This is a genomic window from Streptomyces sp. NPDC059917, from assembly GCF_042730635.1.
Lineage (GTDB): Bacteria > Actinomycetota > Actinomycetes > Streptomycetales > Streptomycetaceae > Streptomyces.
The window spans coordinates 1-56,460 of record NZ_JBHWLC010000051.1 but is presented as its reverse complement, the minus strand read 5'-3'; the positions used below and the strand labels follow the sequence as shown (position 1 = coordinate 56,460).

Annotated in this window: 51 protein-coding genes, 1 tRNA gene and 4 pseudogenes (1 of these 56 only partly in view); 17 read left to right on the top strand and 39 right to left on the bottom strand. The window is 70.1% G+C overall.

Annotated features, from left to right (window positions below; translation table 11 throughout):
- The 8 genes and pseudogenes from ACFWAR_RS26490 to ACFWAR_RS26455 all read right to left on the bottom strand — a co-directional run.
- A pseudogene (locus tag ACFWAR_RS26490) lies at positions 1 to 210 on the bottom strand (transposase) (its annotated part extends 164 nt beyond the left edge of the window); the annotation flags it as partial.
- 149 nt (positions 211 to 359) lie between these two features.
- Positions 360 to 629: a hypothetical protein gene (locus tag ACFWAR_RS26485; RefSeq protein ID WP_385781894.1), complete on the bottom strand. Its 270-nt coding sequence runs from the start codon at positions 627 to 629 to the stop codon at positions 360 to 362.
- A gap of 75 nt (positions 630 to 704) precedes the next feature.
- Positions 705 to 1,160, bottom strand: a complete 456-nt coding sequence (locus tag ACFWAR_RS26480) for a hypothetical protein (RefSeq protein WP_385781891.1) — start codon at positions 1,158 to 1,160, stop codon at positions 705 to 707.
- Positions 1,161 to 1,452: 292 nt separating this feature from the next.
- Positions 1,453 to 2,022 (bottom strand): hypothetical protein, encoded by a 570-nt coding sequence (locus tag ACFWAR_RS26475; RefSeq protein WP_385781889.1) that lies wholly within the window; start codon positions 2,020 to 2,022, stop codon positions 1,453 to 1,455.
- A gap of 410 nt (positions 2,023 to 2,432) precedes the next feature.
- Positions 2,433 to 5,000 (bottom strand): FG-GAP-like repeat-containing protein, encoded by a 2,568-nt coding sequence (locus ACFWAR_RS26470; RefSeq protein ID WP_385781886.1) that lies wholly within the window; start codon positions 4,998 to 5,000, stop codon positions 2,433 to 2,435.
- Between the two features lie 84 nt (positions 5,001 to 5,084).
- Positions 5,085 to 6,212, bottom strand: a complete 1,128-nt coding sequence (locus ACFWAR_RS26465; RefSeq protein WP_385781883.1) for an FG-GAP-like repeat-containing protein — start codon at positions 6,210 to 6,212, stop codon at positions 5,085 to 5,087.
- A 105-nt stretch (positions 6,213 to 6,317) separates the two neighbouring features.
- Positions 6,318 to 7,625, bottom strand: a complete 1,308-nt coding sequence (locus ACFWAR_RS26460; protein WP_385781880.1) for an FG-GAP-like repeat-containing protein — start codon at positions 7,623 to 7,625, stop codon at positions 6,318 to 6,320.
- A 179-nt stretch (positions 7,626 to 7,804) separates the two neighbouring features.
- A complete protein-coding gene (locus ACFWAR_RS26455; RefSeq protein WP_385781877.1) occupies positions 7,805 to 7,939 on the bottom strand; it encodes a hypothetical protein in 135 nt (44 codons plus the stop codon).
- A gap of 605 nt (positions 7,940 to 8,544) precedes the next feature.
- Here ACFWAR_RS26455 and ACFWAR_RS26450 point away from each other — a divergent pair.
- A pseudogene (locus tag ACFWAR_RS26450) lies at positions 8,545 to 9,741 on the top strand (IS110 family transposase).
- Between the two features lie 225 nt (positions 9,742 to 9,966).
- Positions 9,967 to 10,541 (top strand): annotated as a pseudogene (locus ACFWAR_RS26445) (IS5 family transposase); the annotation flags it as partial.
- Here ACFWAR_RS26445 and ACFWAR_RS26440 read toward each other — a convergent pair.
- Entirely contained in the window at positions 10,533 to 11,015 is a 483-nt protein-coding gene (locus ACFWAR_RS26440; RefSeq protein ID WP_385781874.1) for a hypothetical protein, read from the bottom strand. The pseudogene ACFWAR_RS26445 and the gene ACFWAR_RS26440 sit on opposite strands and share 9 nt — an antisense overlap.
- A gap of 1,484 nt (positions 11,016 to 12,499) precedes the next feature.
- Between ACFWAR_RS26440 and ACFWAR_RS26435 the strand changes: the two genes are divergently transcribed.
- Positions 12,500 to 13,363: an SGNH/GDSL hydrolase family protein gene (locus ACFWAR_RS26435; RefSeq protein WP_385781871.1), complete on the top strand. Its 864-nt coding sequence runs from the start codon at positions 12,500 to 12,502 to the stop codon at positions 13,361 to 13,363.
- 299 nt (positions 13,364 to 13,662) lie between these two features.
- Here the strand turns inward: ACFWAR_RS26435 and ACFWAR_RS26430 are convergent, their stop codons facing one another.
- Complete coding sequence (locus ACFWAR_RS26430) at positions 13,663 to 14,088, bottom strand: hypothetical protein (protein ID WP_385781869.1); 426 nt, start codon at positions 14,086 to 14,088, stop codon at positions 13,663 to 13,665.
- Between the two features lie 38 nt (positions 14,089 to 14,126).
- On the opposite strand from ACFWAR_RS26430, the gene ACFWAR_RS26425 reads away from it, so the two are divergent.
- A complete protein-coding gene (locus tag ACFWAR_RS26425; protein WP_385781867.1) occupies positions 14,127 to 14,474 on the top strand; it encodes a hypothetical protein in 348 nt (115 codons plus the stop codon).
- A gap of 554 nt (positions 14,475 to 15,028) precedes the next feature.
- On the opposite strand, the pseudogene ACFWAR_RS26420 reads toward ACFWAR_RS26425, so the two are convergent.
- The 4 genes and pseudogenes from ACFWAR_RS26420 to ACFWAR_RS26405 form a co-directional block, all read right to left on the bottom strand.
- Positions 15,029 to 15,252 (bottom strand): annotated as a pseudogene (locus ACFWAR_RS26420) (winged helix-turn-helix domain-containing protein); the annotation flags it as partial.
- A gap of 233 nt (positions 15,253 to 15,485) precedes the next feature.
- Positions 15,486 to 16,640 carry an epoxide hydrolase family protein gene (locus ACFWAR_RS26415; protein WP_385781865.1) on the bottom strand — a complete coding sequence of 385 codons (1,155 nt, stop codon included), beginning with the start codon at positions 16,638 to 16,640 and terminating at the stop codon, positions 15,486 to 15,488.
- A gap of 169 nt (positions 16,641 to 16,809) precedes the next feature.
- On the bottom strand, positions 16,810 to 17,922 hold the full coding sequence (locus tag ACFWAR_RS26410) for an SGNH/GDSL hydrolase family protein (protein ID WP_385781862.1): 1,113 nt from the start codon (positions 17,920 to 17,922) through the stop codon (positions 16,810 to 16,812).
- Positions 17,923 to 18,643: 721 nt separating this feature from the next.
- Positions 18,644 to 19,207 carry a TIGR03086 family metal-binding protein gene (locus tag ACFWAR_RS26405; RefSeq protein WP_385781860.1) on the bottom strand — a complete coding sequence of 188 codons (564 nt, stop codon included), beginning with the start codon at positions 19,205 to 19,207 and terminating at the stop codon, positions 18,644 to 18,646.
- Between the two features lie 363 nt (positions 19,208 to 19,570).
- Between ACFWAR_RS26405 and ACFWAR_RS26400 the strand changes: the two genes are divergently transcribed.
- The 5 genes from ACFWAR_RS26400 to ACFWAR_RS26380 all read left to right on the top strand — a co-directional run bounded on the left by ACFWAR_RS26400 (position 19,571) and on the right by ACFWAR_RS26380 (position 24,073).
- Entirely contained in the window at positions 19,571 to 21,124 is a 1,554-nt protein-coding gene (locus tag ACFWAR_RS26400; protein WP_385781858.1) for an ISL3 family transposase, read from the top strand.
- A 77-nt stretch (positions 21,125 to 21,201) separates the two neighbouring features.
- Positions 21,202 to 21,933, top strand: coding sequence for a hypothetical protein (locus ACFWAR_RS26395; RefSeq protein WP_385781855.1), 732 nt, complete (start codon positions 21,202 to 21,204; stop codon positions 21,931 to 21,933).
- Between the two features lie 503 nt (positions 21,934 to 22,436).
- Positions 22,437 to 22,739 (top strand): hypothetical protein, encoded by a 303-nt coding sequence (locus ACFWAR_RS26390; RefSeq protein ID WP_385781852.1) that lies wholly within the window; start codon positions 22,437 to 22,439, stop codon positions 22,737 to 22,739.
- A 155-nt stretch (positions 22,740 to 22,894) separates the two neighbouring features.
- On the top strand, positions 22,895 to 23,590 hold the full coding sequence (locus ACFWAR_RS26385; RefSeq protein ID WP_385781849.1) for a transposase family protein: 696 nt from the start codon (positions 22,895 to 22,897) through the stop codon (positions 23,588 to 23,590).
- A gap of 6 nt (positions 23,591 to 23,596) precedes the next feature.
- A complete protein-coding gene (locus ACFWAR_RS26380) occupies positions 23,597 to 24,073 on the top strand; it encodes a transposase (RefSeq protein ID WP_385781916.1) in 477 nt (158 codons plus the stop codon).
- 618 nt (positions 24,074 to 24,691) lie between these two features.
- Here the strand turns inward: ACFWAR_RS26380 and ACFWAR_RS26375 are convergent.
- From ACFWAR_RS26375 to ACFWAR_RS26365, 3 genes are all read right to left on the bottom strand, one after another.
- Positions 24,692 to 25,699, bottom strand: coding sequence for a terpene cyclase (locus tag ACFWAR_RS26375; RefSeq protein ID WP_385781846.1), 1,008 nt, complete (start codon positions 25,697 to 25,699; stop codon positions 24,692 to 24,694).
- A 550-nt stretch (positions 25,700 to 26,249) separates the two neighbouring features.
- Positions 26,250 to 26,603, bottom strand: a complete 354-nt coding sequence (locus tag ACFWAR_RS26370; RefSeq protein WP_385781843.1) for an Imm51 family immunity protein — start codon at positions 26,601 to 26,603, stop codon at positions 26,250 to 26,252.
- A 284-nt stretch (positions 26,604 to 26,887) separates the two neighbouring features.
- Positions 26,888 to 27,091, bottom strand: a complete 204-nt coding sequence (locus ACFWAR_RS26365) for a hypothetical protein (RefSeq protein WP_385781841.1) — start codon at positions 27,089 to 27,091, stop codon at positions 26,888 to 26,890.
- 352 nt (positions 27,092 to 27,443) lie between these two features.
- Here ACFWAR_RS26365 and ACFWAR_RS26360 point away from each other — a divergent pair, with 352 nt between their 5' ends.
- Together ACFWAR_RS26360 and ACFWAR_RS26355 are read left to right on the top strand one after the other, a co-directional pair.
- A complete protein-coding gene (locus tag ACFWAR_RS26360) occupies positions 27,444 to 27,758 on the top strand; it encodes a tyrosine-type recombinase/integrase (RefSeq protein WP_385781838.1) in 315 nt (104 codons plus the stop codon).
- Between the two features lie 95 nt (positions 27,759 to 27,853).
- Positions 27,854 to 28,567: a helix-turn-helix domain-containing protein gene (locus ACFWAR_RS26355; RefSeq protein WP_385781835.1), complete on the top strand. Its 714-nt coding sequence runs from the start codon at positions 27,854 to 27,856 to the stop codon at positions 28,565 to 28,567.
- Between the two features lie 81 nt (positions 28,568 to 28,648).
- Here ACFWAR_RS26355 and ACFWAR_RS26350 read toward each other — a convergent pair whose 3' ends face one another.
- From ACFWAR_RS26350 to ACFWAR_RS26330, 5 genes are all read right to left on the bottom strand, one after another.
- A complete protein-coding gene (locus tag ACFWAR_RS26350; RefSeq protein ID WP_385781832.1) occupies positions 28,649 to 28,891 on the bottom strand; it encodes a hypothetical protein in 243 nt (80 codons plus the stop codon).
- A gap of 420 nt (positions 28,892 to 29,311) precedes the next feature.
- Entirely contained in the window at positions 29,312 to 29,707 is a 396-nt protein-coding gene (locus ACFWAR_RS26345; protein ID WP_385781829.1) for a hypothetical protein, read from the bottom strand.
- Positions 29,708 to 30,060: 353 nt separating this feature from the next.
- Positions 30,061 to 30,240, bottom strand: coding sequence for a hypothetical protein (locus ACFWAR_RS26340; RefSeq protein WP_385781826.1), 180 nt, complete (start codon positions 30,238 to 30,240; stop codon positions 30,061 to 30,063).
- The gene (locus ACFWAR_RS26335) at positions 30,237 to 30,518 is read right to left on the bottom strand and encodes a hypothetical protein (protein WP_385781824.1); all 282 of its coding nucleotides are present in this window, start codon (positions 30,516 to 30,518) and stop codon (positions 30,237 to 30,239) included. Before ACFWAR_RS26335 ends, ACFWAR_RS26340 begins: the two co-directional genes overlap by 4 nt.
- Positions 30,519 to 30,733: 215 nt before the next feature.
- Positions 30,734 to 31,162, bottom strand: a complete 429-nt coding sequence (locus tag ACFWAR_RS26330) for a hypothetical protein (RefSeq protein WP_385781821.1) — start codon at positions 31,160 to 31,162, stop codon at positions 30,734 to 30,736.
- 130 nt (positions 31,163 to 31,292) lie between these two features.
- On the opposite strand from ACFWAR_RS26330, the gene ACFWAR_RS26325 reads away from it, so the two are divergent.
- Complete coding sequence (locus tag ACFWAR_RS26325; protein ID WP_385781819.1) at positions 31,293 to 32,972, top strand: CocE/NonD family hydrolase; 1,680 nt, start codon at positions 31,293 to 31,295, stop codon at positions 32,970 to 32,972.
- A 165-nt stretch (positions 32,973 to 33,137) separates the two neighbouring features.
- Here ACFWAR_RS26325 and ACFWAR_RS26320 read toward each other — a convergent pair whose 3' ends face one another.
- The 10 genes from ACFWAR_RS26320 to ACFWAR_RS26275 all read right to left on the bottom strand — a co-directional run bounded on the left by ACFWAR_RS26320 (position 33,138) and on the right by ACFWAR_RS26275 (position 43,682).
- On the bottom strand, positions 33,138 to 34,115 hold the full coding sequence (locus ACFWAR_RS26320) for an ABC transporter permease (RefSeq protein ID WP_385781816.1): 978 nt from the start codon (positions 34,113 to 34,115) through the stop codon (positions 33,138 to 33,140).
- A gap of 122 nt (positions 34,116 to 34,237) precedes the next feature.
- A complete protein-coding gene (locus ACFWAR_RS26315) occupies positions 34,238 to 35,869 on the bottom strand; it encodes a sugar ABC transporter ATP-binding protein (RefSeq protein ID WP_385781813.1) in 1,632 nt (543 codons plus the stop codon).
- 87 nt (positions 35,870 to 35,956) lie between these two features.
- Positions 35,957 to 36,934, bottom strand: coding sequence for a sugar ABC transporter substrate-binding protein (locus ACFWAR_RS26310; protein ID WP_385781810.1), 978 nt, complete (start codon positions 36,932 to 36,934; stop codon positions 35,957 to 35,959).
- Positions 36,935 to 37,108: 174 nt separating this feature from the next.
- Positions 37,109 to 37,498 (bottom strand): D-ribose pyranase, encoded by a 390-nt coding sequence (rbsD, locus tag ACFWAR_RS26305; protein ID WP_385781808.1) that lies wholly within the window; start codon positions 37,496 to 37,498, stop codon positions 37,109 to 37,111.
- Positions 37,488 to 38,426, bottom strand: coding sequence for a ribokinase (locus ACFWAR_RS26300; RefSeq protein ID WP_385781806.1), 939 nt, complete (start codon positions 38,424 to 38,426; stop codon positions 37,488 to 37,490). Before ACFWAR_RS26300 ends, rbsD begins: the two co-directional genes overlap by 11 nt.
- Entirely contained in the window at positions 38,423 to 39,526 is a 1,104-nt protein-coding gene (locus ACFWAR_RS26295) for a LacI family DNA-binding transcriptional regulator (RefSeq protein WP_385781802.1), read from the bottom strand. Before ACFWAR_RS26295 ends, ACFWAR_RS26300 begins: the two co-directional genes overlap by 4 nt.
- 177 nt (positions 39,527 to 39,703) lie before the next feature.
- Entirely contained in the window at positions 39,704 to 40,885 is a 1,182-nt protein-coding gene (locus ACFWAR_RS26290; protein WP_385781800.1) for a nucleoside hydrolase, read from the bottom strand.
- A gap of 108 nt (positions 40,886 to 40,993) precedes the next feature.
- Positions 40,994 to 42,313, bottom strand: a complete 1,320-nt coding sequence (locus tag ACFWAR_RS26285) for an aldehyde dehydrogenase family protein (RefSeq protein WP_385781797.1) — start codon at positions 42,311 to 42,313, stop codon at positions 40,994 to 40,996.
- Positions 42,314 to 42,602: 289 nt separating this feature from the next.
- Positions 42,603 to 42,779 (bottom strand): hypothetical protein, encoded by a 177-nt coding sequence (locus tag ACFWAR_RS26280; protein WP_385781795.1) that lies wholly within the window; start codon positions 42,777 to 42,779, stop codon positions 42,603 to 42,605.
- A gap of 99 nt (positions 42,780 to 42,878) precedes the next feature.
- Positions 42,879 to 43,682, bottom strand: coding sequence for a dienelactone hydrolase family protein (locus ACFWAR_RS26275; protein WP_385781792.1), 804 nt, complete (start codon positions 43,680 to 43,682; stop codon positions 42,879 to 42,881).
- Positions 43,683 to 43,979: 297 nt separating this feature from the next.
- Between ACFWAR_RS26275 and ACFWAR_RS26270 the strand changes: the two genes are divergently transcribed.
- Complete coding sequence (locus ACFWAR_RS26270) at positions 43,980 to 44,954, top strand: GlxA family transcriptional regulator (RefSeq protein WP_385781789.1); 975 nt, start codon at positions 43,980 to 43,982, stop codon at positions 44,952 to 44,954.
- A 155-nt stretch (positions 44,955 to 45,109) separates the two neighbouring features.
- Positions 45,110 to 45,271 (top strand): carbohydrate-binding protein, encoded by a 162-nt coding sequence (locus tag ACFWAR_RS26265; protein ID WP_385781786.1) that lies wholly within the window; start codon positions 45,110 to 45,112, stop codon positions 45,269 to 45,271.
- An 89-nt stretch (positions 45,272 to 45,360) separates the two neighbouring features.
- Here the strand turns inward: ACFWAR_RS26265 and ACFWAR_RS26260 are convergent, their stop codons facing one another.
- On the bottom strand, positions 45,361 to 45,909 hold the full coding sequence (locus ACFWAR_RS26260) for a hypothetical protein (RefSeq protein WP_385781783.1): 549 nt from the start codon (positions 45,907 to 45,909) through the stop codon (positions 45,361 to 45,363).
- Positions 45,910 to 46,070: 161 nt separating this feature from the next.
- Between ACFWAR_RS26260 and ACFWAR_RS26255 the strand changes: the two genes are divergently transcribed.
- Positions 46,071 to 46,189, top strand: a tRNA-Gly gene (locus ACFWAR_RS26255).
- Between the two features lie 200 nt (positions 46,190 to 46,389).
- Here ACFWAR_RS26255 and ACFWAR_RS26250 read toward each other — a convergent pair.
- The 3 genes from ACFWAR_RS26250 to ACFWAR_RS26240 all read right to left on the bottom strand — a co-directional run bounded on the left by ACFWAR_RS26250 (position 46,390) and on the right by ACFWAR_RS26240 (position 48,054).
- On the bottom strand, positions 46,390 to 46,782 hold the full coding sequence (locus ACFWAR_RS26250; protein ID WP_385781780.1) for a hypothetical protein: 393 nt from the start codon (positions 46,780 to 46,782) through the stop codon (positions 46,390 to 46,392).
- Between the two features lie 28 nt (positions 46,783 to 46,810).
- Positions 46,811 to 47,038, bottom strand: coding sequence for a hypothetical protein (locus ACFWAR_RS26245; protein WP_385781777.1), 228 nt, complete (start codon positions 47,036 to 47,038; stop codon positions 46,811 to 46,813).
- A gap of 587 nt (positions 47,039 to 47,625) precedes the next feature.
- Positions 47,626 to 48,054, bottom strand: coding sequence for a hypothetical protein (locus ACFWAR_RS26240; protein WP_385781774.1), 429 nt, complete (start codon positions 48,052 to 48,054; stop codon positions 47,626 to 47,628).
- A gap of 130 nt (positions 48,055 to 48,184) precedes the next feature.
- On the opposite strand from ACFWAR_RS26240, the gene ACFWAR_RS26235 reads away from it, so the two are divergent.
- Positions 48,185 to 51,907 (top strand): WD40 repeat domain-containing protein, encoded by a 3,723-nt coding sequence (locus tag ACFWAR_RS26235; protein ID WP_385781771.1) that lies wholly within the window; start codon positions 48,185 to 48,187, stop codon positions 51,905 to 51,907.
- A gap of 129 nt (positions 51,908 to 52,036) precedes the next feature.
- Here ACFWAR_RS26235 and ACFWAR_RS26230 read toward each other — a convergent pair whose 3' ends face one another.
- Together ACFWAR_RS26230 and ACFWAR_RS26225 are read right to left on the bottom strand one after the other, a co-directional pair.
- The gene (locus ACFWAR_RS26230) at positions 52,037 to 52,768 is read right to left on the bottom strand and encodes an SDR family NAD(P)-dependent oxidoreductase (RefSeq protein WP_385781768.1); all 732 of its coding nucleotides are present in this window, start codon (positions 52,766 to 52,768) and stop codon (positions 52,037 to 52,039) included.
- A 98-nt stretch (positions 52,769 to 52,866) separates the two neighbouring features.
- Positions 52,867 to 54,465, bottom strand: coding sequence for an FAD-dependent oxidoreductase (locus ACFWAR_RS26225; protein WP_385781765.1), 1,599 nt, complete (start codon positions 54,463 to 54,465; stop codon positions 52,867 to 52,869).
- 191 nt (positions 54,466 to 54,656) lie between these two features.
- On the opposite strand from ACFWAR_RS26225, the gene ACFWAR_RS26220 reads away from it, so the two are divergent.
- Complete coding sequence (locus ACFWAR_RS26220; protein WP_385781762.1) at positions 54,657 to 55,457, top strand: inositol monophosphatase family protein; 801 nt, start codon at positions 54,657 to 54,659, stop codon at positions 55,455 to 55,457.
- A gap of 12 nt (positions 55,458 to 55,469) precedes the next feature.
- Here the strand turns inward: ACFWAR_RS26220 and ACFWAR_RS26215 are convergent, their stop codons facing one another.
- Positions 55,470 to 56,294 carry a 2OG-Fe dioxygenase family protein gene (locus ACFWAR_RS26215; protein ID WP_385781760.1) on the bottom strand — a complete coding sequence of 275 codons (825 nt, stop codon included), beginning with the start codon at positions 56,292 to 56,294 and terminating at the stop codon, positions 55,470 to 55,472.
- Positions 56,295 to 56,460 lie beyond the last annotated feature (166 nt).

The following is a 56,460-nucleotide window of genomic DNA, read 5'->3' as shown; positions in this document are numbered from 1 at the left end:
CGCCGCGCGGCCTCGCCGTAGACGGTGGCCGATCTGGTCGGAGGGCTGAGGGATGACAGCACGGAATCCACGTCGGCGGAGTTGACTGCGGATCGCGCGGGATGAATACGCGCGGTCCGCCAACACGGCATCGGGCCGGGTCTTCGGTCTGCCGGGCCCGTTTCGCGGGACACGGATGCCGGCCATGACGGTCCCGGAGGCTGGGGTGTCGCCCGGCTAGCCCGCGGTAACGCGGAGGGCCAGGGCTTCGATGAACACGCGGCCTTCCGACCTCGGTCATCCAGGTCCCCAGGCGATATGAGAGAGGTGAGCCGTGCAGTCCCGGCTGGGATGGGCCGAAGAGCTGACGCCGCACGGTACTAACGCAGGACGGGGCAGTTCGCAGCCGCGTACTCGTCTGCGATGGTGAAAACGCTGGCACATCTCGGGCATTCGGCCATGCCGAAGAAATAGGAGATTCCCTCGGCGAGTACGGCTTCCCCATCGCGTACCGAGATCTCGTACATCCATCGGCCAACGGCCGAAAGCTCCTCAGCAGGACAGGGCCGCAGGTCACGCCGGTCAATGTCGCCCAGGTTCCAGTCGCGGATCGCCGTGTAGCGGCCATAGCCGCCAATGGCGATGATCACCTCCGCCGCGCAGTGAGGGCACGGGAGCTCGTAGAAGTCGTCGGCGAAGTCCCCCAGGACATTGACCCAGTGGTATTACTCCCGGACGGCCAACAACGCGCGGAAGGTGACCAGATAGTCGGCCGGCCTCGACTGCAAGTGCTGATCCAGGAGAACTCCGAACTCGGAGATCACTTCTGCGCTGTCAGCCAGCAGATCGTCGCCGTCGTGGTGACTTGCCGCGCGCTCCATGATGTCGCCGGCCAGGTGTCGCGCCTGCGCACTCCCCGCGGCGGGGCGCACCAGCCGGGGCAGGGCCGCAAGGCTGGCCAGCGAAAGCAGGTCATGCTCAAGGACCAGCCGGTATCCCAGCTCGGTCCATGCCTCGGCGTCGTCCTCACGCTCCACCAAAGCCAGAAGCTCGGGTACGCGGTCCACGTCCAAGCGGCAGTCGTACATCTGTGCCCAGTTCACCACCCAGGCATTGAACTGCCCCACGAGCTGTGCGTCGACCCCGACCCCAACGTCACCCCAAAGATGCATCGTCAACATGACGCCTGGCTTCGTGAGGTGTCTGCGGTGAATCCGGCCACCGGCGCGAGTGAGTTGGCTACTCGGGGGCTGTCGCAGCTGGTCGTCGGGCGGCTACGCCCACCTATCTGATCAAGAATTTGTTTGGATCGCTCACGCCGACAGCCGCAGAGTCTGTGGGCCATGCGACGGGCACGCGGACCCATGCGCCTGCCCCCGCTGGGCCGAGCCTCACCCCTACCGAGGAAAGGGGGTCCGAACGTCGGTGGCTTGCCCAGGCCCCCTGAAGAAGTAGCAGCGGTCGGTGCCCAACTCAGGGGCGAACCGCTCGGACGTGGTCGGCTGAGAGGTGGAGTTCGTACGGCAGGCAGCAGTCGGAGCAGAGGGTCGCGACGAGGGTTCCGCAGGCGCACAGCTGGTTCATTCCGCCGTCTGGGGTCGCTCCGCAGCAGGCGGAGGAGGCGTGCTGCAGCTCAAGGCCGCGGGCGTCGTCCGGGTTGATGACGATGTTGCCTCGCGGGCCCTGCGACACCAGGGGTTTCCCCTCCACGTTGAAGTGGCCTCCGTGGCGCGGCATCACCGGCCCGGGCTCTTGGGCGACGACCAAGGGCCCACCGTACGGCTCCGTCTCGATCGCGTAGCAGCCCGACGGCACGGTCGCCGGAGAAGGCCCCGGCTCATCGGCGTCCCACCACGCGTAGTACGGAGCCTCGGGTACTTCGGGCAGCCGTGTGAGCGGTCCCGTCAGCGAGACGCCGCATGTTGCGCACACGAACGCCACCGCTTCGGCCTCTGCGGCCCCGTCGGTGATGTCAACAGGCAGGGCGGCCCGCCGGTATTCCCGCTCGCCGACGCCCGGGTCTCGGTCTCGCTGTTCGTGCATCCGCTGACGGTACGCGGCGAACTGCCGGGCGCGGCATCCGCCCCCGGCGGGACCGGCGCACGACAGCGGTGCGAGTCGAGCGGTCAGGTACTGCCAGAACTCGGCGACATCGTTCTGCTCAGCAGCGGGGTGCTCTCGTGCCCCGGCACCACACGCTCTCACTCCGGACCAACAAGAGCCACCGGGCCTTCCTCAGCACGAGGGCCGACTCCGCCGCCAGGGCAGGAGCCCGGGCGCGGGACTCGTGCGAGGCCGGGCCCGAGGTGGGAGCGGCCTCCGGGAGGGCCAGGGGCGGGGCGGTGACGTCGGGGACGCCGCGGGTCCTGCCGGGCGGCGGTGGCGGTCGGCGGTCGGCGGTCGGCGGTCGGCGGTCGGCGGTCGGCGGTCGGCGGGGCCTATTCGTCAGGCCCTCACCAGCCTGCGGTCAGGGTGGTGGGGCTCGAGAAGGTGGTGTCGTTGCGGCCGGTCCAGCTGCGGAGCTCTCCGGTGCTGTCGTCGCGGGCCGTCAGGTCGGCCCTGCCGTCGCCGGTGAAGTCGGCCGCTGTGGTCTGCGAGAACGGGTTCCATCCGCCGGTGACGGTGACCGGGGCGTTGAAGTAGCCGCCCGCGTTGTGCGTCCACATCTTCAGGTTCCCGGAGCCGTCGCGGGCCACGATGTCCGCCTGGTGGTCGCCGTTGAAGTCGGCTGCCGCGGTCTGCGCGAAGTCCCAGCCGCCGGTCAGGACCACACCGGCACCGAAGGTACCGTCGCCGTGGCCGGCCCAGATCTTCAGGTTTCCGGAGCCGTCGCGGGCGATCAGGTCGGCCTTGCCGTCACCGTCGAAGTCGGCCGCGGCGGTCTGCGTGAAGTTCCAGCCGGCCGTGACGGTGACGGCCGAGCCGAAGCTCCCGTCACCGCGGCCCTTCCAGAGGTTCAGGGTGCCCGAGGCGTCCCGGGCCATCAGGTCGGCCTTGCCGTCGCCGGTGAAGTCGGCAGCCAGGGTCTGGGAGAACGGACGCCAGCCACCGGTCACGTCGACGGACGAGGCGAAGGTGCCGTTGCCTCGGCCGAGCCACATCTTGAGCACGCCCGTGGAGTCCTGGCGCGCGACGAGGTCTTGGGCCCCGTCGCCGTTGAAGTCCGCCGCAGCGGTCTGGGACATGTTCACGCTGGGACCGTCGGCCGCCCGTACCAGGGTGTCGGCGAGAACCTTGGTGCCCGCGTCGCCGAAGTGGAGGTGGTCGTCACCGCCCGACTTGAGCATGCCGGGCAGGAGTTGGGAAGGCATGTCGGGGTCGCGGGTGGCGAGGTCGAAGTCGGTGTGGGCATCGGCCTCCGCCATGGTCCTGATGGCGGCGTTGACCTGCTGGCGGGTGTTCTCCTTGGCGTCGCTGTAGGCCGAGTAGCCGCCGAATGCGGGAATGGTGGCGACGACGACGCGGATGCCGCGGGCCTTCGCCCGCGCGCTGATGCGACGGATCGCGTCCTTCACCAACTCTGCGGACGCGCCGTCGTGGGCGAGGTCGTTGATGCCTTCGTAGAGGACAAGCGTACGGACGTTGCTCTGCGCGAAGACGTCCCGGTCCAACCTGCTCAGAGCGCTCGGGCCGGCGGCGTCCGCGCGGTCGGCCAGCAGCCGGTTCGCGCTGATGCCGGAATTGACGATGCCGACGGTCCCGGAGGTGCCGTTCAGCGCCGCTGCGTAGTGGTCGGGCCAGCGCTGATTGCGGTCCGGGGTGGAGTGCGCCCCGTCGGTCTGGGAGTCGCCCAGGGCGACGACCGTTCCGATGTCCTCGGTCGCGGCGATGTCGACGCCGCTGACCAGGGACCAGTACGAAAGCGTGCCCGGGAAGGCGGTCGCGGCGGTGTCGGTCGTGTGGTCACCTGCCTGGCGGGTGCTGATGAAGGAGGTCGTCAGGGCGTAGTCGTGCGTGGGTGCCCAGGTGACCTGGTCGGGCAGGTAGATGCTGACCAGCAGGTTCTTCCCCGCGGTGACCGGGAAGGTGACGGGGTCGCTGTAGATTTCGCCGCCGGCCGGGAGGGTCGTCGCCTGGCTGCCGCCGAACGTCAGGGAGACGGGCGCCTGGGTCGCGGCCGCGCCGCCCGCCGGTGCCTGGGACGCGACGGTCACGTGGCCGAGTCGGATCGCCTGCGGCGAGAAGGTGTTGGCGAAGCGGATGCGGGCCGAGCCGCCACTGGTGTGCGGATTCACGACCATGCGCAGGGTCTGCTGCGCCCAGCCCGGCTGGGCCAACTGCTGGGCCGAGCCGAATGACGCGCCCCAGCTGCCCGCCCAGAACTTCCCGCCCGGCGCCGCCGGCGTGCTGCGTACGGCGATGTCGAAGACGTGCAGGGCGGGCGCGCCCGCCGTGGCGGCGCTGCCGGTCTTCGGCAGGGTCACCGATGTGACGTCCTTGCGCGGATCGAGTGGCACAGTGGCCGCGTAGAGCCGGGCGGCGGCCGCCTGCTGTCCCGACGGCGTGTTCCGGTGGTCCAGGCTGAGGGCCGCCGTCGCCGTCCCGCCCGCGCTCCAGTCCCCGACCTCCAGGGTCTGCTGTGCCGACGTGCCGTCGCTGTAGGCCACGGTTACGGGCCCGGAGACGGAGCCGGACGTCGCCGACGCGAGGAATCCGAGTGCGTTGCCTGAACCTCGTACCGCGAGGGTCTGGCCCGCCGCCAGCACGTTGTCGGGCTGACCGGGGGCGACATCGGCTCGCGTGTAGGTCGTTCCGCTGACCGTGATGCGTGTACCCCGGCGCCAGCCGGCCTTGTCCAGGTCGGTGGCCGACAGGCTGCGTCCCGCGGTGTCGAAGTCGGCTGCTGCGGGTGCGTCGTCCGGGCTGATCGCCGTGTTGTTGAACGCCTCGCGCACGCTTCCGTACGGAGCGGCGTGCGCGGTGGTGGCGGTCGTCGTGATCAGTCCGCCGGCGGCGAGGGAGAGGATCAGGGGCAGGGCCGTGAACCTCGTCCGGCGGAAGGAACGTCTCGGGAAGGGCATCGGAGCATTCCTCGGGTCGGGGGTGGGGGGCGCCGCCCCGGTGGTGTGGTGTCCGGGCGGCGGTCGGTCGGAGGGTGAGGTGGTTTACCAGCCGCCGGTGAGCTTCGAGGCGGCGTTGAAGGTGGTGTCGCCGCGGCCCGCCCAGATGTTGAGGTTGCCGGTGTTGTCGTCACGGGCGATCAGGTCGGCCTTGCCATTGCCGTCGAAATCCGCCGCCGTGGTCTGCGTGAAGTTCCAGCCACCGGTGACCGTGACGGGGGCGTTGAAGTAGCCGCCCGCGTTGTGCGTCCACATCTTCAGGTTCCCGGCGGCGTCCTTGGCCACGATGTCCGCCTGGCCGTCACCGTTGAAGTCGGCTGCCGCGGTCTGCGTGAAGTCCCAGTTACCGCTCAGCGCCGCGCCGGCGCCGAAGGTGCCGTCGCCACGGCCAGCCCAGATCTTCAGGTTGGCCGCGGAATCCCGGCCGATCAGGTCGGCCTTCCCGTCACCGTCGAAATCCGCGGCGGCCGTCTGCGTGAAGTCCCAGCCGCCCGTCACGTACGCAGCAGCGCCGAAGGTGCCGTCGCCACGCCCCGCCCAGATCTTCAAGTTGGCCGCGGAATCCCGGCCGATCAGGTCGGCCTTCCCGTCACCGTTGAAATCCGCGGCAACGGTCTGGGTGAAGTCCCAGCCACCGGTGACCGTGACCGGGGCGTTGAAGTAGCCGCCCGCGTTGTGCGTCCACATCTTCAGGTTCCCGGCGGCGTCGCGGGCCACGATGTCCGCCTGACCGTCACCGTTGAAGTCCGCAGCCGTCGTCTGCGAGTTGACCGGGCTCGGCAGACCGTCCTCCGGGTAGGGGTCGGCGTGATCGGCGCCGAGACCGGCGGCCGGGCCGCAGTTCGGCCACGCCTTTTCGCCCTGGACCTTCAGGACCTTCTCGGCTATCAGGATCTGCTGCTTCTTCGTGGCGAGGTCGGCACGGGCGGCGTACGTGGTGCCGCCGAAGGCCTGCCAGGTCGCAGAGCTGAACTGGAGCCCTCCGTAGTAGGGCCAACCAGGCTTGTTGTAGCTCCAGTTGTTCGTGCTCTCGCAGTGGGCGACCTTGTCCCAGGTACTGATCGACGCGGCGTGGGACGTGCCCGCCGATGCGGTGAGGACGACGAGGGTGGAGCAGGCCGCGGTGGCGAGGGCGAGGGCACGTCGCCGGAGGGCATGCATGGGAGAGGTCATGACAAAGGTCCTTCGGGACAGATGGTGAGGAGGGACGACGGGGGCGGCGCGCGGGTGCCGGACCGACAGCGCGGTCCGTCCGGCACCCGTCGCGGTGGGCCGGGGTTACCAGCCGCCGGTGAGCTTGCCGCCGGTTCCGAAGGTGGCGTCTCCGCGACCGGCCCAGATGGTGAGGTCGCCGTTGTTGTCGTTACGGGCGATCAGGTCGGCCTTGCCGTTGCCGTCGAAGTCGGCCGCGGTGGTCTGGGAGAACTCCCAACCGGTGGTGACCTCGACGGGAGCGTTGAAGTAGCCGCCCGCGTTGTGCGTCCACATCTTCAGGTTCCCGGCGGCGTCCTTGGCCACGATGTCCGCCTGGCCGTCCCCGTTGAAGTCCGCGGCAACCGTCTGCGTGAAGTTCCAGCCCCCGCTCAGCTGCGCTGCGGATCCGAAGGTTCCGTCACCCCGGCCCGCCCAGATCTTCAGGTTGCCGTCGCCGTCACGGGCGATCAGGTCGACCTTCCCGTTGCCGTCGAAGTCACCGGCCGCGGTCTGGGTGAAGTTCCAGCCTCCCGTGACGTTCACCGCCGCGTTGAAGGTGCCGTCGCCCCGGCCCAGCCACAGCTTCAGGTTTCCGTCGCCGTCCTTCGCGATGATGTCGGCCTTGCCGTCGCCGTTGAAGTCGGCCGCCACGGTCTGCGTGAAGTTCCAGCCACCCGTCACGTCCACCGGAGCGTTGAAGTAGCCGCCCGCGTTGTGGGTCCACATCTTCAACGACGCCGAACCGTCACGGGCGATGATGTCCGCCTGACCGTCACCGTTGAAGTCCGCCGCCGCCGTCTGCGTGAACAGCGGGGACGGGGCGTCGATGACCCGCTTGTAGCGGAGCGCCTTGTAGTCGCCGTTGGGGTGGCCATCGAACTCGGGCGCGTTGATGGGCACTCCGGTGACGTACTTCACGGGGTTCGAGCCGAAGCTGTAGTAGGAGAACTTCGTGTGCGCGGCGTCGTCCCACTTGTCGAAGAGGAAGACGTGGGCGTAGTAACTGTTGAGGATGTCGCCCTGCTTGAGGTCGCTGCGCGGGATCTCGTAGGTGTCCGGGGAACTCCCCAGGGCGCGGGTGTCCAGGCTCGCCGACAGGTGCCAGGCCATCGAGACGTATCCGGAGCAGTCGGTGCGGTAGACGCGCCCGTTCGAGTCGGGATAGTTACGGCCCTGGTCGTACGGGATGCCCTTGTTGAGCCAGTACTTGGCGCGCTCGACGATCTCCTGTCGGGTGATGGCGCCGCCGACCGAGGACTCCGCGGCGACCGCCGTCACGACGCTCGGTGCGGGCGCCGCCGCCGCCGGCTGCGCAGAGGTGGCCGCCAGCGCCAAGGAGGCCGCCGCGATCGACAGGGCGAGGACACGGCCGCGAGAGGAAGCAGTGGTCATGGGAGTGGGCATGGGCATGGCAAGTCTCCAGATGGCAAGAGGGAAGAAGAGGGGGTGGATCGAGGGAGAGCGGGGACCCGAGCGGCGGGTGCTTCACGCCGCTGGACAAGGTTCCGAGACGTCGGCTGCCGACCAGCGCCGTCGTTGCTGCTGCCCGGTCGTGCGCGGCTGAGGGGCTGCTACTGCCAGCCCGCGTTGTCCTGCACCGCCACCGGCGGAACGGAGCCGGTGGGCGCCGCGGCGGGCGCTCCGGCGCCGGACAGGGGGGCGAGGACGAGGTGCGCGAGGAGCGCGGCGGCCTGGGCGATGCGCATGCGAATCACATGAGTGCTCCGTTGTTGAGAGCTGTCGGCAAGTCGGACTGGTGTCCTGAACCGGTCGTGTCCCGCGGTGGCGCTTTCCGGTCCGAGTGCCGTCCGGATCGCTGTCCGTCGGGCAAGAACCACTTTCGCCGCGGGTAAGGACGGGTGGAAGGGATCCGAGGTGGACGGAAACGGCAGCGGATGCTTACGTCCACCCGCAGCCGGGGGCTGTTCGATGGGGGCGCGAGGACTTCGGCCCGTCCGAGCGGCCAGACCCGGAGGCCGGGTCGGCCGGCGAGCAGCCCTGCGCAGACGCCCTTCACGACCTGCACCCCGGCCAACACCTCCGTCCACTTGGACGTCGCCGCCGGACGGATCCTCCCGTTACCGATTTCACGGCTCCGCAATGGGGCCTCCGGCCTTCGGTCCGGCATGACTTTCCCCCTTGTTGTTGATGATCCGGGGGGGGTGTCACCGGGCCCTGAGGCATCGACGGACCACTGATGAGGGGCTTGAGCACCGGCTTCACCCGAGCCGGAAGAGCTCTCAGTGACGTGGATGTGGCAGCTCGGCGCCGAGGCAAGGCCGAACGAAAGCGTGAGTGGAGGGGCTCGCACGTGATCGACACAAGTGACATCGACGTCTTCCTCGGCCTGGACGTCGGTAAGACCGAACACCACGCCATCGCCGTCACCCCAGCCGGGAAAAGAGCCTTCGGCAAGCCGCTGCCCAACACCGAACCCAAGCTCCGCGAGCTGTTCGCCAAACTGCGGGCCAAGCACGGAACTGTGCTCGTCGTTGTCGACCAGCCAGCCTCGATCGGGGCTCTGCCCCTGGCCCTCGCCCGAGACATGGACTGCGAAGTCGCCTACCTGCCCGGACTGACGTTGTGGCGGATCGCCGATCTCTACCCGGGTGAGGCGAAGACGGATGCGAAGGACGCGTTCATCATCGCGGACGCGGCCCGCGCGATGCCGCACACGCTGCGGGCGATCGACGGCGAGGACGAGACGATCGCCGAGCTGGAAATGCTCGTCGGGTTCGATGACGATCTGGCCGGTGAGGCCACGAGAGTCGCGAATCGGCTGCACGGTCTGCTGACGCAGATCCATCCGTCGCTGGAGCGGGTGCTGGGGCCGCGGCTGCAACATCCGGCCGATCTCACGCTGCTGGAGCGGTTCGGGTCACCGGCCCAGATCCGCAAGGCCTGCAGGCGACGACTGGTCACGTTGTTACGGCCGAAGGCACCGAGGATGGTCGAGCGGTTGGTCGAGGAGATCTTCGCCGCTCTGGACGAGCAGACCGTGGCTGTTCCGGGGAGCGAGGCGGCCGCGCCGATCGTCCCGAGCCTGGCCCAATCTCTGACCGCCGTCCTTGACCGGCACAACTCCTGGCAGGACGGATCGAGGAACTCTTGGCGGCCCCACTTTCGAAGGTCCTGAGGTTGCTGCCGGGAGTCGGCATCAGGACCGGAGCACGGATCCTGATCGAGGTCGGCGACGGCAGCACCTTCCCGACCGCCGGCCACCTCGCCGCCTACGCCGGACTCGCCCCGCCACCCGCAGTTCCGGATCCTCGATCTGCGGCGAACAGCCCTCCCGGCGCGGAAACAAGCAGCTCGAACGGGCCTTCTTCCTCTCCGCGTTCACCGCCCTGGGCGACCCTGCCTCCCGCGCCTACTACGACAAGGAGATCGCCCAGGGCAAGCACCGCACCCAGGCCCTGCTCTGCCTCGCGAACGCCGGGCCGACGTCCTCTTCGCGATGCTCCGCGACGGAACCTTCTACGAACCCCAACCCATCCGAGCGACTTGAGGCCCGCTTGCCCTCCCTCCAAGCCCATGGTCAGCTACAGCCATGGGGGACGAGAATTCCGAGCACTTGACACTCATCCGTCGCTGGCTCGCGGGCGAAACCGTCAACAGCACCGTCGGCATCAAGGTCGTCAGTGGCCCCTTCCACGGACGGACCAAAATCGTCGAGCTCGACCAGTCTTCGTGGCGACCTCGGACTGCACCTGGCGGCGGCTTCCGCCGGTGCCACCGCGTCATCCTCGACGAACTCGGCGCCCGCGTGGAACTCGACCGGGTTCGCTGTGCGATCGACTCCGTCAGCATGCGGGCTGCAAGAGGGGGCCTCTGACAGGACCGACTCCGGCCGACCGAGGCAAGTCCAGATCGTAAATCCACTTGATCACTGACAGAAATGGGCTGCCGCTCTCGCTGGGCATTTCCGGCGCGAACATGCACGACAGTCAAGGTCTCGAACCGCTCGTGGGAGGCTTCCCGCCGATCCGCTCACGCCGCGGCCCACGACGGCGACGGCGCGCCAAACTGCACGCGGACAAGGGATACGACTACGGCCGTCGGCGCCGCTGGCTCCGCAAACGCGGCATCCGACACCGCATTGCCCGCCGGGGCGGCAGGTCTGCGCAGTGGCTCGGCCGCCACAGATGGGTCGCCTAGAGGACCGTCTCGTGGCTTGCCGGCTGCCGACGGCTCTCCAGCCTCGACGCGCGCAAGGCAGAGCACTTCCTCGCCTTAGCCGGCATAGCCGCAGCCCTCACCTGTCACCGCAGACTCGTCCGTGTGGACGGGCAGGAGCAGTCAGCGTGAGGCCCCGACACTGGCAACCCAGACACCGAAGGGCATGATCTCCTGCTCGGTCCCGCTCTTCACCGAGACGCCCCGCACGTCGTCCAGATACGGGCAGGCGACGGAGCCCGGCTCGCTGTCGGCGAGAAAGCCCTCGACGACCGGACCGAGGTCGTCGGAAGCCACATAGCTACCGCTGAACGGCAACGCATCCGGGGGCACAGAGCCTGTCGAGCACCGAAGCCACCCGGCCTGTTCGTCGTGCCACACGTAGAACGTCGCAACGCCGGGAAAGCCCAGATCTCGAATGCGTTCCCGGATGGCAGCAGCAACCCGCTCGAAGGCGGCCACCACCGCGGCGACGGACAACGAACTCCTGTCCTCGTCCGCCGTACTCAGTGACCAGGTGTTGGTCTCCCACTCCACCCGCCGGTCAGCCGGCTCCAAGACCAGCGGCTCGGCCGCCACTTCAGCAATCCACGTCAAAAGCACCACATCAGTATCCTGCGCAGCCCAGCCCGAGCACCACCAAAAGAAGCGATGTCCAAGGCCGCACCCCCGGCGCCACGGACCGCGCAGCCCGCCTGACGCCCGCGTCCCTGAGGTCGCCGCCGAACGCCCCATCTATAAAGCCCGCACCGATGTACCGGATCGGCGTCAGCCAGAAGGCGTCACGGCGCTGCGCTTCACGCTACACATGCCCGGTCTCAACCCGTGCCCACCGCAGTCGTAACGGCGGCACGCGCACTCCTGCACCGAGCCGACGTACGGCACCGCGTGCCGGATCACTCCGGCCGCCGCCCCCTCGGCGGCGCCCGGAGGCAGGCCTGCATGGCCACTGCACCCTGGCCACGCCCTCCGGCGGGCCCGGGAGCTCGCAGCCGTCGACCAGGACTGGAACCTGCGCGAGAACGGCTGGACGATGGGCTGGCAGCAGCACTACGCCTACCTCTCCCGACTCCTCGCCGACGGCGCACGGCGCGCCGAACTCGTGCCCGGGGTCACCCATCACGGTCAGGACGGCGGCCGCGGGCCCGCCACCCAGCGCCGGGACTTCAGCAGGTTGAATGCCGAGCAGCAGCGCAGGCTCGGCGAGCTCGACGTGAAGAGGTCGCGCCGGCACGAAAGGCCATCACGAAGGCCACCACCACATCCGGGCCGGGCAAGAGCGGCAGGGCGTTCGGGCAGGGGCCTGCGACGCTTGCGCAGTACATCGCGCGGGAAGACCAGCTCCAGGGGCACGGCGTCGTCCAGGTCCTGCACGACCGGAGCCAGCACCACACCGGGATCTGGCTCGGGGACACCGAAGCCCAGCGCGACCGCCCCTACGCCGGACGTCTCGCAGCCCCGGCTGAAACTCGGCGTGGAGTGGGCCAGCCGTTGGCCGCAAGCTCCAGCTCCAGCTCCAGCCGACGAAGTGCCCGCTGGCCGGGTGCTGGTGCTCGTTCCCTCGTTGGACCCACTGTCGTACGGCCACGCCGCTGGCACGTACCTGCTCGGGCTCTGGATGCCCGGCCCGCGCACGCCCCATCGGCACCCACTCGCCCGTTCGGCCGGCTTACTCGAACGCTTCCGCCGCCCCCTGCAGACGCTCCCGGAGCAGGGTGGCGCGTGACGGTCGGAGGCGAGGCCGATTACTCGCGACCCACGCCACGAATGTCCTACTGGACGGTCGGGACAGAGGATGTCTTCAAGGAAGCCTTGCCCGTTCGGCGCGGTGTTGCTCCGAAATCGCGCCATTGAATGGGTAGCCGCTACGGATTGACGTGTCACATGTCATAAACCCATCCTCTGGGTGGCTCGTCAGGAGCTCCGCCTCTGGTACCCCTCGATCTCAGATCGTGCGGTTTTGCATGCCCACGGCTTCCTTACCCCGGAGCCGCAGTCACCACCGCACCGCCGGGAGTGTCGCCACAGCGACCCCGTTCCGGTATCCCGCCGCGAGCACGTCCCCGCCCAATTCCCTTCGGAGGTACTCCGTGTCATCAGCGTTATCCACGCCCACCCGCACCGCCTTGGCGGCAGTCGTCATAGGGGCAGCCCTCACCGGTTCCGCCGGGACTGCCGCAGCGCAGGTCTCCCTCTCGCGCTACGTCGCGCTGGGCGACTCGTACGCCTCCGGCGCTGGGGTGCCCGACCAGCTGGACAGAGCGTGCGACCGCTCCAGCCGCAGCTACCCGTCGCTGGTCACTGCCGCTCTGAGCCCCAAGACAAAGGTCGATGTCTCCTGCACGGCCGCCACCACCGCAGACTTGGCCAACACTCAGAGCAGTTCCAACGGACCGCAGTTCGACGCCCTGACCCCCGACACCGACTTGGTCACCCTGACCATCGGCGGCAACGACCTCGGCTTCACCGACCTCATCGGGCGCTGCATCACCCTCGGCCTTTTCGCCCCCCTGGGTTCCCCCTGCAAGGTGAGCTACACCATGAACGGGACCGACCAACTCCCAGCGAAGATTCAGGCGACGGCCAGCAAGATCGCCGCGGTTCTCGACGGCATCCGCCAGCGCTCCCCCCGAGCCGCCGTCCTGGTCACGGGCTATCCCGTGATCGCTCCGGACAACGGCACAAACTGCTTCGCCACCGTCACCATCGCCAAGGGCGACGCCCCCTGGCTCCGCGACACCGCCAAGCGCTTCAACGCCGCGATCGCCGCCCAGGCCGCCGACCACGGCGCCCGCTACGTCGACACCTACACCCCATCCATCGGTCACGACGTATGCGCGCCTTCGGGCACCCGCTGGCTCGAACCCCTGATCGCCAACGGTGCGGCCGCCTTCCACCCCAACGCCGCCGGCCAACAGTCCATGGCCACAGCCGTCATCAACACGACCCGCTGACCCCAAGCACCACACCACACCACACATCAGCAACGGCCACCACGTGGCTTCGCGTCAACCGTCAGGCCCCGATGCGAAGCCACACCTAGGATTGCGGTTCTGGGGCGGGTACCCGGAGACGGACAGGACTTCATGAGCGACTCCGAGGCCGCCGCCTGGCCCCGCTGCAGACCATGCTCTTGGAGCACGCAGCTGCACACGACCTGCGCGCCCTCATGGCCTTCCACCAGAAGGTCGTGGAGGCCCACGTTCCCGGACAAGCTGCCAGCTTGTCGTTTAACCACTGAGCTGGCGTGCGGTCATGGTGACGGTGGGCGTTCTTGTGCCTGCTGATCGGTCGCTTCGGCTTGTGTGAGTCCACGGCGCAGAAGCCCGGCATACTCGCGCATCGTCCGGACTATGGACGAGTCGGCGATTCGCTGCGCGGCGGCTTCGGCCGACTCGGTCCAGGTCCGGAGCACTTCGAGGGGGCGCTGGTGTCCGCAATCCAATTCGGTGCCGGACTGGTCGTAGACGACGGCCTCGTAGCCGATGTTCACGCAGACGCTGACGCCGTGGGCGCGGAAGGAAACGTCGAAGGGCGCCTCGTCAGAGTGCACCCCCTCGGGGGTTTCGGTGGCGACCGTGAACCGCTCCTTGGGTTTCATCCAGTAGTCCTCGCCCCATGGCTCGACCCAGATGCAGAGCGTCTTCGCGGTGTCGTTGTTCAAGCTGATCGTTGGCATTGCCGCAGGGTAGAGCCACTAGGACAACTGTCATAGGTATGTTCGAGATCGTCCAGAACATCGGACGCGCCCTCCGCCCCCGCCACTACGAGACCGTGAAGGGCGCGCGGATCATCGCCCAGGTATTCCTCCAGCCCGGCGAGGACCCTACCCACATGGTCGCCTGCGCCAGTTACAAGCCGCTCGTCCCGGCTGGCGCCAAGTCCACCACCAACGTGATACGGACGGACGGATGGTCGGCACCCACGCTGGGGGCGGAGGTGACCGCGAGGACCGGGACGGCGCCGTTTGCTGCGGCCGAGTCGGCGCTGCTGTACTTCTCCGCACCACGGGATGCGGCCACAATTGCCGCCTCCGCATTCGGGTCTACGGACCCGAGCCGCTGAGGTGGCTGGAGGGCGACCAGTCTCTGCTGCGGTGGTACTCGGAAGAACGGGATCGTCGGCCTGCACACTGTCCCGTACGACGTTGAGGTCGAGATCGCAGTCACCAAGGCGTTCCCACTCGGGCGGTGGGTTCATCAGCAGCGCAAGGCGCTGCGCACCGGAGAGCTGGCGGAGCAGCGCAAGCCCCTACTCGACTTGCCGGAGGCCGGGATGGCCTGGGAGCCCGGTGAGGAAACCGGGGAGGGCACGCTCGCCGTGCGGTGGTCCTACCGGCGGGCCACCGGACACCTCGCGCCGCGGTAGAACGCCGTGGGGCGAGGAGGGTGGCCGGGGGAGAGTTCATGAGCGTCGCGGCCGAGTTGCCGGAACCGTCCGAAGGAGCCATCGAGTCGCTGTCCCAGCTGCAAGAGGTGTTCGGGAACGCGTTGGCGTCGACGGGGCAGACCGTGACCTGGCTGGCGGGAAAGGCCGGGACGGGACGTACGAGCGTAAGCAACACCCTGCATAAGCGGGCCGTGCCGCGCGCGGACCGTGGCGGGCATAGCGCGAGCGTTGCGGCTCGACGTGTCGACGCAGGTTCGGCCGGACTCAACGGCGACCACGGCGGTGCGCAGATCATCCAGCGCGTGGGCGAAGCGCTCGTCGGCAGGTTCGTAGTGGGTGAGGCGGCCGTGGAGCACAGTGATGACGAACCCGCAGTCCCCAGGTACGCCAGGTGGTTGGACAGGCCGGTGCGGGAGACATCGAGGGCGTCGGAGAGGTCCGCGGGGTGGGCGGGGCGTCGCGTAGCGCGAGCCAGGGTGCCCAGCCCGTCACCCGGGCGCCCGGCCAGACCGGCCCGTGCGCGGCCTGCCACTCCCCCTGCGGTCGCCGCGAGGAGAACTCGGTCGGAGGCGAGGCCGAGCCGGTCGTTGTGAAGGTCGGCCTATGGTTCGCCAGCGCCAAAAGCCGACGCGACCCCGGCGGGGCCCTGCGGCGCCGTTGTGGTTCGCTGCTGTGGGGGGAGGCGATTTAGGTACGGAGGGTACGGAAGAAGGCTCTGATGTCGTCGACGAAGAGGTCGGGGACCTCGAACGCGGGGAAGTGTCCGCCTTCGGTGTGCTCTCTGAAGAAGACGCTGCTGTCGTCGCCGGGGCCGAGGACTTTGCGGACCAGCGGGTCGCTGTAGAACAGCGAGGAGGCCATGGGTACGCCGCTGGTGCCGCCCCAGCCAGGGTTGTCGGCGTGGGCGAGCTCCCAGTAGAAGTCGCCGGCCGCGGGGCCGGTCCGGGTGAACCAGTAAAGGCTGGCGGTGATCAGGACGTTCTCGCGGCTGATGGGTGTGGCAGGGTTCGCCCACTGCACGAACTTCTCCGCGATCCACGCCAGTTGCAGGACGGGCGAGTCCGCCAGACCTGCGGCCAGGGCGTTGGGCATGGTCTGGTGCAGCACCTTGTAGCCCTTGAGCTGCCCCCAACTGCGCTGCGCCGCTTCCACACCGGCGAGCTCTTCCGGACTCAGGCCGTTGGGGAGCGGGAGGTCTTCCCCGGCCATGCCGAGCTGCAGGCGGTCGCCGTGGGTGTGTGCGCCGATGATCCGGTCGGGCATCAGCGTCGTCATCCGGCCGGTCACGCCGGCTCCGATGTCGCCGCCCTCCGCGCCGAAGCGCTCGTACCCGAGGCGGGTCATCAGCTCGCCGAAGGCCAGGGCGGTGCGCTCCAGGTTCCAGCCGCGCGCCGAGAGCGGGCTGGAGAAGGTGAAGCCGGGCAGCGAGGGGATGACGACGTGGAACGCGTCGGCCGGGTCCCCGCCGTGTGCGCGTGGATCGCTCAGCGGCCCGCCGGCTTCGAGGAACTCGACGAACGAGGTCGGGTAGCTGTGGTTGAAGAGCAGCGGCGTGGCGTCTGGTTCCGGGGACCGCAAGTGCAGGAAATGGATGGTCTGCCCGTCGATCTCGGTCGTGAACTGCGGGAAGGTGTTGAGCTGGGCCTCGTGGGCCCGCCAGTCGAACCCGTTCGCCCAGTAGTCGGCCAGCTCGTGAAGGTAGTCCGACGGGATGCCGTGATCCCACTCCGATTCGGCGCCCGGCACTGGGTACGGCGACCGGGTACGCGCCAGACGATCATGCAGGTCATCGAGATCGGCTTGCGGGATCTCGATCCGGAAGGGGCTGATGTCAGCGCACATGACGGCCAAGATAGGGGGTGAGCAGGGCGGGGTCAGGGAGCGTGATCGCCCAGGCGGCCGGTATCACGCAAGCGGCCCTAGTCCGCCGGCGTCCGCTGTCGCACGCGCTGGACATCGCGTCCGGGCCGCCCCGGGCCACTGCGGCCCGGGGCGGCGGGGTCGGCTCAGGTCAGGTCAGGGCTTTGCGGACGGCGGCTTCGACCAAGGTGGCGGTGTTGGCGTGGCCGGCGGCGTTGGGGTGGACGATGGTGGCCCGGTTGCCGTCGGAGCACTTCAGGGTGAACTGCGCGGGCGGCTGGCCGACGGCGAGCTCGGTCGGCCAGTACGGGCCGGCCTTGCCGCAGACGCCCTCGACCCACTTCCTGGCACGGGGCTGGCAGGCGTCGTGGCCGACGCTGGAGGTGGCGGTGTCGAGGTAGGTGTAGCCGTAGTCGACGAGTTCCGTGGTGTCCTCGATGATCGCGTTGAGCTCGGTGTTCACCTCTGCCAGCCAGGCGATGTCCCCGTGGGTGGCCGAGAGCCGGGTGCCCTCGACGTCGGCCGCCAGCTCCCTGGTGTCCTGGCGATCACAGGTGGTGGGGTCCGCCGGGGCAATGGTGGGGTAGCCGACTGTGATCACCTTGGCGTTGGGCGCCTTGTCGTGCACGGCCTCCAGCAGGGTGACGTACTCCCGGAAGACCCGCTGGAACTTGTCGCGGATCGACTCGGGGTCGAGGACGAAGTCGCCCCGCTCGTAGGCGTCCCTGCAGGGGGTGGCGTCGTCGTCCTGCCCGGTGCCGAGGAGCAGGCAGTTCGTGAGGATCTTGCCGAAGGGCAGGGTGTTGCCGCCGACGCCGATGGTGACCACATCGGTGCTCTCGCTCAGCTGGGCGCGCTCGATCTGCGCGTCCACGGAGGGCCAGCCGCCCTCGGGGGGCCGCACCGGGCTGATGGGGCTCTGCCGGGCGGAGGCGATCTCGCCGATGGTGGCGCCGCCGCAGCTGACGTCGGTCAACCTCACCGCCCTTCCCGCCGGCGGGACGGACGCGAGCCCGCGCTCGACGAGGTTCGGGTAGGCGCCCGTCGTGCGATCACATCCGTCCCGGTCCGAACTGCCAAGCTCCGGACGGGGGTCGCCGACGAACACGCCGGCCGTGTACGAGTCGCCGAGCGCCACCCACTGCACCGGATCCGCTGCTGATGCCGCCGAGGCCGCGCCACTGGGGACCGCGGTCGCCAGGGCCAACGCGGCGAGCGCGCCCAGCGCGACCCTGCGCGCGAGGGACGTCTTGAGGTGGAACACGTAGCCTCCTGAGAGGGAACCAAACCAAATGGGCTGTAACGCTCCGCACTTAAGCAGTTGCTGGACGTAGCGGTCCATGATCCTGATGATCATTCACTCCACCGTGTCCGGAGCCTTTCCCCAGCCTGTTTCACCCCTGGGCGCCGCCCGGCAGATCACGGCCGGAGCCGCGGGGAGAACACCACGGCCGTGACGGCGCCGCGACAGACCGGGCCGGACCCCTCCTGCTGGTGGATGGCCTTCCCGACCCCATCAAGCAGTCCCCCACGCGCCGGACGAAAGCCCGAGGTATCGCCCCGGCCATCAGGACGCGACGTCTCCGTCACGGGCTAGCACGGCCAAAACAGCCGAGCGGCCGGGGACCGCGGCGACGGTGCGATCCCGGATATACCCGAGGAGAGAGGGGCAAGCCCATCGAACGCGCCTGCCTCATGCGCAACATCAACCGCCACGGTGACGACACCCAAGGCGCCGACGACGGGGGCGGCGAAGGTGGCAGCGGCTCCGCTGGTGGGGCGGGCGCCGGTAGCACGGGCTGAAACGCCAACGCCGCAGGCTGCACTCACGCGGCCGGTGGTGCCGGAAAGTGACGATCACCTGGCAAGGCCCGTAGCCCCCATCATGTCCGGGGCGCCGCAAATCCTTACTGAGCGCGCCGTAGTCGGCCGGGATGGTCGACTACGGCGCGCTCAGATCCCCGCCTCGTTCGCAGACGGGTGGGTCAGACGGTGCGGCCGAAGTACGCGGCGAGTCGGTCGGCTGCCGGGGCGCCGTCAGCGGCGGGCTCGGAAGGGCCGAACATGCCGGTGGCGGCGCGGATCTCGTCGGGGAAGTTGCCGTACCAGCCGGCGAGGGCGGCTTGGACGGCGTCGGGGTCGCCGGTGCGGTCCTGGCCGGTGGCGGTGGCCACGTCCCAGCCGTGCAGGACGACCTCCAGGAGGTGGAGGTCCACGATCCGCGGACCCGTGCCGCCGCCGGGCAGCGGCATCTGCCGCTCCAGCGCGCCCTCGGTCTGCCACGCGGCGAGTACTTCCCTGGCGCCGCGGGCGTACACGTCACCGGGCTGCTCGTAGCCGATCTGGTCGCGGGCGAAGAGGGAGAAGTCGGGGCCGCCGCCTTGGGCGAGGGTGACGTAGTAGGGGTTGCCGGCGACCAGGTGGTTGACCAGGGCCCGCACGTCGAAGTCCTCGCACGGGGTGGGCCTGCCGTACTGGTCGGGCGTGACCTTGCCGAGCAGTCCGGCGGTGTGGTTCAGGGCCTTTTCCAGCAGCACGATCTCGGACACGATTGCGCCTTTCCTCACGGGGTTGTCGGGAGCCGGGCGGCCACACGGCCCCAGGGCTCGCCAGTCGGCTCCAGCACCCGTTCGTAGAGGGGGAAACCGCACCAGCAACTTCAGAGTGCACGGACTTGCGGACACCTTCTGTCCGCAAAGGGACGGGTCGGGCCCAGCGGAACGCTTGGTAGTCGGGTGAGACGCTCAGTTACGGCGGTCGTGGCTGAGCGTCCTAGTTGGTTCTGACCGCGCTTCCGTGATGGCTACGCCATCTGCGGGTGCTGGAATCGACGGCCCAGACGATCACGCGTGCCTTGGGCTTCGCGGCCTGAGCAGGACTGCAGGACCGTTCCGCCAGGGGATGATGTTGGCATGGAGACGGAATCGCTTGAAGGTGTTCTCTTCCCTGGCCTGGATCTCGTAGTGCGCCAGGCCACGGTCGTGGAGGACAGCTTGATGGTCGATGCGGCTTGCTGCGGACCGCCAGGGCCCTGTCCCCAGTGTCAGCATCCTGCGGCACGCGTCCACAGCCGGTACTGGCGTCAAGTTGCCGGGCTACCCGCTGGCGGCCGCCAGATGATCGTCCGTCTCCGTGTCCGCCGGTTCTTCTGCGATCCGATCCAATGCCGGCGCCGGACCTACGTGGAACAAGTAGCTGGCCTGACCGAACCGAGGCTGCGGACTTCGACGCCGGCCCGGTCGGCGATGAGGGCAGTCGCGGCGGAGCTCGGCGGCCGCCCAGGCCAACGCCTATGCACGAAGCTGCGGATCCATGGTCGGCGGACAGCCCTCCTGGGACAGCTGACGGCTCAGCCCGTGCCGACCCGGGCCCCTCGGATACTCGGGATCGACGAGTTCGCGTTCCGCAAGGGCCGGACCTACGGCACCGTCCTCGTTGACGTCGAGTCCTCCCGGCCGGTGGACGTGCTGCCGGATCGAGAGACCAGCACGGTCGCCACCTGGCTCCATGACCACCCCGGCGCCGAGATCATCTGCCGAGACCGCCTGATGTCATTCACAAAGGCCATCAGGCAGGCCGCCCCGGACGCGCTGGAGGTGGCAGATCGCTGGCACCTCTTCCAGAACCTCTCGACGGCCGTCGAGAAGACCTGCCGCCGGCACCGTGACTGCCTCCGACGGCCCGCTGGCCTAGAGGCCAGTCCACCGCTGGCCACACCGGATACGCCTCTTCTAGACCGGATCCGACGACGCCACGCGGAGGTCAACGAGCTCGCCGCCACCGGCATGTCGCTGAACGCCATCGGTCGCCGCCTACAGCTGGATCGTAAGACGGTCAGGCGCTACCGGAACAAGGATCTACCAGGGCTTCTCGCCTCTGCTCAGGACCGCGGGCACGGCGTCCTCGACCCATTCATCGAGCACGTGCAGCACCGGTTCCACGCAGGCTGTACCAGCTCCATGCAGCTCTACCGCGAGGTGCTCGCCCTCGGCTACACCGGCGGGTACCACGTCGTGCACCGCTACGTGGTGACCATCCGGAAAGGCATCGCGGTCCCCGCGCGCTCGGTGACTGCCCGCCCCCGCGACATCACCTCATGGATCATGCGCCCCCAGGAGTCACTCACAGGCTCCGACGTTGCACAGCTCGACGCTGTGCGGAGTGCCTGCCCGGAGATCGCTCTGGCCTGCGACCTCGCGCGGGAGTTCACCGGCATGCTCCGCCTACGCCGCGGGCACCTACTGCGGGACTGGATTCAGAAGGCCGAACTGGGCGGCCCAGATGCAATCGGCAGCTTCGCCGGGTCAGTCCGCCAGGACCTGCATGCCGTCACCGCAGGCCTCACCCTCCCCTACAGCTCCGGCATCGTGGAAGGACACGTCAACAGAATCAAAACGATCAAGCGGCAGATGTACGGTCGCGCTTCGTTCGCCCTGCTCAGAGCCCGCATCCTTCTTGAGTCATAGCTGAAGGCCTCGCCAAACAGCGGCGGCAGCCGGCGTGCCCCTCCCGCCCGATCATGCATCTGGCGGGGGAGGAGAAGATGACGGACATGAACATCGAACAGGCTTTCACGGAACTCGGGAACGCCGAGGAGGTGCCTGGCCTGCCCATGGCCTGGCGATGGTCGCCCATGTCGCGCTTCATGTTCTCCCTCGCCATGGACACTGACGGGCAGTGGGCCTACCAGATGAACTCGCTGGACGTCCACGACGAGGGGCTGACCAGGGCTGTTCTTGAGTTCGCGAGGCAGCACCGGCTCGGGCGCGGACCGGGCTCCCGACCCTTCACGATTGCCGCCGGCTTCTCCTACGGGACCTACCGGTTCGACTCGGTGGTAGCGGCTGCACCGTCCGTGCACGGCTACCACCACGGGCGGAACGAGGCCCTGAACGAGGTCGTCTCAGCAGTCTTCCCGGCGTACCAGTGCGAGTTCCGCGGGAACGAGAGCCCGGATGAGGCCCTTCTACGGTTCAAGCGCATGCTGCGGCCGACGATGATCTCCCGGCCTCCGGCTCCGTACTTGCGGATGCGCTACGAGAACACCCGGACCGACGGCGGCAGCGTGGGCCCGTCGCGTGGGTTCACCACACAAGACGTGCTGCTGCGGGAGCTCAGGCTCCTCGAAGGCGCACCGGGGGGCTTCGTTGAGTTCGAGAACGCCTCTGGCCAGGTGTGGAACGTCCAGTGGAACGGTTCGTGGCTGGTGAACGGCACAGTCCAAGACGCACCGCCCTCCGAGATCTGGGTGAAATCGGTTTTGGGGTGGCCGTAGGAGTCTCGACGGCCTACGTCCCTCTTCAGTCGTAGTCGTCACGGAAGCGCGGTCAGAACCTCCTAGTTGGCCGGTCCGAGCATGTTGTCGGTCACAGGTCCGGGTGCTTCGGATGCGGTCGCTGGGTCGATTGACGGCAGCAGTCACGGCCAGGCTTCAGCCGGTCGGGTCCTGCTGTACGGGCTGGGTGAGGACGCCTGGAGCCGAACCGGTGCAGCAGCCCCTTCCCCGCCGGGCATCAGGCCAGAAGAGCGCGGGCCCGGCCGCACCATGGCCGGGCCCTCAGATATGTTCTTCCGGGCTCGCGCCGACGGATTCCAGGCGTATTGGAGGGAGAAACCCCGATCCTGGTGGGAGCAGGCTGATGCGGATCTGGCGAAGCTCATGCAGGCGTTCCTCCCGACGCGCGGTTTTCCGCCTGGCCACAGCGCCGTGACGCTCGCAATCGACGACAGCCACGGGGCTACGGACGCACTTGTGGACCTGACGCCGATCCCTCCGACTTGACCACGCTGTACTGGGTGATCAGCGACGCTTCCCTGCCCGACGTCGACAGCGGGCACTTCATTCACGAACCCGCGACAGCCGCGGAACGGTTCCGCGAGTACCCACCCGCACCGATTGAGGGCGAATGGATCGCGATCGTCTTCGCCAGCGACGGAGGAGGCCGCCTGTTCGCGATCGGAGACAGCGGACAAATCTGGAAGTCCCCCACGGCTTCCTGGTTTGACGACTACGAGGTCGCCGCGGCCAGCTTGCAGGAGTTCCTCGAACACCTCACGCGACAGATCGCGGACCAGCCCTGATCATCCAAGGAGACCACCCCGTCCAGACGATCCTCCGCAACTGGGGAATCCCTGAGCAGGAGATGGACAATCTTAAGGCTGTGACCCACATTTCGTGACGATCACTTTCGATCAACAGGAGAGCCAGGGGCGGCTCGCCCATCAGCATTGCTCTGGTGGGGGTCGAGTGCAGGTGCCAGAAGTTGGTCTGGCCGGAGGTCGAAGGCCTCGTGGTCGACAGGGTGGACACCGATGGTGAAGCAGTCCGGATCGAGGCCCGCAGCGAGCGCGGCGACGTGGTCTGTTCAGGCTGCGGGTCAGTCGACACGAGGGTTCACAGCACATACCGGCGGAGACTCGCAGACCGGCCGCTGGGCGGGCGACGCGTCGTCCTCAGCCTGCTGGTCCATCGGTTCTTCTGCGATAGTGCGGCCTACTGCCGACGGACATTCGTCGAGCAGGTTGCTGCCCTGACCAGGCAATACGCTCGTCGGACTCAGGCCGTGACCCGCATCCTCCAGGCGATCGGACTGGTCGTGGGTGGCCGGCCAGGAGCCCGGCTCGCCCCCCAGCTTGAGCTGGCGACCACCCGGGCGGCGATCCTCCGGCAGCTCCGCCTGCTGCCGGATCCACCCGTGGGGACCGTCCGGGTCCTCGGCGTTGACGAGTTCGCGTTCCGCAAAGGCCACACCTACGGGACCGTGCTTGTCAATGTGGAGACCGGTCGCCCCGTCGATCTGCAAGCTCGACGACCTCCTGGCCTCCGCACGCGACCGGCGGCCCGAAATCCTCGCCCGGTTCAAGCCGCATATCCAGCAGCGATACCGAACTGGAGCCGCCAACGCGGCCCAGCTCTTCCGAGAGGTGCGTGAACAGGGATACCCTGGCAGCAAGATCTCCGTCCGCAAATACGTCGCGACCCTGCGAGCCGGCACCGCCATCGACGAACCCGTACTCATCCCCAGCCCCGCCAGATCACCAGTTGGATCATGCGGCGCCCTAAGACCTTGACCAGCAGCGAAAGCATCCAGCTGGACCGCGTCCTGGAGGCCTACCCCGATCTGAGCACCGCCCGCGAACGCGCACACGCCTTCAACGCCATAGCCCGCGAACGGCGTGGCTCCGAACTCATTCAATGGATGACCAAGGCCCTGAGCAACGGCCCAAAACAGATCCAGTCCTTCGCCACGTTCCTCCAACATGACTGGGATGCGGTCGTAAACGGACTCAGCCTGCCCTGGAGCTCCGGGGTGGTTGAGGGGCAAGTCACGCGAATCAAGCTGATCAAACGCAGGTCATACGGGCGAGCGTCATTCCCACTGCTACGGACGCTCGTCCTCGCCCAGCCACCGTGACTGCTCGTTATCATCCGAGCGAGGCATCCGACAGCAATCGCGGTCACACGGCGCACCCGCTGGCCGCTGTCTTTGAGGACATCGAACACTTAGGCTGCGGTTCGTGACCGGCAATGGCGACCAATGGACTGGCAGCAGGCTCCGTCCGAAGCAGACAGTTCGATGCCGAGTGACGGGTCACCGGGGACGGTTTGGCGTGGAGGTCTCCTTGACCGCTCCCGCTTCCGACGTCCCGGCCTTCATCGACTTCGTGAACCTCACCTGTGGCCGAGAACATCCCCTCCCGGAGGACTTCCCAGCAGTCGGGACCTTGCTCAGTGCCGTCGTGCTCGACTTCATGCCTTGGGGAGAGCTCCGTTTGGTGGCCACCAACGACAGCGAGTAGTGACCGTCACGAAGTGTGGGGCACAGCCAATCTTAAGAGCGTCAACAGTTGATGCCGGTCTCGGGCTTCCCCGGGCTGCGCTTCGCTCCCCAGTCGGCTTCTGTCGGCAACGGGCTGGGATGGACGGCTTCTTCGCCCTGCCCGCACTCGACCGTCAGCGCGTCATCCGTCCGCCCCGGTCTCCGTCAGCAGCAGCCGCCGTCGTCTTCTCAGGGCCCCGGCCAGGACCGGATCTACGCCCCCAGGATCTCGTCGAAGTAGCCGGGCCCGGTGATGGGGATGACCTGCAGCGCGCTGGTGTAGCGGCGGGTCTGCGTCTGCCAGGCGTGGTAGCCGCTCATCCAGGCCCTCATGACCTCGACATACGTGGCGACAGCGGTGCGCTCCGGGCCGGTGAGACCGAGCTGGAGGCAGATCGCCGGAACCTGGAGGGCAAGTTCCTGGAACCGATCGACGCGCACGTCGACCTCTCGGCGGGCGGCAGTGACGGCTTCGTCGCGGGTGCACGGCCGGGCGTGTTCGATGACGAGGACGAGGTTGTCCACGTCGCCGCGGGCTTCTTCCTTCTCCAGCGAGTAGACGTCGTTGCACATGAAGGTGACGTCGGTGGCGGCCTGGCGCATGATGCGCAGCTGCGGGCTGTGGAAGGCGGCTGAGGGGATGGTGATGCCGGCGGCCCGCTCGCCCAGGGACAAGGGCAGGTCGGTACCGGCTATGCCCCGCCTGACCTGCAGATACGTTTGCATGTCGGCGGGAGTCCCACGGAGCCGGCCGATCGCCTCATGGGCCTGAGTGGCGAAGTAGTACTCCCACTCGTGCGCGGCACGCGCCACCCAGCCCGGGTGCGCGCCATCGGTGCTGCGCGTCCACAAGTCGGCGAACGCCAACGAGCACGCATCCGCGCCCGAGGCGGGGGCGGCCCCGTGCACGATGTCGATCAGTTGCCGGCACACGGTCGCGGCACGGGCGGGGTCCTGACCGAGAGGACCGTCGAACTGGTTATCGAAGACGAAGAAGAACGCCATCGCGTCCGCGCACAAATCCAGCGCCGGACCGTGCGCGTAGGGGAAGCCATAGGCGGCCAGGAGCGGCATGTCCCACGACACGTACCACTCCAGCGAGCGGCCCTCCCCGACCAGACCCGTACGCCGCACCCACTCCAGATTGCGCTGCCGCGCGCCCTCCAGATCCGGATTTACGGAGCTCGGGAAGGGGAGGTGGAACTCGATGTCCTGCGGCACGTGTCCTCCATGAAGCGAGCTGGTCACAGCCGGGTGGAGTCCCCACCATCTTCCAATACCGAGCCCACGGTCCCCCGATTCCGTGGCACGACGAAGCTGACTGCCGGCCAGATGGTGGCCGGAAACCTCCGGCAGTGACACGGCCGACGCTCGTGCCCGAAGCCCCAAGCCGCCCTCCGAGACTCTCCCAGCAGCACCCCGCACGAGGCGGGAACCGGAAGAGCCGGCGAAAATGCCGGCGATTCCCGAGGGGAACCAGAAGCGTGCCGTGCAGCCGTCGCCGCTCGTCGGCTAGGCCCTGTCGTGGGCGCGGAAGATGCCCGGCTGCTGCTTCGGTTCGGCGTCCCCCGGGAACCCACGATGATCGCCAAGTGGATCAGCTACCGGTTCTTCAACACCGAGCGGCAGGAGTGGCGTCGGGTTGGCTCTAGCGCCACGCTCTGGTTCCACTCTTCCGGTCTCAAGTGGCGCCATTGGGAGGGATCGGGTGCTCCCGGAGCGGCTTGAGATGGCCCCGGGTTCCGGTCTGTGCTGGCCCCACTCGCGCGTTCTATCGGTCGAGGAAACGCGCGTCAGCCGTCCGAATGTAGTAGCTGAGAAGTTCGCGGCTATGGAAGGCGGAGTGCAGGAGGACGGCCAACTCCGTGACGGCCGTGAGGTCGGTGCTGGTAACGACGAAGGGGTCGCACTCTGATCCGAAGTGGAGCTTGCTGACGTTTTCGGGCATGTGGGAATGGACCAGCGACTCCGCCAGTCGCTCCCATCCATGACCGTTGCCCTCGGCGTCGTGCTCCTCGAAGACCTCGGCAACCTGGCTCATCTCGAAGAGATAGAGGCAATGGGAGGGGTCGGATTCATCGCCTTCGTCCAAGTGGAACGGGGCCAGAGCTGATGCATCGGTCATGCGGCGATCGTAGAGATGGCCGTGCTCCGAGACTGATCCGGGTGGCCCTTAGGGCTGAGCGGCTCTGCCACCGGCCCGTATCCATCTTCTGCCGTCCTCGTCGATCTTCATGGCGCTGCCCGGATTCTCCAGGTGATGCCTTGATCAGTCAGGTGAGAGGAAGGTGTGCCCGTGACATCCCAGTTGAGGGTGATGCCGTCCTGCTGGAGCCGGTGACCGCCGATCCGTGGGAGTCCCACGCGACTGCGTTCAGGCCTTTGTCGCCCCGTGGCGGGCCTGTGGGTTCAGCCCGGCGACGCTCGAGAGACATCGACCATGTCGCCGGCGACCTGGCCCTTGCCGGGCGGGCCGCCTCGACCCGGCGCGAGTTTGTGCAGATCTTCAAGGGCTTCCACCGGTTCCTGCAGGTCCGCGAGGCCGTCGAGATCGAATCCGGTTTCGGCGTCCGCCTGGTATGCCCGGTCGATGAGTTCGACGCGTCCCGGCATGTCGGCGACGACTCCCCGGCCCAACTGCCACTACCGACCCCAGAACGGGTGCCTGAGTTCTGCGACTTCCTCAAGACCCGGATCGTCAACGCCCGCAAGTACGCACCCGCCGCCCGGGACTACGCGATGCCTCGGACCCCCTATCACGCCGGCCTGCGCTCGGAAGAGGTGTCCCTACTGAACCGCGCGGACCACCACTTCACACGGGACCGTTCGAAGGACTCCGCGTGCAGTTCGGCAAAAGACGCCCGCATCTCCGGGCCCCGGCCGCGCTGGGTACCGATGCTGGACGGACTCGACCTCGTTCTGCACTGGTTCCTCGACGACGTCCGCGTGAGGTCCCGACTCCCCGGTGCTGTGCACGGACGAGTCCGCCGGCAGTCTGCACCGCGGCCCGATCCGCAACCGCCTGCGCTCTCTGCTGAAACTCGAAGGGCGCCCGGCGACCGACCGGTTCAGTCCGCGTGCCCTGAGGGTGGCCTGCGCGACCCATCACTACGAGCGTGGTGTGGACTTGGTGGCAATCCGCCAGCTCGTTGGTCACTGGACGGTCAGCTCAACCATGAGATACGCCCGTCCCTCCGCGACGTTCATCGAGGATGCCTATCGCTGCGCGGTGACCACCACACTCCGCGAGCTGACCGCCGAGGGGGACAGCTCCGTGTGAAGATCCGATGGCGCCTGCGGATGGCCGCTGCCCAGCGCGAGGTCTGGACCGGCACTTAGCTGGAGCGGCTGCTGGCCGAACGTGCCGGGCTGCAAGTGTCCTCCGCCTCGGTGTCTGCACTGTCCAGCAAAGAGCCCTCCCAGGTGAGGATGTCCACTCTGATCGCGTCGTGCACCGTGATGGACTGCACCCCCAACGACCTCTTCGAGGTCGACACCACCCCCGTCGAACGTCCCGCGGCCCCGACTCGGCCAGTCGCCGACCTATCGAAGGCGGTTTCCGCGCGGGGGCCGTTCGACTCCTCCTCTGTGAACTGGAGAGAGCGGCATCGTGGGCGTCAAACAGGGCGACTGCACCGGCTGCGGAGCACGGTCGGCTTCATCAACCGGCGCTACTGCTGCCGCTGCACCGCCCGACAGAAGGAAGCCGCGGCCCGTGCCGCTTGTCCCCCGGTACGGCCAGCAGCGCGCCCTCCAGGCGGACACCGGCCGGTGCATCACCTGCTCACGCGTATGATCCATGCCCTCGCTGCAGCCGGCCCGGATATCTGCGGGAGGACACCGGCTGGTGCGGGCACTGCTCGCGTCCCCGGCAGAACAAACAGCCGTCCCGGGCCTGTGAGCAATGCGGCAGAGTACGGAAGCACGCAGGGCTCCGACTGTGCTCGGCCTGCTGGCAGCGTCATCCCGATCGTCCCTTCGTCCGGGCCGAACATCTCATTGTCGAACTCGACAATCCGCCCGACTGGCTGCAGGACTTCACGACGGATCTCGCCGGCAAGTACTCCGTTGGCCGGGCCTACACGATGATCACTTCCCTCGGGCGGCCTCTTCGGGACGGACCTTCTTCCTTGGTCGCGTTCTGGCCATGGCCGCCGACTCGCAGCTTTCTTAGCCGGCTCGCCCAAGGCCCGAAAGCGTCGGCTGGTCGTGCTCGGACAGTTTTTCCGCCTCGCGCGATCCCGGAAGATCGTCCTCGTCGATCCCGCCCGTGGTCTGACCGCCCGAGGACCGCGCGGCTTCACCGGCACGACGCTGACGCTTGACCAGCAACGTCTGCTGTTCCGCCGATGGACAACGGATCCAGCCGTCCACCGGCGCGAGGCCCTGCTGGGAATGCTCGCCCTGTTGCACGGCGCCTCAAGCCACGAGGTCAAAATGCTCCAGGCCGTTGACCTCGATTTTCGCGCCCGGACCGCTCAGCTCGGTGATCGTCCGCATCCGGTTCCTTTGGATCCGCCGTCTTGGGCGCAGTGGAACGCTGCCTCGCCCACCGCGATGAACAGAGGGCGGAGAACCCGCATGTGATGGTCACCCGCCAGACGAAGTCCGGTCGGGGGCGTCCACCGCCTATGTGAGTGACGTCCTCAACGCCTGCGGCTTCCCACCGCGCATGAACCGCTGCACTCGGCTGCTCGACCTGGTCAACACCATGGACCCCAAGCTCGTCGCCGCCACCTTCGACATGGACCCCGAGGCCACCAGGATCTATCTGCGACCGCATTGATGAGACCCGCTTGGCAGAGTGGGCGGCGGCCATCGACTGATCTCTGGTCAGAGTTCGTACGGATAGAGAGCGATCTTTTCGCGCTCTATGAAGAGCTCGACCCACGTGCCGGCAACACCTTCGGGCAGCGAATCGGCAAGGTCCAGCAGAATCTGCGAGCCATCGAAGTCCAGCACGGCGGCGCCGTCCACCGTGAGGTCCAGCCGGCCGCGCAGGACAACGCAGTGCCCGCCAGGTCGGACTCCCGGTCCGACGCCGACAGCCGGTTTCGCGTTCCGCCCCCAGGCGATGTCCTCATCGATCGTCCACTCAACGTGGTACTTGCCCGGCTTCGCGGCCTGGTCACCGCACCAGCGGACCGCTGTCCCGCCGAACGGCGTCCGGACGTGGGCCAGCCAGGGGCTCCAGGGAAACTTTGCGACCTTCACCAGTTCAACCAGCATCGTTCGATCATGCAGCATCCGCGTTTCTGCCGGAACCCATTTCGACGCCGTCTGGCACAGGTTCGCAGAAACGTGTGTTCTTCTCTTCCCTCTCGATCAAAACCTGGAACAGCATCTCGGCTCCCCGCCTGTCCAGTTCGAGATAGGCCCACTCATCGATGCGAGGGGATCGACGCAGTCCCCGATCAGGCAGAGAGGCTCGCCCTTCTTGGCCCGTTCGCAGGTGGCGAGGTTCTTGATCACGGCCGGGACAACGTTGGGGTTTGGGGAGCAATCGAAATCGGAGAGCCGCTTCTGCCGGGGGAAAGCCGGCCGCGCGGATGCGTCGTTCTTTGCGCCGCCGGTCCCGGTCCTCACACTCGGACATCAAGCAGCTCTGTGAGGAACCCGTGGAAGGAGAGCTGTTCACGTTCGGCTCGCGCGACGAGATCGGGAAACCGGAACCGCATAGTCGGCAGCCGCACGACCCGACAGGAGGTGTCGATCGCCGCGTCGGCTGCGGGCTCGGTCAGGTAGTGGTTAGGACCGGTCATGGCGAGGCCTTCCTGGACTGGTTCAGCAGCTGGTCCCAGCGTTCGAGCGTGGGCAGGGGACGCCGGTCTGCGGGAAGACGGGTGGCTCGGTGGGCGCCTTTGGCGGTGAGTCGGGGGTGACCGGCGATCTCGGTCCGTCCGTTACAGACGACCAGGTCGCTGGAGCGGAGCACGACCCGAACGGTGCGGCCGATGAACCGGGCCGGAACGGAATACCGGCAGACCCTCACGGCGATCATCCCGATGCGCCAGCCCTCTTCCGCCCGCTCGAACTCCACGAAGGACGCGTTCAGATCGTCGAGTCAGTCGACCCGCGGAACCGAAGTCAGCTAGTTGCGGCGGAAGTAGCCGACCTGGCCTTCGACCCCGCCCTTCTCATGGGCCCCGCGAAGTCCCGACTCGCGGTAGAAAGGGCGGTAGAAAGGGGTGAAGCCGAAATGCCGCCGGAACTCAGCCTGCCTAGGATGTTCCTCCCTTGACCGGCTTTTGTGGATCACCCGGGAGACCGCCGGGGAGAGGCTGTCGTAGCCGATCTGACCACCGGGAACACCACCCAGGCGCGGATGGCATGAACGTGGCCGTCCAGGGATGCCTCCTGCCCGCATGATGTCGTGATCCGGTGGACCGCCGTGCCGGATCCGGCGAGACGCAGCGCGAACACGAAGCACTTCGTGCGTTCACCGACCGCATCCACTCGTGCTTCGCCGAAGTCGACCTCGGCGTCCCTGCCCGACCGGTTGTGGCGGATCACGAACCCCGCCGTCGGCGCCGCCCCGGCCGCCTCGGCGATCTCCTGGCGACGACGGGATACGTAGTCCCACACGGCCGAGTAGGCGATCTCGACCCGCACTCCTGACGCAGCCGCGTCAGAATCCGCTGAACGGTGTGCCGCTGCTTCGGTGGCGAGCAGGGCGGGTTCCATCCGAGGTTTCGACGGTCGCCTGTCACTCGTTCGAGTGACAGGCTCCGTTTGCTTGTCGGGAGTGATCACGGCGGAACGATCATGCCTATGACATCTCGTCAGAACCACTGCCCCGGAAGGCGGAACATCCATGCCGGTCAACGGATCCACCGAGAGCCCGTTCGCGTTCAGCCCCGACGACGTCACCAAGGTGGAGGCGATCCGCGAGGCCCTGCTCGACCCGTCGCCGCGCCGGATCGGCAGGCTCGACCAGTGGGGGCTCGCCGACACCTACGAGATGCAGGCGGAGATCGCCGAGTACCGGGAGTTCCAGATCGCCATGGCGGACGGGACCCGGATCGATGCCGGGCTCAGCACGCCGCGCAACCTCGCGCCGGGGCAGATCTGTCCCGCCATCGTCATGCCCGCCCCATTAAATGACTTGGGCCGACTGGCCTACATCGGCACGATCCCGCGCTGGACGCAGGGCGGTTACGCCGTCCTGACCTACAGCCAGCGCGGCCTCGCCCGCTCCGAAGGAAAGATCCAGGTCGCCGGTCCCCAGGACGTCGCCGACGGAGTCGAGATCCTCAACTTCCTCACCGGCCAGGCAGGCATCGATCCGGAGCGGATCGGATGCTTCGGCGCCTCCTACGGCGCGGGTACCAGCCTGTTGTTGGCGGCGCGGGACCCGCGGATCAAGGCCGTGGCGGGTGCCAGCGCCTGGGGCGACCTCTTCACCTCGCTGTTCGAGAACGGCACCCGGCACATCAAGGCCTTCGAGGCGCTCGTGGGCCTGTTCCACGAGGACCGCTGCTCCGAGGAGTTCCAGGGGATCATCAGCAAGATCCGCGGCAACGTCATCGACGACGAGGTCAGGAAGTTCGCCGAGCTCCGCTCGCCGGTGGCGCAGCTGAAGGCATACAACGACCGCGAGCTGCCGATCCTGATGACCACCTCCTGGCACGAAACGATCTTCTCCGTGCCCGCCGTCATCGACCTCTTCACCAAGCTGCAGGGACCCAAGTCGCTGCTGGTGCAGATCGGCGACCACGGCAACAGCGAACTGCCCGGCCTGTTCGGCGGCATCTCCAAGCCCACCGAGATGACGTACCGCTGGATGGACCACCACCTCGGCGGCACCGCCGGTGACGGCGCCCAGCCGCAGTTCGGCATCCGCTCGGAGTACATGCACAACCTGCTGTCCGATCTCACTCACGACGACTGGGCCGACTACGCCCTTCCCAAGCAGCGCTTCCACCTCGGCGACGTACCCGCCGGGAAGCAGGATGCGCCGTTGGCGCAGGGCGAGCCGCAGCCGGGCTGGACCCGCTCCGTCCAGGCATCCGGTCCGGACACCGGCATCGTCGTCGCGCCCAAGCTCATCCAGACCGGCCTGGCCGAGCGCGTGGGACTCCCGCACGTCTACAAGACCGCCGAGATCAAGCGGGACGTCGCCGCTGTCTGGGCCACCGCGCCGCTGGAGCGGCCGATGCGCGTCCAGGGCGAGCTGGAGGCCCGGCTCACCGTGCGGCCGCAGACGAGGAACGCGACCTTCACCGCCTACCTGCTGGACTGCGACCCCGCGACCGGCCGGGCCGCGATCATCAGCCACGCCCCCTACACCCTGACCGACCAGCAGGCCGCCACGGTGACCTTCCGCCTGCAGCCTGCCCACTACGTCCTCGCCAAGGGCCGCCAGTTGCAGCTCGTCGTCGACGGCTACGACCCGTTCTTCGCGGACGAGAACACCATCGCCGCCGCCCTCGAGATCACCTCCCCCAAGGGCAACGAGTCCTACATCGACATCCCCTTCGCCACCCTGCCGTAACACCCACCCGCCCGCCCCACCGGGCACCCGCGCCACCACCGGGTCCGGTCCGCGCCACATGCGGACCGGACCTGCCTCGCCCCCGGCCACGGCGCCGTCCCCGATCCGACGGGACTCGCGCGGTTGCGGCCGCGACGAGACAGGGCGCGCCGCTGCCCGGCCGCGCTATGCGGAGGCCTGCGCTGCCGCATGCCCGCCGCGGTCCATGCGCAGGCGGTCGGCGAGACGGCCTCGGTAGTGGTCGATGACCACCGCCACGACGATCACCGCTCCGGTGATGATCTGCCGCTGGAAGTCCGAGACCCCCATCAGCAGCAGCCCGTTGGTGAGCACCCCGAGCAGGCACGCCCCCAGCAGGGTCCCCACCATCGAACCCTTGCCGCCCGACAGCGAGGCCCCGCCGATCACCACCGCCGCGATCGCGCTCAGCTCGTATCCGCTGCCGATGATCGGACTCGCGATCGACAGTCGCGCCATGTAGGTGACCGCCGCGATCCCGACCGCGAAACCGGCGATCACGTACACGGCCACCTTCACGACGCCCGTCCGGTGTCCGGAGAGCCGTACGGCCTCCTCGTTGCCGCCGATCGCGAAGACCAGCCGTCCGAACACCGTGCGCGTGAGCACCAGATGACCCACCAGCACCATCAGCAGCGCGATCCAGAAGAGTGCGGGCACTCCGAGGAGGGTCGAGGTACCGAAGCGGGTGAAGCCCGGCGGGAAGTCGTAGAGGGTCTTGGCGTCGGTGAACTCCAGGGCCGCGCCCCGGGCCATGTTGAGCATGCCCAGGGTCACGATGAACGACGGGACCCGCCAGCGCTCCGAGACGAAGCCGTTCACCAGCCCGCAGAGCATCCCCGTCCCGGCCGCGACCAGCACGGCGAGCATCACCGTGACGGCGGTGGAGCCGCCCGAGGTCAGCACCTCACCGGCGACCACGGCCGCCAGGGCCATCACGGCGCCCACCGACAGGTCGATGCCGCCGACCAGGATCACGAAGGTCATCCCGACCGCGAGCATCGTGTTGAGGGTGATCTCCGTGGCGATGTGGGTCAGGTTCGACTGCGTCGCGAACTTCGGCGCCACCAGGGCGAACACGGCCACGAGCACCAGCAGCGCGACACCGATCCCGGCCTCCCCCATCACCTGGCGGGCGAGGGAGGAACCGGTCCCCCGACGGGAAGGAGAAGAGGGAGGAGGAAGAGGAGGAGAGGGCGAAGGCGAAGGGGACGCCGATGCGGAGGCGGGCGGGGTCGTCGGGGCGGTCACGGGGTGTCGCCTTTCTGTAGGGGCCGGAGAGTCGACTCCGTTGCGGGTGACGGAAGTTGGCCGGATGTGGGCGTCGAACCGCTCCCGGCTCCGGTCCCCGTATAGCCCGAGTAGGCCAGTGCCAGGATCCGCGAGCTGTCGAAGTCGGCCCGGGCGACCTCGCCCGCCAGGCCGCCGCGCGAGAAGACGAGGATCCGGTCGCAGATCCCCATCAGTTCGGGCAGGTCCGAGGAGACCACCAGCAGGGCGCGCCCGGCGGCCGCCAGATCGACGAGCTGCTGATGGATCTCGTAGCGGGCCCCGACGTCGATGCCGCGGGTCGGTTCGTCGACCATGAGTACGTCGGCCCCGGCGAGCAGCCAGCGGGCGAGCACCACCTTCTGCTGGTTGCCGCCCGAGAGGGTGCGTACGGGCGTACGGATGCCCGGGGTCCGTACGGACAGGGAATCCACCGCCTCCCGGGCCAGCCTGTCCTCCTCGCCCCGGCGCAGCAGCCCGCCCCTCGACACCTTGCCGGTCGCGGTGAGCGTCACGTTCGCCGCGAGGGACATGTCCAGGACCAGGCCCTGTTCCTTGCGGTCCTCGGTGAGGAGCCCGAGTCCGTGGCGCACCGCGTCCCGGGGGGAGCGGACGCGCACCTCCTTCCCCCGGAGCAGGAGCCTGCCGTCCACCGCCCGGTCGGCGCCGAAGAGGGCGCGCACGGTCTCCGTGCGCCCGGATCCCACGAGCCCCGCCACGCCCACGACTTCGCCCGCGCGCAGCGCGAAGGAGACGGGCCGGCCGCCGGGGGCGGTCAGCCCCTCGGCGCGCAGCAGCTCGGGGCCCGGCTCGCGGGGGACGTGGGGCGGGTACGCCGCCCCCATGTCGCGGCCGACCATCAGCCGGATGACCTCGGCGGTGTCCGTGTCGGCCGGTTCCCTGGTGGTCACGTGGCGGCCGCCCCGGAACACCGTCAGCCGGTCGGAGATCTCGAACACCTCCTCCAGGTGGTGGGAGATGAAGAGGACGGCCGTGCCGCGCGCGGTGAGCCGCCGCAACAGGGTGAACAGCCGCTCGGTCTCGCGCGGGGTGAGGGTGGCCGTCGGTTCGTCCAGCACCAGCACCCGGCAGTCCTGCCACAAAGTGCGGGCGATCTCGAGCAGTTGCATCTGGGCGATCCCGAGGCGTTCGACCGGCGTGCCCGGTGCCACGTCCAGGCCCACCTCCTCCAGGAGTTCACCGGCCCGCCGGTGCAGGGAGCGCCGGTCGACGAGGCCGAAGCGTCGCGGCAGCCGCTGGAAGAAGAGGTTCTCGGCGACGGTCAGGTTCGGCAGCAGGTTCAGCTCCTGGTGCACCACCTGCACGCCGGTGCGCATCGCGTCGGCCGTGCAGGTGGGGGCGTAGGGGCGGCCCTCGAGGAACATCGCGCCCCCGTCGGGTGACTGGACGCCGCCGAGGATCCGCACCAGGGTGGATTTGCCCGCGCCGTTCTCGCCGAGGAGGGCGTGGACCTCGCCGGGGCGCAGCGCGAGGTCCACTCCGGCGAGGGCGATCACTCCGGGGAAGCTCCGGGTGATGCCGCGGGCCTCGAACACGGGAGCGTGCTCGGCGTACGGGCCGCGCGGTCGCGGGTCCGCGGAACGGGGCACGGGAGGGAGGGCGAGAGGGGGAACCGGAGCGGGATCGGGATCGGGAACGGGAGGGTCCGCCGGGGGATTCGCTGGGGGCGTCATCGCTCAGCCCAGGTCTGCGGCGGTGACGAGGGTGATCTTCGTCTTGACCCAGCTCTGGGGCTTTTCGCCCTTGACGGCCTTCATCGCCTCGTCGATGCCGTCGGCCGCCTGCTGGGCGCCGTACTGGTCGACGGTGGCGACCACCGAACCGTCCTTCACGTAGGGCCGGATGGCCTCGATGTTGTCGAAGGAGGCGATCTTGACCTTGCCCTGCTTCCCCTGCTTGGCCTGCACCGCCTTGACCGCGCCGAGGGCCATGGAGTCGTTCGAGGCGAGCACACCCTGGATCTCCGGGTGGGTGGTGAGCCAGTTCCCGACGACCGTGTAGGCCTCGTCGGTCTCCCAGTGCGCGGTCTTGGAGTCCACGACCGTGAGACCGGCGGTCCGGGCCGCGGCCTCGAATCCGGCCTTGCGCTGCTGGGCGTTGGCCGCGCCGGGGTTGCCCTCCAGGATCACCACCTTGGCTCCCGGGCCCAGTGACTTGCCGAGGGCTTCGCCGGAGAGCCGGGCTCCCTCGGTGTTGTCCGGGCCCACGAAGGGGATGTCCAGACCCGCGGTCTTCAGGGCGCCGTCGTCGAGCTTCACGTCGATGTTGACCACCTTGATCCCGGCCTTGACGGCCCGGCCGAGGGGGGCGACCAGGGCCCGGGAATCGGCCGGAGCCACCACGATGGCCTGGGCCTGGGCGGTGATGCAGCTGTTGACGGCGGCGACCTGTCCGTCGATATCGGTCTCGTTCTGGATGCCGCTCGCCTTGAGGACCAGGTCGCCGCGACGAGCGACGTGGTCCTCGGCTCCCTTCTGCATGGCCTGGAAGTACTCGTTGCCCAGGGACTTCATCACGAGGCAGACGGTGGGACGGCCGCCGGATGCCTTGGCTCCCGAGCCCGAGCCCGCCGCACCCGCACCGTCGCCCTCCTGGCCGCACGCGGTGAGCGCCGAGGCCAGTGCGAGGACGGTGACAGTGGCGGTGGCAGCCATCTGGAATGTTCTGTTCCGATCGGTGATCACGACGTCTCCCCAAAGGGTCGGAAATGAAGGGCACGCAGGAAGCGCGAAGGAGGTGCGAGGGGGGTGCAAGGGGGGTGGGTGAGGGGGGTGGGTGAGGGGGGTGCGGAGGGTGCGAAGGAGGTGCGGTGGGACGGAATCGGGCGTTCAGAAGGGAACGCCCGCGTGCAGGACGACGTTCGCGTAGGGGGTGCTCTCCCCGGTCCGGACCACCGCGCGGGAGTCGCCGGCCAGTTCCTTGAGCCGTGCGTGCGGCACCCGGTCGACCGGCAGTCCGGCCAGCTCTCTGCCGAACACCGCCAGCAGCGCGGGAGCGGCGGCCTCCTCGGCCACCGTCGCCCGTTCGGCGACCAACTCGCCCAGCACCGCGGCCAGTACCGGCCCCAGCGGTGGGTCTCCGCGCCGCCAGACCAGGTCGACGCACTCCACCCCGGCCGGTACGGGCAGCCCCGGATCGGCGACGACCAGGAGGTCACCGTGTCCGAGGCCGGTGATCAGGTGCAACAGCCGCGGATGCCAGAGCCCCTCAGCGCGCATGGACGGCCTCCAGCAGTTCCTCGACCTCGGCGCGGGTCGGCAGGCCCGCCTGCGCGCCCGGCCGGGTGGTGGCCAGGGAGCCCGCGGCGCAGGACCGGCGCAGGGCCTGTGGGAGCGGGGTCCCCGCGCCCAGGGCCAGGGCCAGCTGGGCGCAGAAGGCGTCCCCTGCGCCCACCGTGTCCACGGCGTCCGCCGGGAGCCCCGGCTCGGAAACCGTCCCCAGCGGTCCGGCGGCCACCGCCCCCGCCGCGCCCAGGGTGATGACCACCACCCCGGGGCCCAGCTCGCGCAGCCGCGCGGCGTGCGCGGCCCAGTCGGGGCGGGGTCCGCAGGGCAGCAGACCGGCGGCTTCCGTCTCGTTGACCACCAGCACGTCCACCGCCCCGAGCAATGCCCCGGGCAGCGGTACGGGCGGCAGCGGGGCCGCGTTCAGTACGGTCAGGGCGCCCGCGGCCCGCGCGGACCGGGCCGCGGCCAGCACCGTCTCCACCGGCACCTCCAGCTGGAGCAGCAGGGTCTCGCCGGGCCCGGCGGGCGCGGTGGCGGCGTACAGCAGGTCCAGGGCGGCCGGGTCGAGGCGCCGGTTGGCGCCGGGAGACAGGGTGATGGTGTTCTCCCCGTCCCGCTGGACGACGATCAGCGCGAGCCCCGTCGACACGCCGGGGAGCTGGACCACGCCCCGTACGTCGACCCCCTCCTCGGCGAGCCGGAGCCGCAGTTCCCCGCCGAGGGTGTCCTCGCCGAGGAGCCCGGTCATCCGGACCTCGGCGCCCAGCCGGGCCGCGGCCACGGCCTGGTTGGCTCCTTTGCCCCCGGCGCCGCGCACCACGTCGGCGCCCGACACCGTCTCCCCCGGCTTCGGCAGCCGGGGCACGGTGACCGACAGGTCCATGTTCAGGCTGCCGATCACCACCAGTCGTTCACTCATCGCCGGGGTTCTCCTCCGTCGCTCTTCGTCGGGGCGGCGGGTACGCCGCCCTCGGGGTCGGGGCAGCCGCACGATCCCCGGGCGAGCAGGGACACGGGCAGGACGTCCCGGGTGGGCGGCTGGTCGGGCTCCTTCATCCGCCCGAGCAGCCGTCGTACGGCGGTTCCCGCGAGGGCGTCGAAGGGCTGGCACATCGTCGACAGGGCCGGGGTCGTGTACGCCCCGGCGGCGATCCCGTCGAAGGAGACGAGCGCGAGGTCGTCCGGGACCCGGATGCCCAGTTCCGTGGCCGCGCGCAGCACCCCGAAGGCCTGCTCGTCCGAGGTGACGAACAGGGCGTCCACCGAGCGGTCCACGGACAGCAGCGCCCGCCCCGACCGGTAGCCGTCGGGCCGCCCGAACTGCCCGTGCAGCAGCGGGGCCGCGCCGGGGCACGCCTCCCACCCGGTGGTTCCGCCCGAACCGGAGCCCGCCCGCATCCCGGCGGCCTCCAGCGCCCCGCGCCAGCCGACGACCCGGTCCACGGTGGGATGGATGCCGACCGGGCCCGCGATGCAGCCGACCCGGCGGCGGCCGTGGCCGAGCAGGTGTTCCGTGGCGGCCCGCGCCCCGGCGACGTTGTCCACGACCACGTGGGAGGCGGCCACGCCGGTCAGTTCGCGGTCGAAGACGATGCTGGGCACCGCGGACCGGGCCAGCTCCGCCCGCCAGGGCCGGTCGCCCTGGGAGGGGATCAGTACCAGTCCGTCCACCTGCCGGTCGACGAAGGTGCGGATGTAGCCCGCCTCGCGGCCCGGATCGTCGACGGTGTTGCCGACGAGCAGGGTGTATCCGGCGGCCCAGGCGTGGTCCTCCAGTGAGCGGGCCAGTTCCGCGAAGAACGGGTTCGCCGCGTCCGGGACGACCAGGCCCAGGGTCATCGTCTGGCTCATCCGCAGGGAGCGGGCCACCGCGTTGGGCCGGTAGTCCAACTCCCTTACGGCGGCCAGCACTCGCTCCTTGGTCGCGGGCGCCACCGAACGGGGCCCGTTGTTGAGCACGTAGCTGACCACCGCGGGTGAGGTTCCCGCGAGCCGTGCCACGTCCTGCCGTGTCGCCATGCCGCGAAACCCCCTGTTCAGGAGGCGGAGTTCAGCCCGCCCCACCACCGCGCGCGGTCACGGACCGCTGCCGCAACTCGAGTTGGCAATTCGTGTTGCGCGGAGTATGGGAAGCAACCGGTGCAACCGCAAGACCCCGGGGAGGCCCGGTTCCGCAGGCGGGTGACACGTTTCATCTCAGGGGCGGCGCAGCAGCCCCGTGGCGAGCGGCCAGAAGCGTCCCGCGTCGATCCGGGTGACCACGGTGGCCTTGCGGGTGCCCACCGGGTTGCGCGGCGCCGCGAACTCGTCCAGCCGGTACCCGATCGACCGCCCGTAGTCCGGCCCGAAGGCCGCGTCCACGTCGACGTACCGTTCCTCGGCCGCGACCGCGAGCGAGGGGTCCAGCAGTACGGCCGCGGTCAGGGCGTCCCACACGTAGGTGAAGTGGGCCGGGTCCTTGGCGAACTCCGGCCCCTGGATGTCCTTGAACATCCGGGTCACGGGGGTGAGCGGGCCCGCGACGAGGGCCTCGTACTCCTTGCGCGTGTACCGCACGCCCACGGCCGCGTCGTCCGGCAGCACGGTCTGCTTCGCGAAGGGGGTCCGCACCGCGATCCGGGCCGCCTCCGGGTCGAACCACCAGTTGAACTCGGCCGCCGGGGTGATGTTCCCCGGCTTGTCGAAGGCCCCGCCCATGTAGATGACCTCTTTGAGCAGCGGCACGATGTCCGGGTGGCTGCGGGCGGCCAGCGCGAGGTTGGTGGCCGGCCCCGCCTCGATGAGGGTGATCTGGTGCGGGTACTTCCTGACCTGCTCCACGAGGAACTCGACCGCCGTGGCACGCACCGGCCGGGTGCGGGGGTAGCCGCCGTACGGGGCCTTGGCGAGCCGGTCGTAGGAGGGCGGGCGCGGGGATTCGAAGGCCCCCGTCCACGGAGCGGTCCCGTAGAGGGCGTTCTCGGCGGCGAGCCGCTCCTGACGGCCGGGCATCAGCGGCTCCCCCGCCCCGACGGCCACCGGCACCTCGGGACGGCCCGCGATCTCCAACTGCCGCAGGGCGTAGGCCGTGCCCTCCTCGACCCACGTGTTGCCGGAGACCACGGTGACGCCGACCAGGTCGATCCGGGGCGACTTCGCCAGCATGAACATCGTGACGGCGTCGTCGTTCAGCTCACCCATGTCGGCGTCGAGGATCACCTTGCGCGCACCGGGGAGGGGAGCGGAAACGGCGGCGGAGGCGGGGACGGGGGCGGCGACGACGGCGGAGACGGGCACGGGGGCGGCGGCAGAGACGGGCACGGCAGGGGTGGCCGGCACGACTGCCGCGACCAGGGACAACAGGGCCAACACGGGTAGGGGCAGGGCACTACTGCGCACGGGGACCTCCACGGAGCGGGGTGATGGGCCGCGCGAGTATCGGAAGCAATCCGGTCAACGGCAAGGGGTGGATCCCCCCGGGCGCGGAGACCTGCCCCATGTGCAGCACTACCCCAGGGGCTTGTCCAGGACGGCCTTGCGGTGGCTGAAGGTGTCCAGGGAGTAGCGGCCGTGGTAGTTGCCCATGCCGCTCTCCCCCACGCCGCCGAAGGGCAGGTCGGAGACGGTGAGGTGGGCGACCGGCAGGTTGAACGTCAGGCCGCCGGAGGAGGTCTCCCGGCTCAGGCGTTCGCGGGTGGTGTCGGACTCGGTGAAGGCGTACAGCGCCAGGGGCTTGTCACGGTCACCGATGAAGGCGATGGCCTCGTCGAGGTCGGCCACCTCGACCACGGGCAGGATCGGGCCGAAGATCTCCTCGCGCATGACCGGGGAATCGGGTGCCACCCCGGCCAGAACGGTCGGAGCGATGTAGCGATCGGCCCGGTCGTGCGTACCGCCGACGACGGTGCGCCCGGAGTCGAGCAGGCCGGTGAGGCGGTCGAAGTGGCGCTCGTTGATGATCCGGCCGTAGTCCGGGGCCGTCGCGGGGTCCTCGCCGTAGAGCCCGTGCAAGGCCTTCACGAGGGCCTGCTCCAACTCCGCGGCGGTGTCGGGATCGGTCAGCACGTAGTCGGGCGCGACGCAGGTCTGGCCCGCGTTCATGAACTTGGTGGCCGCCAGCCGGGCCGCGACGACGCCGATGTCTGTACCGCGGTCGACGAAGACCGGTGATTTGCCGCCGAGTTCGAGCGTGACGGGCGTGAGGTTCTCGGCGGCGGCCCGCATGACGATCCGGCCGACCTGGCCGTTGCCCGTGTAGAAGATGTGGTCGAACCGCTGGGCCAGCAGCTCGGTGGTTTCGGGCACCGCGCCCTCCACCACGGCCACGGCTTCGCGGTCGAGGTAGCGCGGCAGGAGGTCGGCGACCGCACGCGAGGTGGCGGGCGACAGTTCGCTGGGCTTGGCGACGACGCAGTTGCCCGCCGCCAGCGCGCCGACGACCGGAGCCAGCAGCAGCTGGAGGGGATAGTTCCAGGGGGCGATGACGAGGACCACACCGAGCGGGTCCTGCACGGTGTGCGCGGTCGCCGGGCTCAGCCGCTCCGGTACCGGCGCGGGCCGGGGACGCAGCCAGTCGGCCAGGTGGTCGAGGGTGTGGTCTATCTCGCGCACGGTGAAGTCGATCTCGGTGCGGTACGCCTCCTCCCGGCTCTTGCCCAGGTCGCTCCGCAGCGCGGCGGCCAGCTCCTCGCCCCGCTCGGTCAGCAGCGTCCGCAGCGCTTCGAGCTGGCTGGTGCGCCAGCTCAGCGGCTTCGTACGGCCGGTGGCGAAGGCGGTCCGAAGTCGTGCGACGACGTCTGCGGACTGTTCGGGTGTGCGGTCCGACATGCGCATCTCCTGGCAGGTCGCGCGGGATACGGTGTCGCCCGCGCAGTTCGGTGTACATAGCAACTAAAGCGTCGGGGATATTCCCGCACCGAGGTCCCGGCCGTCCCGGCGGGGCGGTCGCGGGACCTTTCCTCGGTCTCCTGCCCACCGCCACGGCCGGGCTCGTCGAACGCCGCCGCCGGGACCGGTGCCCGCCCCCGGGCGGACACGCGCGCATCCCGGGGACGAGGGGCCCGTGGTCCCGGCGACACTCCAGCCGCCGTCACCGGTCGACGGCTCCCTGCGGTGCTCAGCGGCGCCGACGACGGGTCGTCCAGGCGCCGCCGACGCCGGCCACGTGGAGCGCGAGCAGCATCAGACCGAGGATCATGAAATTGCCGGACGAGAAGACGTGGTTCGTCGAGATCTCCGCCGCGTTGATCAAGAAGCTGATGAAGAACAAGACGGCGGCCGCGATACCGAGCATCGCTACTCCTTCCAGAGGGTGACATCCGTATGCCCCGGCATCCCGGCCGCATGCAGGGCCGTCACCGCCGCAACTGCGCCCGGGCAGCGGTCGGCTCCCCTACGGGCGGAGGCGGTCCGTGAGGAACGCGAGGATCTCGTCGCGGGCCCGCGTCGTGGGGTGACCGCGCTCGTCCACGAGGTGGGCGGTGACGACGCTGTGCGGGGTGGTCACCAGGTCGGCGAAGAAGGGCGGCGGGGCCGGGTTCGCGGCAGCGTCGGGGAGGACGCGCCCGTCGAAGGCATCGCCCAACAGCGCCCGGTACGCGGCGAAGCGCTGCCCCGTGCACCAGCGGTCGCCCGCGAAGCGGTAGGCGAGGACGGTGAGTCCGTCGCGGTGGAGCCGGTCGCGTACGGCCCGCGCGTCCGCCGCGTCGAGTTCGAGCCCGCCGGGGTCGTCGAGGGGCAGCGACGGGTGGTTGACCACCGGGGCGATCACCGCGGGCTCCAAGGCCATGGTGAGGGCGAAGTTGCCGGTGAAGCACAGACCGATCGCACCCACTCCCGGCCCGCCGCACGCGGCGTGGGCCTGGCGCGCCAGGCCGCGCAGCCAGTGCGTCACCGGACTGGTGCCGCCCCCCGCGAAGGCGCGGAACTCCGCGCTGACGCAGGCCCGGCGGATGACCTCCCGGCCGCCTTCGACCGTGGGGAAGGCACCGTCCGTCCCGAACAGGGACGGCACGTGAACGGTGAACCCCGCCTCCCGCACCCAGCGCGCGAGCCGCAGCACATCGGGGCTGATCCCCGGCATCTCGGGCAGTACCACGACCGCGGGGCCCACCCCGGCCACGTACACCGTCTTCTCCACCCCCTCCACGGCCACGTCGCGGCGGATGAAGTCGGTGATCGGATCGTCGTCGCTCATGGGGCCAGCCTGGGCCCGGGACGGACGGTCGGGCGAGGGGCGAGATCGCCAGGGCCAGGGGTAATCTCGCCACAGGCGGAGGGGGAGATCGCCATGGCGTCGACGACCGGAGGCCGGGGGCGCCCACCAGCGGGCACCGGGCCGGGGGCGGGAGCGGGACCCGCGCCGCGAGCGCACGACCGCGCTGATACGGGTCCGGGTACCGGTACGGGTCCGGGTACGGGTCCCGGGGAGGGCGGCGCGCTGCGGATCGGGATCCTGGCGTACCCGGGCTGCTTCGCCTCCGAGGTGTTCGGCGTGCCCGACCTGTTGACGATGGCCGGGCACGTCGCCGGGCCGGACGCACCTGGTTACCGGGTCTCGGTCGTCTCCCCCCGCCGCCGGGTCACGGCGTCCGGTGGCGCGGGACTGGAGGTGCGCCCCTTGCGTGAGGTCGACGTCCTGGTGGTCCCGGGCTTCGAGCTGCACCCGGACACGGACCTCGACGCACGGCTCGCCGTGCTCGCGCCCGAGATCGCTGCGATCCGCGCGGCGGCCGCCGCCGGCACCGCCGTCGTCTCCCTGTGCGTCGGCGCGTTCCTCCTCGCCGAGGCGGGCCTGCTCGATCGGCGCACGGCCACCACTTCCTGGCTGTACGCCGCCGAACTGGCGCGGCGCTGCCCGGACGCCGACGTCCGGCCCGAGCACCTGGTCGTCACCGACGCGGGGGTGACCACCACAGCCGCCTTCAGCGCCATGTACGACTTCGCGTTGGACCTGATCCGCCGACACGACGGATCCCGGGTGGCCCGCGCCGTTGCCCGAGTGGCGCTCGTGGACGACGCCCGCACCTCCCAGACCCCGTACGTCGATGCCCGGCTCCTTCCCCGGTCGGGCCGGGACTTCTCCCACCGGGTCATGCGGCACCTCGACCAGAACCTCGCCGAGCGCTACGACCTCACCGCCCTCTCGGAGACGTTCCGCGTCAGCACCCGCACCCTGTTGCGCCGCTTCGCCGAGGAGACCGGCCACAGTCCCCTGGCCCATCTGCAGACCTCCCGGGTCCGCCGGGCCCGTCATCTCCTGGAGACCACCGACCGTACCGTCGCCGCCGTCGCAGCGGCTGTCGGCTACCGGGACCCCGGGACCTTCGCCGCCCTCTTCGGTCGCCACACGGGCCGGTCCCCGAGCGCCTACCGAGCCGCCTTTCGCCGGACGGGGCGGCCGGCCGACCCCGAAGTCCGGCAGGTCACGAGCCCGCCGGGTCGTCCGGCTCGCCCAGGATCCCGGTGACGCCGACCGGGGACGTGCCGTGGCGCCGCCCGCTCGGGGCGCCGGTCGCGGGGCGTGCTGCGGGCGCGCCCGGTCCCGGGGTCGTGGCAGGCCCATGACGTGGGAGGATGCGGGCAGGTCGGGCAGCGGCTCGGCCCGATGAAAGGTACGTCCACATGGCAGCAGGATTTTCGGACTGGAAAGTCAATCGGCAGTACGGGGAGAACGACCGCGTCTCCTACCAGGGGAAGCAGTACCGCTGTCTGGTGGCGAACAAGTCCAACTCCGCGACCAACCCGAAGACGGCCGTGAAGCTCTGGCAGCAGTACTCCGCGTAACCGGTGGCCGGACGCGGAAGTACCGGCTGGCCGCGGGTGACCGTCCGGGCCGACGACGGCCGCATCGAAGCGATCGAGCCCGGTGCTCTTCAGCAGATCGTGTGCCCGCCGATGACGGCGCCCACCTGCGCGGCGAGCCACACGGCGCGCTCCTCCTCGCCGACATGGACGAAGAGCGCGTGGTCTTCCGTCCGCGGGCCGTCGAAGTCGACGCCGTCGTGGTGCAGGCTCACCTGGAGGCGGGCGTACTTCCAGGTCCACTCCAGCCCGAGGTCCGGCACTTCCGGCCAGCGGATGGCATCCCAGTGGACCTCCACGCGGTCATGGACTCCGAGCGCGGCGCGAGCCGCGCTCGGTGCCCGTTCCGAACCGGAGAGCTCCAGGAAGATCAGGCAAGGACCGTAGGGAAGGGGCGAGTCTCCCGGTGTCGCCGCATCCTTCTTGTGCCCTTCGCCGACCTCGGCGTCGGGGACGGCCTCCAGCAGCCGCCTGACCTCTGCCCGGGTCGATACCTCGGCCCAGATCTCGGTGCCACCCCGTGAATCCGGCACCGACAGCGCCAGGAGCCGGTCGGCGAGCCAGAAGATCGCGTCGAGGTCGGTCGTCCTCAGCAGCGCGAACGCCGCAGTGTGTCCCATGGACACCAGTACATACCGCTCTTCGCCGTACCAGGACCACCGGTTAACCCCCGCTGCACCGCAAGGGAGTGGCGGCCGGTGTCCGCGATAAGGATTCGTCCGCGGGCGACGGTGTCCCTACCCTGAGCCGGAGCGGGAGTGCGCGTACTCCCGCAGGTTGCGGTGCCGTGGCAGAGCGGCCCATTGCGACCGCCGTGGGCGAGATCCCTCCCATGGCGACTGAGGGAGACGGGGCGGATCTGCTCCCATCTGTCCGCGGGTTCGAATCCCGTCGGCACCGGTACCGACCTGCACGTAGTGCTGCGCGCGGTCCTGCCGCGTCGCGCCGGTTCCCCAGAAGTTGAGCCGGAGCCCCTCGTTTTGAAGTCATCGGGGTTCTTGCCGGGCACGGACCTCGAAGGTCGAGCTGCCGCCGCATCCGCGGCCTTCCCGCCTTCGGGCGAAGCCCACAGTGAGGTGGTCGCACAGGCCGAGGACTGATCAAGCCGGAGGTTTCACCCAGGGAGCCAGACGCTCACCGGCTGCCAGATCCTGGCGCCAGTAACGGAAGACGGTTCCCTGGACGATGTCGAGCTGCCCGGCCGCGATCAGGCCGGAGACCGGACCCGGCCCGCCCGCATCGGCCTCGAAGGCAATCAGCACGGGAGGTGTCTCACCGACCTGCCGAGCGACGAGCCTGACCTCGTCAGGCATGGGCGCACGAAACACCGGATCCTGGAAGAAGGACGGACACGTAACGAGGACGGGGTCGCTGAACACCAGCTCCAGGCCGTGGGCATACGAGATGTCATGCCCGGCGCCCAGACGCAACCACCCAGGGGCCCAGTCGACGATGTCCCAGTCCCACCATGACCCTTCGGGAAGCTGGATCACGGCTTGGTGCCCACCCTGCACCGTTCCGTCAATCGGGAATCACCAGGCCAAGCTCACGAAGCTTCGGAAGACAGGCCTCCAGGCACGCCTCCAGAGAGACGGCGTCCGTCCGAACCAGGAGGTCATCCCGCAACGGAGCCCCGCTCGCGACGAACGTCCAGGGATTCGCCGCATCGCGCATGCGCTCGGCGTCGACCTTGAGCAACACCGTCACACCCTGCTCCGCCAACGACTCCATGACCCGCGCTACGTCCATCGCATCTCCACCCCATGCCGTAAAACGAACGGCCAGAAGGCTACACCGGGCTCTTGGGACCGCGGGTTGACCGCTTGGCACCGTGAGGCGCCCGCCGTCTCGCCGGCACCCGGCCGAGACAGACTGCCGTCGGCCGTCCCACACCGAGCGTTGGAACGGGTTCCTCGCGGAGCGGGCCACGAGCAGGGGTTGGAAGGAGGTCGTCTCCTGTGGCATTCGCCATCGAGGGGTGACGAATCCGGCCTCGGATGCGAGACCGGTCAGCCGGTCATGACCGAGAGCCCAGTAAGTGGTCCGGCGGACCCGGACGAGCCATTCACCGTCTGCGGGGAGGAGTTGGAGGTGCTCTACCGTGCCGGATTCCTTGGAGGCGCTGGTCGCCCGCGTGACGGGCGCGAACGTACGGGCAGGCGGACGCCAGTGCTTCGACAAGCGCTGCTGGTGACGGTGGGCGGTCCGCCCCAGCGGCCGTTTCGTGGGCTGCTGGGGCGGTGGCGCCGGGTGCTCGCTGGTCGGCGGTCGCACCGCTGTTCACCCTCTCGAAGGTGCCGCCCCCCGTGACGGCCCTTCGGGTCGGTGGTCGGAGATCAGCAGTTGGGGATGGTGTTGCCCCAGTCGTCCTTGGCCTCGTCGTTGCCCCACTTGGTGAGGTAGTAGGCCGAGACGTAGGCCGGGCCGCCGCCCCAGAGGTTGGTGTCGAGGTCCGTCTTCAGCCACCAGTGGTTGTAGTTGCCCGAGGAGTCGCGCACCTCGTCGCCCCACCGCTTGCAGTAGACGTAGTTCTGGGCGCCGTAGAGGTAGCCGCGGAGCTTGCAGCGGGTGGCCCAGCCGTTGGTGAGGCAGTCCGTGTAGTTGTAGCCGTTGGCGGTGCCGAAGGTCGTGGTCGTGTACGTGGATTGGACGGCGGCCTGCGCCTGGACGGGCGCCACCAGGGCCGGGGCGGCGAAGGCGGTGAGGAGGGCGGGGAGGCCGAGGACGACCGAGTTGCGGCGGATCCATGAGCGTTCGCGGGCCATGAGGGCTCCTTCGTCTGCTGGCTGGGAGCGGCCTGGACAGCCGCTGCGACACCCTGTCTAATCGCCCCAGAGTTTGTCCGGCAGGCGGCTGGGCGCCGGACAAACAACCGTGGTCAACAGGGGGTGGGGCGTGGGCCGTCCGGAGAAGCCGCTCGACCCGGACGGCGGCCGGACAGCACTGCTGGCGGCCGGGCTGCGCGAGCTGCGGGACGGGGCCGGGCGTCCCGGCTACCGGGTGATGGCCCAGCGCGTCCACTACTCCGCCAGCACGCTCGCCGAGGCCGCCAAGGGCATACGGCTGCCCTCGCTGGAGGTCACGCTGGCCTATGCGCAGGCCTGCGGGGGCGATGAAGCGGAGTGGCGGACGCGGTGGGAGGCAGCGGCCGACGCCGGCGGGGAGTCGGTGCGCGAGAGCGCGGCGCAGCCGTGCCCGTACCAGGGTCTGGCGACCTTCCAGCCCGAGGACGCCCTCTGGTTCTTCGGCCGTTCGCAGATGTCCGAGCGGCTGCGCGAGAGGGTCGAACGACTGCCCCTGGTCGGCCTGTTCGGGGCTTCCGGCAGTGGCAAGTCCTCGCTGCTGCGGGCCGGGCTGCTCGGTGCGGTGGAAGCCGGTGGGGACACCGCGAGCCGCTGGCGGACCGTCCTGATGACCCCGACGGCGCACCCGCTCGAGGAGTTGTCCGACCGGCTGGCGAAGTTGTCCGACGGTGATGCCGACAAGCTGTACGAGGACCTGACGGCCGATCCGGCCGCCCTGGACATCGCCGTGCGCGGCGCGCTGGCGGCGGGCCCCGAGGAGACGCGGCTGCTGCTGGTGGTCGACCAGTTCGAGGAGCTGTTCACCCTCTGCGCCGACGAAACGGAGGCCTTCCGCTTCATCGACGCCCTGTTGGACGCGACGCACGGGCCGGGCCGACGCACCACCGTCGTCCTCGGGGTACGGGCCGACTTCCTGGGCCGCGTCACCCGGCACCCCGGGCTGACCGAGGCGCTGCGCGACGAGGCCCAGCTCCTGCTGGGGCCGCCCTCGCAGGCCGAGCTGCGCGAGATCGTGGTGCGACCGGCCGCTCGGGCCGGCATGCGGTTGGACCCGGAGCTCGCGGCGGTGGTCCTGGCGGACGCGGCCGAGCAGCCGGGCTCCCTGCCGCTCCTTTCGCACGCGCTGCTGGAGACCTGGCACCAGCGCACCGGTGAGGAGCTCACGGCGGCCACCTACCGGGCCTGCGGCGGTGTGCGCGGAGCCCTGGCGCAGACGGCCGAAGGGGCCTACCAGCGGCTCGGACCGCAGCAGGACCTGGCCCGGCGGATCTTCCTCCGGCTGGCCGCCCTGGGCGAAGGCACCGAGGACACCCGCCGCCCGATCACCCGGGACGAACTGTCCGGCCTGGCCGATGACGAGGATCTCGCGGAGGTACTGGAGGCGCTGGCCGGGGCCCGGCTGATCGTGCTGGACCGGGAGGTCGTCCAGCTGGCCCACGAGGCCCTGATCCGGGCCTGGCCCCGGCTGCACCGCTGGCTGACCGACGACCGCGCGAGCCTGCTGGTGCACCGGCGGCTGACCGATGCCGCCCAGCACTGGCGGGCACTGGGCCGGGACCCCGGTGCGCTCTACCGGGGCATCCAGTTGCAGACCGCGCGGGCCTGGGCGGCGGAGCACCCGGGCGAGGCGAACCAGTGGGAGGCGGACTTCCTGGCGGCGGGCGCGGGGCTGGCGGCGGCCGAAGAGGCGGCGGTCCGCCGACGGACCCGCCTGTTGCAGCGGCTGGTCGCCTGCACGGCGGTGCTGCTGGTACTGGCGCTGCTCACCGGTGGGATCGCGCTCAGCCAGCGCCAGGACGCCCAGCGGCGCCAGACGGCCGCCCTGGCCGGGGAGTTGGCCTTGAAGTCCCGCTCGCTGTTGGGGAGCGACCCGGCCCTCGCGGGGCTTCTGGCGGTGACGGCCGCCCGGATGCACCCGGACGCCGACACCCGGGGCGCCGTGCTGAGCGCGGCCGCCGCGCCGCGCCGTACCGAGTTCGGCACTCCGGGCGTGCCCGTGTACACCGTGGCCTTCAACCCCGACCGCACGCTGCTCGCCTCGGGGGGCTCCGGATCCGTGACCCTCTGGAACCCGGCGACCGGTGCCGCGGTGGCCGAGTTCGCCGGTGATCAGGGCCTGGTGCAGCACGTGCAGTTCAGCGGGGACGGGCGGCTGCTGGCCTCGTCGAGGACCGACGGCGCGTCCGGCTCGGTGATCGTCTGGGACGTGGCCCAGCGGCGCCAGGTCAACCGGCTGGTGGAGGACGGCGGGGGCCGGGGCATGGCGTTCAGCGCGGACGGGCGCCTGGTGGCGGTCGGGGCGGCGGGCGGCTCCATCGCGTTGCACGACCTCTCCAGCGGCGCCCGGACGGTCCTGGCGGCCGGACCCGCCCAGGTCACCTCGCTGGCCTTCAGCCCGGACGGGGGCCTGCTGGTGTCCGCCTCCGGCGCCGACGGACCGCTGGTGTGGGAGGTCGCGACCGGCCGACGGATCGCCCAACTGGACGCCGCCCGTTCCGATTCGGTGTCCTTCGGCGCGAGCGGGCGGATCCTGGCGGCCTCGGCCGACGACCACGGCCTGAGCCTGTGGGACCTGAGCGGCCCGACCCCGGCGGCGATCGCGCCACCGGCGCTCAAGGCCTCGTACGCCTGGACGCCCTCCGCACCGGCCGGGGAGCGGATCGCGGTGGCCGACGAGGCGGGAACGGTGCGCCTCTGGGACTTCCGGCGGGGGGTGGCGCTCGGCTCGTACCCGGACCGTGGGCGCAGCGAGACGGTGTCGGTGGCGCTCAGCCGGGACGGCGGCATGCTCGCCTCGGCCGGTTACAACGGCTCCATCGTGGTGCACGACCTGGCGGCCGAGCCGTTCGGCGGCTTCAGCGCGAAGGTGACCGATGTCCGGGTCAGCCCCGACGGCGCCACGGTCGCGACGGCCGGAAGCGACGGCGCCGTGCGGCTCTGGGACCGTGTCGGCAAGCCGATCGCCGTGCTGGACGGCCATCAGGACGAGGTGACCGCGGTCGCCTTCAACCCGGACGGCCGCCTCCTGGCCGCGGTGAGCCGGAACCGCATGGTCACCCTCTGGGACACCGCGCAGCACCGCAGGTTGGGCGAGCCGCTGGGCCCGTTCGGCTTCGGCTCCGCGACCGGCATCGCCTTCGCGCCCGGAGGCAGGCTGCTGGTGGTGGCGGCACTCGGCCTGTTCGCCTGGGACGTCAGCGCTCCGGCCGCGCCGGTGGACGTCACCGCGCGCTATGCCTCGCGGCTGGCCACCGCGGTGGCCTTCCTCCCCTCGGGGGACCATCTGCTGGGCGTCGGGCCGTCGGGCAAGCTGATGCGTTGGGACGCGGCCTCGGGGGCGCTGCTGAGCCGCGACGACACCGGCCAGGGCGCGGTGCAGGCCCTGGCGCTGAGCCCGGACGGCAGCGTGCTGGCCACTTCCGGCGACGGCCGCACGGTGGCGCTGCGCGACGGCCGGACCGGTCGCCGGACCGCGCTGTTGACGGGGCACAGTGCGGCCGTGCAGACGCTCGCGTTCAGCCGGGACGGGCAGCGGCTCGCCTCGGCCGGTGACGACGGCACGGTGATCGTGTGGGACGTGGCGACGCGGAGCAGGCTGGCCACGCTCACCGGTCACACGGCGCGGATCAGGGCGCTGGCCTTCACCGTCGACGGCGCGCTGCTCTCCGGCGCCGAGGACGGCCGCGTGGTCCGCTGGCCGCTCGACCCCGGCCCCGCCGCTGCCGCCGTCTGTCGGGCGGCGGGGCGGAGCCTCACCCGGGAGCAGTGGTCTGACCACCTGCCCTCGGTGCCGTACCGGTCCTCGTGCCCGTAGCGCCGGGGCGGCCGGACCGGTCGGTACCGCGCCCCCGCCGGTGTTCGCGACGGCGTCCCGGGTGGTGAAGCCCTCCCCCACCGACCTCCCGATCCGAGCGTCGGGCGGGCGGCGGGTGCGGGGCGTGGGTCAGGTCGCGGGGCGGTCGGGGCCGAAGAGCCGGCCGGTGGGGCCGTCGGCGCCGAGCGTGGCGGCCCGGACGATGTCGCGGGCGCTGTCGGCGGCCGCCCGGTCGCCGACGTCGTCCCCGCGCTCGGGGTGGGTGGCGGTGTTGCCGGGGTCGACGGCGTTCACCAGGATCGAGGTCCCGGAAAGGGCCCGCGCGAGGACTCCGGTCAGGGCGTTGAGGGTGTATTTGGCCATCGAGTACGCCGGGGAGCGCAGGGGTGCGCCGAGGTCGAGGCCGGTGGCGATCTGCTGGGCCGACAGGCTGGAGACGTTGACGATCCGCGCCGCGGGCGCGGCCTTCAACAGCGGCAGCAGCGCCTGGGTCAGCGCCCACGGGCCGATCACGGAGACCTCCATCGCCATGCGTACGGCGTCCATGTCGGCGTCCAGGGCGTCGAGGACCTGGAAGTCGGGCATGGCGCTCGCGTTGTTGACCAGGACGTCCAGGTGTCCGAAGGTCTCGGCGAGCTGCCCGGCCGCCTCGTCCATGCTCGCGCGGTCGGACAGGTCCAGGCGCAGGGCCGTGGCCGCGTGGCCGTCCTGGCGCAGCCGGGCGGCCAGCGGTTCGGCCGCGCTCCGGTCGCGGGCGGTGAGGATCACGTGGTGGCCGTGAGCGGCCAGTTCGCGGGCGACGGCGAATCCGAGTCCGGCCGCACGGCTGGTCCCGGTGATCAGGGCTGTCCTGGTGGCCATGGTGTGCACCTCTCGGTTGGTTCAGGAAGGGAAGGTGTCGGGGCGGCGTGGTGTCGGGGAGGCGCGGTGGCCCTGCCCGGCTACCCGATGGCCAGCGCTCACGGTCGGCGCGAGGCGCCCGTGTGCGAGGTGGCGTCCGCGGGCCGGTTCGCGGACGGCACGCCGGTGGTGGAGGCGGCGCCGAACCAGCGGGCCGCGGCCCGCTCGAAGTCCTCCCGATCGGGCTGCCGGTCCCCCGCCCAGGCGACCACGCCGTCCGGCCGCACCAGCACGGCACCCACCCCGAGGTCGTTCTCCGCGGCCCCGGCGAAGTACCGGAGTCGGCCCGCCCAACCCGCCGCCGGAGCCCGCAGGGTTCGGCCGGCGCCGAAGTCGAGCAGCAGCCCCCGCCCGTCCGTCATGAGGCCGCCGAGCCGGGTCCCGTCCGCCATGACGTAGTCCGGGGCGCTGAGGCCGACCAGCGGGTGCTCGCTGCCGAGGTCGTAGCGGATCCACGCCCCCGACAGCTTCTCGTAGACGTAGGTCGCTCCTTCGCGGGTGGCGATGAGATCGCGCACCACTGACTGGATGGCCTGGGCGTACGCGTCCGGCCGCATGATCGCCACCTGGGCGCGCGTCCAGTCCAGGACCGCGGCGCCGATCGGATGGCGTTCCTCGGCGTAGGTGTCGAGGAGTGCGTCCGGCGCGTACCCGTGCACGGTGGCGGCGAGCTTCCACCCCAGGTTCACGGCGTCGCCGATGCCGGTGTTCAGGCCCTGGCCGCCGAGGGGCGAGTGGATGTGGGCGGCGTCCCCCGCGAGCAGGACGCGCCCCCGCCGATAGGTCGTCGCCTGCATCGCCCGGTCGGTGAAGGAGGAGGCGATGTGGACCTCGGCGATGGTCACGTCGCTGCCGGACACCCGGCGCAGCACGTCTTGGAGGTGTTCGTGGGTCGGCGGCAGCGAGCGGTCGAAGGCACCGCCGTCGAAGTCCAGCATGGCGATGTGTCCGTTGGTGCCCATCCGCAGGTACATGCCCGTCGGCGTCAGGTTGAACCCGTGGCCCAGCTGCTCCGGATCGGCGAGGGTGGCGCGCATCGTGTATCCGGTGAGCAGCGGCTCGGTGCCGACGAACTCGAAGCCCGTGAGACTGCGCACCGCGCTGCGTCCACCGTCGCAGCCGACGAGCCAGCGTGCCTCGTACGCGTCCTCGTCGGCGCGGACGACCACGCTCTCCCGGTCCTGGAGGACGGCCGAGGCCGTGACGCCCCGCTTGATCACCACCCCCAGTTTCGTCGCCCGCTCGGACAACACCGTCTCGACCGCTTCGAGGTGCGTCTGCACGGATTCCTCCGCCGGGCCGGACAACCGGAAGGGCAGGGCGGTGAGGTCGATCAGGGACCCGTCGAGGATCATCCCCGCGAAATGGCCGCCGATCCGGGGCCCGGACGACGGCGCGGACGCCGCGCCCGCTCCGGCGAGCGGGGCCCACATCTCCTGGACGCCCGACGCCGCCAGCAGCGGCTCCAACAGGCCGCGCCGGTAGAACGCCTCGACGGACGCGGTGGACAGGCCCCGCATCCCGAGCGGGGCCGCCCGTAACGGGGAGCCGGGCTCCGGCTCCCGTTCGAGCACCAGTACCGAGCAACCCGCGAGGCCGAGTTCACAGGCCAGGGTCAGACCGACCGGGCCCGCTCCTACGATGACTACGTCGTGCACGAGAGATCCCCTCATCGAACGCCGCGGCGGACGAATCGTCCGGCAGCTCCTCCTCACAAGGTGTCAGCCCGCGCCGACAGAACACCGACAGACCTGACAAACCGCCGACACCGCCCGCCCCATTTGTCCTGGACCGGCCCCACCGGTGGCCGGGCCGCGGCGGGTGGCACCGCGTCGGTAGGCTGCGCGGCATGATCAACTCACATGCGGGCTCGGACGACGTCGCGGTCGCGATAGCCGGTGCGCGGGCCGGTGCGGACGTCGTGCGCAGGATGTACGGTCAGCGGCTCGGCCGCATCGACAAAGGGGACGGGGACTTCGCCACCGCCGCCGACGTGGCGGCGGAGCGGGCGATCCTCGACGTCATCCGCGCCGCACGCCCCGGTGACGCGGTGCTCGGCGAGGAAGGCGGGCAGCACGGCGCGCCCGACAGCGCGCGGCAATGGTGGGTGGATCCCCTGTGCGGGACGCTCAACTACGCCGCGGGCACCATGGTGGTGGCCGTCAACGTGGCGCTGCGCGAGGGGGCGGCGGCCGTGGCGGATCCCTTCGGCGGCGAGGTCTTCTTCACCGACGGGGAGAGCGCCGGGGTGCGCCGCGACGGGGCCGACGACGCGCCGTTGACCCCCTCGTCCGCCACCCGGCTGGTGGACGTCAACCTGGATCCGCCGTTCCCGAGTTCGCCCGGGTTCCGTGCCGTGGACCTGCTGGCCCACCCCCGGTTCGCGGAGCACTTCCGGCCCAGGGTGGTGTCGACGACCCTGGCGCTGGCCTGGGTCGCCGCCGGCAAGCGGGCCGCGTACGTCACCGATGGCGGCGACCTCTCGCGGAGCGTGCACTTCGCGGCCGGGATCGCGCTGTGCCGGGCCGCTGGTTGCGTGGTCAGCGGGATCGACGGCGCCCCGCTCGGTCCCGCGGGGCGTGGGCTCCTCGTGGCGGCCGACGCCGAGACCCACGGGTCGCTCCTGTCGATGGTGCGCGAGCGGACGTAGTCGGCAACCGCCTCACAGCTGGGGGACGTACGGGGCGAGCCCGACGATGAGGACGGAGCGTTCCCCCGGGCCGGGCCCCGTGCCCGCGCGGACCGGGGCGACGTAGTGGCTGACCCGGTGGTCGTGGACGGCGTAGCCCTCCAGGGGCTCGGTGAGGGTGAAGCCGGTGTGGACGTGGGCCGCAGGGTCATCGGGCCGCAGACCGGCGCTGTCCGGCGTGGCGATGACGTTGTGCCCGCCGCTCACGTTCGTCCGGCTGATCAGGTGGGCGAAGGTGAACGTCCCGGTCGAACCGCCGTCCTGGTGCAGGCAGTCCGGGGTGGAGACGGCCACCTGGTCGCGGTCCTCGACGGCGAGCTTGATCAGGTGCACACCGACCCACAGCGGGCGCCTCCCCAGGTCCGGCCGTACGCGCACGGCCTGCTCGACGTCCCACCGCAGCAGTCGGGGCAGCAGCGCGTCGTCGCGCAGGGCCGCGGGAACCTCGGGGAGGGCGCGCCGCCCCCGCCGGTGCCGCGGGTCGTCCGCGCCGTGGGAGAACTCCGTGACCGTGCCGTGGACGGGATCGGGGGTCCCCGGGATCCAGGACAGCTCATCCCGCCACGGCAGGTACACGGCGTGGGAGTAGCGGCGGAAGCGGTGCGTTCCGGGTGCGTGCGGGTCGGGCGGCAGGCTCGCGCACACCTCTTGGAGCCGGGCCAGACCGGCCGCGTCCGAGGCCAGGACGGCGGCGAGGCGCTCCGCTTCGTAGTGTGCGAACCCGCGCTCGCGCAGGTCGTCCGCGCCACCGGCCGGGCGCGGCGCCTCGAGGGGCGGGCGCCGCTGGGGTTCGGCCATGTCCACGCGCTTCTCCAACAGGTCGGGGCGGGTCGGCTCCGGGAGCGGAGCGTGAGGGGAACAGGATCACACGGCCGGTGGTGCGGCCGTCCGACGCCGGTGCCCGCCGAGGCCGCCGCCCTCGCCGTCGCGCCCGACGGGAGCCGGTTGCCCGACGCCCGAGGTG

Coding starts and splice junctions, on each gene's coding strand:
- ACFWAR_RS26480 (WP_385781891.1), bottom strand. CDS start 1,160: ATGTTGACGATGCATCTTTGGGGTGACGTTGGGGTCGGGGTCGACGCA.
- ACFWAR_RS26475 (WP_385781889.1), bottom strand. CDS start 2,022: ATGCACGAACAGCGAGACCGAGACCCGGGCGTCGGCGAGCGGGAATAC.
- ACFWAR_RS26470 (WP_385781886.1), bottom strand. CDS start 5,000: ATGCCCTTCCCGAGACGTTCCTTCCGCCGGACGAGGTTCACGGCCCTG.
- ACFWAR_RS26465 (WP_385781883.1), bottom strand. CDS start 6,212: ATGACCTCTCCCATGCATGCCCTCCGGCGACGTGCCCTCGCCCTCGCC.
- ACFWAR_RS26460 (WP_385781880.1), bottom strand. CDS start 7,625: ATGACCACTGCTTCCTCTCGCGGCCGTGTCCTCGCCCTGTCGATCGCG.
- ACFWAR_RS26455 (WP_385781877.1), bottom strand. CDS start 7,939: ATGCGCATCGCCCAGGCCGCCGCGCTCCTCGCGCACCTCGTCCTCGCC.
- ACFWAR_RS26430 (WP_385781869.1), bottom strand. CDS start 14,088: ATGCCAACGATCAGCTTGAACAACGACACCGCGAAGACGCTCTGCATC.
- ACFWAR_RS26425 (WP_385781867.1), top strand. CDS start 14,127: ATGTTCGAGATCGTCCAGAACATCGGACGCGCCCTCCGCCCCCGCCAC.
- ACFWAR_RS26415 (WP_385781865.1), bottom strand. CDS start 16,640: ATGTGCGCTGACATCAGCCCCTTCCGGATCGAGATCCCGCAAGCCGAT.
- ACFWAR_RS26400 (WP_385781858.1), top strand. CDS start 19,571: ATGGAGACGGAATCGCTTGAAGGTGTTCTCTTCCCTGGCCTGGATCTC.
- ACFWAR_RS26395 (WP_385781855.1), top strand. CDS start 21,202: ATGACGGACATGAACATCGAACAGGCTTTCACGGAACTCGGGAACGCC.
- ACFWAR_RS26370 (WP_385781843.1), bottom strand. CDS start 26,603: ATGACCGATGCATCAGCTCTGGCCCCGTTCCACTTGGACGAAGGCGAT.
- ACFWAR_RS26365 (WP_385781841.1), bottom strand. CDS start 27,091: ATGCCGGGACGCGTCGAACTCATCGACCGGGCATACCAGGCGGACGCC.
- ACFWAR_RS26345 (WP_385781829.1), bottom strand. CDS start 29,707: ATGCTGGTTGAACTGGTGAAGGTCGCAAAGTTTCCCTGGAGCCCCTGG.
- ACFWAR_RS26340 (WP_385781826.1), bottom strand. CDS start 30,240: ATGACCGGTCCTAACCACTACCTGACCGAGCCCGCAGCCGACGCGGCG.
- ACFWAR_RS26330 (WP_385781821.1), bottom strand. CDS start 31,162: ATGGAACCCGCCCTGCTCGCCACCGAAGCAGCGGCACACCGTTCAGCG.
- ACFWAR_RS26325 (WP_385781819.1), top strand. CDS start 31,293: ATGCCGGTCAACGGATCCACCGAGAGCCCGTTCGCGTTCAGCCCCGAC.
- ACFWAR_RS26320 (WP_385781816.1), bottom strand. CDS start 34,115: ATGGGGGAGGCCGGGATCGGTGTCGCGCTGCTGGTGCTCGTGGCCGTG.
- ACFWAR_RS26310 (WP_385781810.1), bottom strand. CDS start 36,934: ATGGCTGCCACCGCCACTGTCACCGTCCTCGCACTGGCCTCGGCGCTC.
- rbsD (WP_385781808.1), bottom strand. CDS start 37,498: ATGCGCGCTGAGGGGCTCTGGCATCCGCGGCTGTTGCACCTGATCACC.
- ACFWAR_RS26300 (WP_385781806.1), bottom strand. CDS start 38,426: ATGAGTGAACGACTGGTGGTGATCGGCAGCCTGAACATGGACCTGTCG.
- ACFWAR_RS26295 (WP_385781802.1), bottom strand. CDS start 39,526: ATGGCGACACGGCAGGACGTGGCACGGCTCGCGGGAACCTCACCCGCG.
- ACFWAR_RS26285 (WP_385781797.1), bottom strand. CDS start 42,313: ATGTCGGACCGCACACCCGAACAGTCCGCAGACGTCGTCGCACGACTT.
- ACFWAR_RS26280 (WP_385781795.1), bottom strand. CDS start 42,779: ATGCTCGGTATCGCGGCCGCCGTCTTGTTCTTCATCAGCTTCTTGATC.
- ACFWAR_RS26275 (WP_385781792.1), bottom strand. CDS start 43,682: ATGAGCGACGACGATCCGATCACCGACTTCATCCGCCGCGACGTGGCC.
- ACFWAR_RS26265 (WP_385781786.1), top strand. CDS start 45,110: ATGGCAGCAGGATTTTCGGACTGGAAAGTCAATCGGCAGTACGGGGAG.
- ACFWAR_RS26260 (WP_385781783.1), bottom strand. CDS start 45,909: ATGGGACACACTGCGGCGTTCGCGCTGCTGAGGACGACCGACCTCGAC.
- ACFWAR_RS26245 (WP_385781777.1), bottom strand. CDS start 47,038: ATGGACGTAGCGCGGGTCATGGAGTCGTTGGCGGAGCAGGGTGTGACG.
- ACFWAR_RS26240 (WP_385781774.1), bottom strand. CDS start 48,054: ATGGCCCGCGAACGCTCATGGATCCGCCGCAACTCGGTCGTCCTCGGC.
- ACFWAR_RS26230 (WP_385781768.1), bottom strand. CDS start 52,768: ATGGCCACCAGGACAGCCCTGATCACCGGGACCAGCCGTGCGGCCGGA.
- ACFWAR_RS26220 (WP_385781762.1), top strand. CDS start 54,657: ATGATCAACTCACATGCGGGCTCGGACGACGTCGCGGTCGCGATAGCC.
- ACFWAR_RS26215 (WP_385781760.1), bottom strand. CDS start 56,294: ATGGCCGAACCCCAGCGGCGCCCGCCCCTCGAGGCGCCGCGCCCGGCC.